Origin of the sequence: Nocardioides sp. S5, assembly GCF_017310035.1 — a bacterium.
Taxonomy (GTDB): domain Bacteria; phylum Actinomycetota; class Actinomycetes; order Propionibacteriales; family Nocardioidaceae; genus Nocardioides.
The window spans coordinates 1,692,990-1,749,720 of the sequence record NZ_CP022296.1 but is presented as its reverse complement, the minus strand read 5'-3'; the positions used below and the strand labels follow the sequence as shown (position 1 = coordinate 1,749,720).

Genomic DNA, 56,731 nt, shown 5'->3' with positions numbered 1-56,731 from the left:
CCGGGCGCAGTCTCGGACGTCTCCCTGTGGGCCATTCCCTTCGGCATCGTCGGTGGTCGCCTCTACCACGTCATCACCGACCCCCAGCTGTACTTCGCTGACGGACAGAACCCGTGGAACGCCTTTGCTGTCTGGCGCGGAGGCCTGGGCATCTGGGGGGCAATCGCTCTGGGTGCCGTGGGTGCGTGGATCGGAGCACGCCGCGCGGGCATCTCCTTCTCCGAGCTGGCGTGGGCGCTCGCACCCGCCATCCCGCTCGCCCAGGCCATTGGGCGCTGGGGAAACTGGTTCAACCAGGAGCTGTTCGGTAGACCCACGGACCTGCCGTGGGGTCTTCGCATAGACCCCGAGCATCGTCCGGTCGGCTACGAAGCACAGACGACGTTCCACCCGACCTTCCTGTACGAGTCAATGTGGAATCTCGGACTGGCCGGACTGCTGATCTGGGTCGGAGGACGGTTCCGGATGACCGGCGGACAGCTCTTCGCGGTGTACGTCATGGGCTACACCGCCGCACGCAGTTGGATCGAATACCTGCGCATCGACACCGTCAACCATGTCCTCGGGGTCCGCCTCAACGTGTGGACCAGCATCGCCGTGTTTGTCGCTGCGGCTGTGGCCTTCTCCATTGCCACTCGGCGGGCACATGCGGTCGAAGCTCGTGGATCGACCGGCGAGCTGGTGCCGTGACGCGACGAGCAACGCCCGGCCTTCTCGTGACCCTGGTGGGTGTGGTGGTGATCGCTGGTGCACTCGCCGGTTGCTCAGGCGGCGAGGCGACCGACCGGACCGGGTCTCCCGATCCCGCGATCGTCGAAATCGCAGAGCCCGACCGTGTCGTGGTCGACGACTTCGAGGCCGTCCTCCTTGACGGTTCGGAGGTCAGCTCCTCGCGCCTCGACGGTGTGGTCACAGTCGTCAACGTCTGGGGTTCCTGGTGCGGCCCCTGTCGCGTCGAGGCACCCGTCCTTCGCGAGGTCTCCCAGCAGTACGACGATCGCGGCGTCGAGTTCCTGGGTCTCAACGTGCGCGACAACGACGCCGCTGCCCTCGCCTTCGAGAGACGGTTCAAGATCTCGTACGACAGCGTGACCACGTCGGACTCCCCCCGGGTGTCGCTCGCGTTCGGCGGGCTGCTCACCACCGCCGCCGTCCCGATGACCGTCGTGGTTGACCCTGAGCGACGGGTTGCTGCTCGTGTCATCGGCGCAGTGTCGGCCGCAACCCTGAGGGCATTGCTCGAGTCGGTGCTCGAAGAGGCCGACGACCGGGACGGACGGTGAGCGGCGCGGAACCCGGCCGGACCGCCGTGCGGCCGCTCCTCGCCCTGGGGTCGGGCGCTCTCCTTGCGGGCGCCTACCAGCCTGTGGACCTGCCGGCGCTGTCGATCCCCGCAGTAGCCGTATTCAGCGCGGTGGCCTGGTCGGGCACGTGGCGGGCCGGAGCCCTGGCCGGAGCCGCTTTCGGCCTCGGCTTCCTTGGCCCGCTGCTCTGGTGGCTCTCGGGTTCGATCAGCCCTGGCGCATGGCTGGCGCTGGTTGCTGTGCAGGCTGGCTGGTTCGCCTTGCTGGGCAGCGCTATCGCGACCGTGCGTTCCTTGCCAGGGGTGGCGTGGTGGACGGCCGTTCTGTGGACGGCGGTGGAGGTGTTGCGTTCAGCGTGGCCATTGGGAGGGTTGCCGTGGGGGCGTCTCGGATTCTCCGCACTGGACACCGTGTGGCAGGGGTGGTTGCAGTGGGGCGGGGTGACCATCACCACCTTTGTCCTGGCCCTGGTAGGCGCCGCGACCGGGCGTCTGGTCGTGTCTCGCGGCCCACGCGCCGCGCCCCTCGGGGTGGCAGGGCTCGTGGCGGCCGCATCGATGGCGCCGGCCACCATGGCCGCGAAGCAGCCTCGGACCGACGACAACGCGCGCGTGGCAATCGTGCAGGGCGGAGTTCCCGGTGCCGGCAACCGGCTGGTGGACTACCACCGCGAGGTCACTGACAACCACGCCCGCGAGACGTTGGCTCTGTTCGCGCGACGTGACGCCTCTGGCCAACCTGCACCTGACTTCGTGCTCTGGCCGGAGAACGCGACGGCCGTGGACCCGGTGACGGACGAGCGAGCCAATCGCGCGATCCGGGAGACCGCGCGCGCGACGGGTGTACCGCTTCTGGCCGGGTCCGTCACGGACGGGCCGGGCGCGGATGGCGCCCGCAACCAAGGCATCGTCTGGTCATCCAGTGGCGCACCAGGTCAGCGCTACACCAAGCGACATCTGGTGCCGTTCGGTGAGTACGTCCCTTGGCGAAGCCTTGCCACCAGGGTCTCGAACCGTCTGATCGAGATTCCTCGCGACATGGTCGCGGGCACGGTAGGTGCGCCCCTCGACGTGGCTGGCATCCCCGTCGCCGACGCGCTGTGCTTCGATGTGGCCTACGACGACGTCATTGCTCCACAGGTACGTCGGGGCGCATCGCTGGTTACCGTCCAGACGAGCAATGCGATGTTCCTGGGCACCGCGCAGCTGGAGCAGCAGTGGGACATCAGTCGCGTTCGGGCCATTGAGTCCGGGCGTGCGGTGGTGGTCGCGTCCGTCAACGGCGTCTCAGGAGCTATCGGTCCCGATGGGCAGGTGATCGCCAGGCTGGCCACCAGAGGCACCGCCAGTGCGGTCGTGGAAGTCCCGCTCGCCCGGACCCTCACGCCCGCGATGCGGTGGGGGCCGTGGCCCGGACGCGGGGCCGTCTCCCTCGCCCTCCTCGGCTTGGTCGGGGTCCTTGTCCGCCGACTGCGATCGCGTGGGCCGCTAGCGTCATCGGCGACGCCAGGTGGATCTGGCGCTCGCTGACCACGCCTCGGACTGCCCCCGCTGCCGCTCTGCCTTTCTGCGCGGGCCAGCTGATTCTGTCGATCAGATTCGACAGCACATGTCGGTGTGAGGCAGAAGCACTACCTCGACCGGTGAAGTCGTTGTCGATGACTGTCGACAGCACCCCAGGGGCTGGCGCAGTATGGACGGATTCGTTCGTTCCCTCAGGGGTGGGTGGTGCCGCCAGATTCTCGGGTGGAGCTGTATGCAGCCATCCGGCGTGATGCACGCTCGGGGCTGTCTATCCGGGCGTTGCAACGCAAGCATCAGGTGGGCCATGCGACCGTCGTTGCGGCGCTCGCGTCGGTGTGGCCAGAACCCCGTAAGCCGCTGCCGGCGCGACCGTCTCGCCTGGACGCGCACAAGCCGATCATCGATGAGTGGCTCCGGATCGACCTTGACGCACCGCGCAAGCAGCGGCACACCACCAAGCGGATCTTCGATCGCCTCCTCGACGAACACTCGGCTGAGGGACTGACCTACGGAATCGTCCGGCGGTATGTCGCGGAGCGTCGGCGCGAGATCCGCATCGAAGCAGGCCGCGAGCCCGCCGCCGCGTTCATCCCTCAAACCCACCTCCCCGGCGCTGAGGCCGAGGTCGATTTCGGCGACGTCTCGATCAAACTCTCGGGCCAGCAGGTCGTGTGTGCGTTGTTCTCGTTGCGGCTGTCGTACTCGGGCAAAGCAGTGCACCGCATTTTCGCGTCCGCCGGGCAGGAGGCGTTCCTGGAGGGCCATGTGCACGCATTCAGCGTCCTCGGTGGCGTCCCGGTCGGCAAGATCCGCTACGACAATCTCAAGGCCGCGGTTGCCCAGGTCATCGGGTTCAGTCGCCAGCGAGTCGAGACCGAGAAGTGGATCGCGTTCCGTTCCCACTACGGCTTCGACGCCTTCTACTGTCAGTCTGGCTTGACCGGGGCGCACGAGAAGGGCGGTGTCGAAGGCGACATCGGCTGGTTCCGCCGCAACCACCTCGTCCCGGTTCCAGAGGTCGACTCCCTCGTCGAGCTCAACGAGATGGTCGACCGCTGGGACACCGAGGACGACGAACGTCGGATCAGCAACCGCGCCAAGACCGTGGGCGAACACTTCGCGATCGAGCAACCACTGCTGGTGCCGTTGCCGATCGACCGGTTCGAGACCGGCCGCTGGTTCACCCCGCGCGTCGACCGCTACGCCCAGGTCACGGTCCGCACGAACCGCTACTCGGTGCCCACCCGCTTCATCGGCCGCAACGTGCGGATCCTGCTGCGAGCTTCCGACCTCATCGTCTACGACGGCCAGACCGAGGTGGCTCGTCACGAACGCCTGATGACCAAGGCTGGCGCGCGCCTGGAGCTCGATCACTACCTCGAAGCCCTCCTGCGCAAGCCCGGAGCAATGCCCGGAGCCACCGCCCTGGAACAGGCCCGCGCAACCGGTCGCTTCACGCCGATCCACGATGCATGGTGGACCGCAGCCCGCCGGGCGCACGGTGACGCCGAAGGGACCCGGGCACTGATCGCGGTACTTCTCCTTCACCGACACACCGCGCACGAGCAAGTCGTTGCCGGCCTCGCCGCCGCACTCCGCGCGGGTGCACTGACCGCCGACGCTGTCGCACTGGAGGTCCGCAAGGTCAGCGACACCGACGAGCCAGCCGTGCCCGTCGATCCGCCGGTGGCGTCGCCAGTCGACACCGACCGGGTGCCCTCGCTCACCGAACGACGACTTCGGGCCGCACAGCTGCCCCCGGACACTCGTCCGTTGCCCACTGTCGACCAGTACGACCAACTGCTGCCGAGCCGACGGCGCGGCCAAACATGAGAGGAAGCCGTGCCCCATGACTCAACCAACGACTCGCAGGCGACGCGGGATGACAGAAGAAGCCGCCGACGCGGCCATCGACCAGGCGTGCCGGATGCTACGGCTGCCCACCATCCGGGCCCGGTTCGATGATCACGCCAACCTCGCGAGCCGCGAGCAGATGTCCTACCGCGGATTCCTCGCCGACCTGCTGCTGGCCGAATGCGACGACCGGGCGCGACGACGCTCCGAGCGCCGCATCAAGGCCGCCGGCTTCCCCCGAGAGAAGGCGCTGCGCGACTTCGACTTCGAGGCCAACCCGAACATCGACCCGGCCACCATCCACACCCTCGCCAAGAGCGACTGGGTCAAGAAGGGCCTCCCGCTGTGCCTGATCGGCGACTCCGGTACCGGCAAGTCCCATCTGCTCATCGCCCTCGCGACCGAGGCAGCGATGGCCGGACACCGAGTCAAGTACACCCTTGCGACGAAGCTCGCGAACGAGCTGGTCGAAGCCGCCGACGAGATGGTCCTGACCAAGACCATCGCCCGCTACGGCCGCGTCGACCTGCTTTGCATCGACGAGCTCGGCTACATGCAACTCGACCGCCGCGGCGCGGAACTCCTGTTCCAAGTCCTCACCGAACGCGAAGAGAAGGCCTCGGTCGCCATCGCCTCGAATGAGTCATTCTCCGGCTGGACCAAGACCTTCACCGACCCACGCCTGTGCGCCGCCATCGTCGATCGCCTCACGTTCGGCGGCAACATCATCGAGACTGGCACCGACTCCTACCGACTCGCCCACGCACAGCGGGGCAGCGCGTAGAGATCCGAGCGACCTTCGAGCCAACGGATCCCGTCCCCACTACGTCTTCTATCGACGTAGGCCCCACATCACATGGAGGAATGAGTTGGACGCTAATCAAGAAGAACTAGTCAAGCTCCTGAAGGCTGAGCTGAATGCTGAGATGGACGAGCCCCCTCCCGGCGAGCCGGACCTGGATTTCGTCAGGAGTCAGGGACTCCGTCGCCGGCGGCTACAGACGGCGCTCAAGGCTTCGCTACTTCTCGTAGTAGTCCTGGCGCTCACGACGTTGCTACTGCTGGCTCTTCGAGGCATGTGAGAAACACGCCAGTCCCGAGCTGGGCGCGAGAGAACTGAGATCTCGCGCCCAGCTCGCGGTCTGTCAGGAGAAACCGTTCACCCATCCACCGCACGAAACGATGGATCCCCCGTTGGTCCTGCAAGCTCGGATGGAGATCCCTGCATCTTCAGTGATGGAGTAGCTTGCCGAGTTCGAGCTGCCGGCACCGCCCAAGGCATAGACAGTCTCGACCGCACCGTTCGGACGAAGCAGCTGCGCGGCTGCGCCATATCCGTCCGTTGCCGTGTCGCTGGCGGTCAGCGTGTTTGAGCCGTCCGTCCAGCTCGCAGTGACTCCCGTGGTGGTCGCCGAGAAGCTGTTGGCCGAGGCGGGCGACGCCATGACCAAGGTCGCGGCGAACGTGACTGCCGCGCATGTGAAGATCTTCGAGCGCATAGTTGTTGTTTCCCCGTCACCGGCGACACGTGCAGGCCCAGGGCAGGCTGGGCAACGCGTGCGTCGAAGGGATCTTCGGCCTCGATGAAGTGCTGCCGGCACTCATCGACAATTTCGGGCCGCCTCGCCCCTACTGCTCCCAGTTCTCATCGACAACCGCTGCCAGAACTGGTCGACATAGCCAGCCAGCATTGCCGCCCGCTTGCAGCACCATCGAGGGGTGGCCTATGCGTGCAGGTAGGCGGCATCGACGACGCAGGTGGTGAAGGCCCCGAGTCTCCTAGGGTTTCCCGCCTCAGTAGCGTCCACGCATTCTCGGCCCAGATCGCGCCTGCCATGACGGCAAAAGTTCGCGCGGGGAACGCGCGAGGTGCAGAGTGTGGGACACCCGGTGACTGCGATGAACTTTGGACTGCCGTGACATCGCTGGCGACGCTGCGCTCCGGGATGACTAAGCCCAAGACGCCGTTGCCGTTCTGGGGTACTCGGCTTCTCTTGGTCACCTGTTCGGCGTCAACTTATGGATCCTCAAACTGCCCTCGTATGCCGGGATCTGATCCGGTGGGTCACCCGATCCGCACGTCGCCGCTGGCCTCGACGGAAGTCAGGCCGTCGGCACCCAAGTATCGGACCGACACCCGACGACGGCCGGGTTTCAGACCCTTGAACCGTGCAGATGCCCGTCCGTCGACGAGCCGCACAGAGCGCCGACGGCCTCCCAGACTCACCTCGACATCTCCGGCAGGGCTCACCGCCACTCCGGCCGGGGCTTGGACATTGACCTTGATCTGAGCGCTGCCAGGGCCGCCAACGGTGCGGACTTTGGCGCTCGGAACTGCAGTCACCGGGCCGACCATCGACGACAGCTGGCTTGCCTGGACGCGTCCTTCGTACGTCGCAGTCACGCGGGCAGAAAGCTGCGTTCCGAAGTCCTCGGGAGCGGCTACATAGGTGGTCTGGGTCGCTCCGACGATCTCCATCCCGTTGCGAAGCCACTCGATCGTCAGGGCGGCATCTGGCGGATCGTAGGCGCCCGGCTGCAGGAGCAGCTGGGAACCCACGCTGGCCGTGCCAGTGATCGTGGCGGGGGCCAGGATCTGCACGGGCTGCGAGGCGACCTCGGCTTCTCGGATGAGCTTCCCTGCGCGTCGGCGGATGATCGGGAGGGCGTCGTAGAGGTACCGCCCTGGACACGCCGTCTCGTTGGTGTCCCGGTGCCCAGCGATGACGCGCAACAGGACGAGGTCATTGGCATCGTAAAGATCGCTGCCTTCGGACCGGACACGAACCCTGCCCCTCGGCCAGCCACCATTCTCGTGCACCTTCCACGCTGCGATCTGCGCCACGGACCGGAGGACCGAGCGGGCCGGGCGCACTTCGTCGAAGTTTCCGATCACAGCGATGCCGGTCGAGGACGAGTTGAATCCTCGCGTGTGCGCGCCCCGTACCAAGCGCTCCGGTCCCCCGGCACGCCCCTCCCAGACCCCGCCGAAGCGATCGACGAGAAAGTTGTAAGCGATGTCGGACCAGCCCAGGTAGTGGGTGTGGTAGCGGTAGATGCCACGAATGAGTGTCGGCACCTGATCGCTCGAGTAGTCGTTGGCGTTGGCCGTGTGGTGGACGTGGACCTGCTGCATCATGTGGTTGTAGGCGGGTCGGCCATTCCGCCAGGTCTCGTCCGCACCCCAGTCCTGACGGGAGAACAGCATCGGCTCCAGCACCGCCGGCGCGCTCTTGCTCGACAAGGAACCGATCGAGCGTGTGCCAAGCAACGAGTCCGACCGGCTGGGCCTGGGATAGAGCAGGACGAGCCGCAGTTTGTCCGGGCGGGCGCCCGAGACCTCGAACTGGATCGCTGTCGAACGCCCGACCCACGCCAGCTCGGTCCCTGTGTGCTCCGAGCGACCTTCTGCTTTCGCGTCCTGCCCCCCGTGCATGGGGGGCACCGCGGTCCACCGTCCCCAGTCGCCGCCCCGACGCGAGCGGATACGGAACGAAGGCGAAGCCTCACTGTCGGCCGCCCAGATGAACGCCGCCATGGTGTACGTCGTGGTCTCAAGGCGATCTGAGCGCCAACGCTGCGACCCCGCAGCGCTTAACGAATCATCGGTGACGGGAAGCTCGAGCGAAGCCATGTCGGAGGTCTCGTGGGTCTTCAGCACGAGTCCACCGGGCTGTTGGCGAGATCTCGAGTCGTCATCCAGCAAACGCGCGGAGACCCCGGCTGCCGCGATCGCTGCCAAACCCCCCGCCGCCTTGAGCATGTGCCTCCGACGGGCTGTGATTGGGCGAGGCGGCTGCGTCACTTCAGCATCATCAGTCACACGATTGATCCTACGTCACATAGTAGTTAGACAGGATGGGTGTTGTTCAATGATTCCTGCGGCTGTTGACGACCACGATGAAGAGCGCGACACCCAACCCAGCAAGGAGCGGTCCGAACATCGCCCACGACCGAGACTCGCCGCCACCGCTCAGGCCGAGGCCGTAGTACGTCAACCAGGCGCCGATGGCCACGAGCGAGGTCGCCACTAGAATTTGTGCCACGGACGCCACCATGCCCCTCATCTGCACTCCCTCACTCCTCTGCATGATGCACGTCGCTAGCCAGACCCTCGCCCGCTCGCCGATCAATACCAGCCCTCCGGATCCACTGGACTGCCGTTGGCAAGCACCGTGAAATGTAGGTGGCATCCGGTGGACCAGCCCGAGTTGCCGACGGACCCGATGACCTGTCCACGGCGCAGGCGATCGCCGACGTCCACCGAGTAACCAGCAGCGTGGTTGTAAACGAGGGTCACGCCCTTGCCGCCGGCTCCACCGACGTCCACAAAGAGGCGATAGCCGTAGACATCCGAGTAGTACATCGACGTCACCACACCCGCGGCGCTGGCCCACAGCGGTTGACCGCAGGCGGCCGCGTAGTCAATTCCGTCGTGCAGGCCCCAGTACTTGAAGATCGGGTGCGCCCGGTAGCCGAAGGGGGACGTCACAGAACCGGCGACGGGGGCCATCAGGAAGCCATCGGCAACGACCGCTGAGACGCCGTTGCCTCGTGCCGCCTGCGCGGCCCGACGGCGCGCCGCAGCTCGGATGCGCTCGCGGATTCGGGCTTCCTCGGCTTCCGCCCGGCGCAGCACGGCGAGGTCGCGCGCGCGTGTGCGCTCTGCCCTCTGACGCGCTCGCCGACGTTGCCGCACCGATTCCCGGACCTCCTGGGCAGCCGACCGAGCTCGGTTGCGCGCCTTCTTCAAGTCGTCAAGACCTGCCGCAGCCGCTCGCTGCTTGGTCGCCACCTCCAGTGCGTCTTCCTCAACCCGTCTCTCGCCGACCTCGGCCAGCACCTGGGTGGCCCGAAGCGTTTCGTACACGCGGGTCTGCTTGTCCAACAGAGCCTCCGTCGCCGACTGGCGACGCACCAGATCCTCGGTCGAGGCTGAGTTGAGGAGCGAGCTCAGCGCTAAGAGCGCAGGGTCATCCCCCTGGTAGAGACCGACCACGGTGTCGACAACCGCCTGTTCCTGGACTGTCACCCCAGCAACCGCTGAGGAGAGGGTCGCTTGGGCATCGCCGAGACGATGCTCCGCGTCCCGGAGATCCAACCGCAGGGCCTGGTCACGCTCACGGGCGGCAACGACGGCATTACCCATCGCAGCGAGCTCCGCTTTGGCGTCCTGAAGCCTGATGCGGGCACCATGCAGGCGTTCGGTCGCGGCCGCGAGTCCCGCGCTCGACTCCCCCACCCGGCGCTCGGCGCGCTGGCTACGGCTTGCGGCGCCATCGCGTGCGTCGTGGAGGTCATCCGCACCGACTGCAGCCGTCCCCGATGCCGCGAGGGGAGACAGGGTCGTCAGAGCCACAGTCAGCCTCATCGCCAGAGCCAGCATCACGTCCCGTCTCGCTCGGGCCATTCTTGGTCGCTGGCCGCGTCGTGCGCGTGACCCGGTTGCGGGTCAGGCGCGGCGGATGGCATCTCCGCGCCTTGGGAAGCCATCGGGGGGGAGCCACCGCTGGGAACACCGGACGGCTTAGCGATACCTGGCGGCACGGCCGAGGGTTTGGTCGTGAACCACACCAACGCCCAGATGCAGGAGAAAAGCAACACCGGGGCACCGCCGAAGACAAGTAGCACCTGCCACCACTGCACCCGCGACCACTCCCTCGGCGTGTCGTGCCAGCTGGGCACGCTGTTTATCTTCTAAGTATCGTAGTAGATAGGGACTCAACACCCGGACCGCCGCGCCGCCGGCGGCCGAGCCGGCAGTAATCACCCCTGCCGCTGTGACAACGACGCCGACGTCGATGAGACCGCAGCCCCCCGATCGAGACGGATGACGGGCTGGTCGACCACGAGACCCGCGTAGGGCGCCGAGTACGGTCAGATGTTCCTCAATGTGGCGCTCGAGCACCACTCGCACTAGGTCGACGTCGAGATCGCCACCTTGGACTCGGCCGCGACAGCGGCGGTGGAGATGGCCTGGAACCGGCGCAGCCGCAGGCTGTTGGACACCACGAACACCGAGGAGAAGGCCATCGCGGCGCCCGCGATCAGCGGGTTGAGCAGACCGAGGGCGGCCAAGGGCAGTGCCGCGACGTTGTAGGCGAAGGCCCAGAACAGGTTCCCCTTGATGGTCCGCAGGGTGCGGCGAGACAGCCGGATCGCGTCGACAGCGGCGCGCAGGTCGCCGCGGACGAGGGTGAGGTCCGAGGCCTCGATGGCGACGTCGGTGCCGGTGCCCATGGCGATGCCGAGATCCGCGGTGGCGAGCGCAGCGGCGTCGTTCACGCCGTCGCCGACCATCGCAACCGTGCGGCCCTCACGTTGCAGGCGCTCGACCACGGCCACCTTGTCGGCCGGAAGCACCTCAGCGATGACTTCGTCGATGCCCACTTCTGCGGCCACCGCCCGGGCTGCCCGTTCGTTGTCACCGGTCAACAGCACCGGCCGCAGTCCGAGCTCCTTGAGCTCGGTCACGGCCAGCGCGCTGGTGGGCTTGATGGCGTCGGAGACGACCAGCACGCCGCGGGCTGCGCCGTCCCAGCCTGCGGCGATGACGGTTCGGCCTTCCTGCTCGGCAGAATCGACCACCCGTGCGAGGTGCGGGTCGAGGGGTTGGCTCCATTCCTGGGCAAGCCAGCCGGGCCGGCCCGCCACCACCGCGTGGCCGTCAACGACCCCAGCGACGCCGAGGCCCTGGGACGAGGTGAATCCCTCAACGTCGGGCAGCTGCGGGTCGAGTCGTTGGCTGGCGCCCGTGGCGATGGCTTGACCGATCGGGTGTTCTGATGCGTTCTCGAGGGCCCCGACCAGCCGGAGCAGGTCGACGCCGTCGACGTCGTCGGCGGGGACGGCCTCGACGAGTTCCATCCGTCCGGTGGTCACGGTGCCGGTCTTGTCCAGGACGATGGTGTCGACCACCCGCGTGGACTCGAGCACCTCGGGGCCCTTGATGAGCACGCCGAGCTGGGCCCCGCGGCCGGTGCCGACGAGCAACGCGGTGGGTGTGGCCAGCCCGAGGGCGCAGGGGCAGGCGATGATCAGCACCGCCACTGCGGCGGTGAACGCCGCGGTGACGCTGTGGCCGGTCAGCAGCCAACCGGCGAGCGTGGCCAGGGAGAGAGCGATCACGATGGGAACGAAGATCGCCGACACCCGGTCTGCGAGGCGTTGAACCTGCGCCTTGCCGTTCTGGGCGTCCTCGACCAGCCGTGCCATCTGGGCGAGCTGGGTGTCGGCTCCGACTCGGGTGGCCCGGACCACCAGGCGTCCGCCGGCGTTCACGGTGGCGCCCACGACGGCGTCACCGATGCCCACCTCGACGGGGACCGGTTCTCCGGTGAGCATGGAGGCGTCGACGGCCGATGTGCCGTCCTCGACGACTCCGTCGGTGGCGACCTTCTCACCGGGCCGCACGAGGAATCGGTCCCCGACCGCGAGCTGGCTCACCGGCACGCGCACCTCTGTGCCGTCGCGGAGGACGGCCACGTCCTTGGCGCCCATGTCGAGCAGGGCGCGGAGCGCCGCCCCGGACTGTCGCTTGGCGCGGGCCTCGAAGTAGCGGCCGGCGATGATGAAGGTGGTGACCGCCGCCGCCACTTCGAGGTAGATGTGGACATCCGCCTCGCCGTCGGGGAAGAGGTCGAACGGCATGCGCATCCCGGTCATCCCCGCGTGGGTGAAGAGCAGTGCCCACAGCGACCACAGCCAGGCGGCGGAGACTCCGACGGAGATGAGGGTGTCCATCGTGGCTGCGCCGTGGCGGGCGTTGGTCACGGCAGCGCGGTGAAACGGCCATGCTCCCCAGACCACGACGGGTGAGGCCAGGGTCAGGGAGATCCACTGCCAGTTGTCGAACTGCAGCGCAGGGATCATCGACATGGCCAGGACCGGCGCAGTGAGCACGGCGGACACGATCAGGCGCTGGCGCCAGCTCGCGGCCTCGCGGTCCCGGTCGTCGGACTCGGTGTCGGCCCGGGTGTCTTCATCGCCGGCGGCCGGGCTCGGCGCGATCGCGCTGTATCCGGTGGCCTCCACCACGGTGACGAGGTCGGCGGGGGTGAGGTGCGGCGGGTAGCTGACCTTGGCCTTCTCGGTGGCGTAGTTGACCGTGGCGGAAACGCCGTCGAGCTTGTTCAACTTCTTCTCGATCCGCGCGGCGCAGGAGGCACAGGTCATCCCGCCGATTGCGAGCTCAACGTCGTTGAGGCCACCGGGCGTGCTGGTCTGCAGTGTCATGACTGTTGCCTCCTGCGGGGGATCGTGGTTTGAGGTGAAGGTCGGGATCCTCAGGCGAGCTGGTAGTCGCCGGCCTCGTCGAGGGCGGCGGACACCTGCGATTCGTCGAGGGGTTCGGCGCTGGTGACCGTGACGGACGAGGTGCCGCCCGCAACGAGGTCCACGGTGACGTCGCTGACCCCATCTAGGCTCTTGAGCTCGCTGGTGACGGCGCTGGCGCAGTGGCCGCAGGTCATGCCGGTGACGGCGTAGGTGTTGGTGGTCATTTCGTTCTCCTTCGTTGCGGCGGTGGCGGCCGATTCAGTGTTGGTGCTAGTGGAACTTCCGGTCCGGGTGTTGGATCCGCAGCCGCATCCTCCGCAGCCGCACCCACCGCGGTTTGCGGCGGTGTCGAGCAACGGGAGATCGCGGCTGGTGTCGGTCGTGGGCATTGGTGCTCCTTCGTTGGGCGGGTCGATCATGAGCGGACGAGTCGTCGGATCGCTGCCGAGGCCTCGTTGAGCTTCTGCTGGGTCTCGGCGGGGTTGGTGGCGTCCGTCAGGCAGTGCTCGAGGTGCTGGTCGAGGAGAAGCAGCGCGACGCCTTCGAGGGCTTTTGTCGCGGCCGAGACCTGGGTGAGGATGTCGATGCAGTACTGCTCCTCGTCCACCAGGCGCTGCAAGCCGCGGATCTGGCCCTCGATGCGGCGCAGCCTCGTCAGGACTGCCTGCTTCTCGGTGATGTAACCCGGTTCGACAGCCATCGAGACATCCTCTGCTTGTACCTGGTTGGGGTCCTCTGCCTGAGGTTCGACTATACCCCCACGGGGTATCTATGCAAGGTTGTCGGAAAGACCTTCATCGAACCTTCATCGAGGTCGGTTCCCAGTCTTTAGGGTCGGGCGCGGAGCTTGCTGGGGCCTGCTCGAGTGCCGGCGTGGGTGATGACATGGCTTCCCCCAGGGCGCGCTGGGTTCGACACCGTCCAGCGTCGGTGGGGTCCTCGGCGAAAACGGGCGAGTTAGTGTGAAGGTTCGCTGAAGATGCCCGGCCGGTGGAGTCGGAGGACTACCGGAGGCCGGGTAGCCGCACGGTGAACGTGGCACCGAGTCCGGGCCCGGCGCTGGTCACCGAGATCCCACCGCCATGCGCCTCGACGATTGCCCGGGCGATGGCCAGCCCGATGCCCGAGCCGCCTTGACCACGGTCGCGGGCGGTGTCGGCACGATAGAACCGGTCGAACAGGTGCGGCAGGTGCTCCACCGCCACCCCCTGACCGGTGTCGGCGACGCGATACTCTACCCAATGGTCGATCCGGCGGCAGGCCAGGGTCACGGTCCCACCCGCCGGAGTGTGGCGCAGGGCGTTGTCGAGAAGGTTGCCGAGCACCTGTCCGAACCGGTCCACGTCGACGCGGACCGGGCCGGCATCGGCGAGCTCGGTGCGCAGGTGTACCCCCTTGGCGGCGTACCGGTCCCGGGCGACGTCGGCGGCCGCGGCAGCCACGTCGGCGGCGGCCAACGGTCGCAGGGTGACGTCGAGTCCCTCCTCCGCCCGGGAGACCGCTGTCATGTCCTCGGCGAGGCGGCGCAGGCGGCCTGTCGAGCCGCGGATTATGCTCAGGGTGTCGTCGTCCAGGGCTCGGACGCCGTCCTCGACGGCCTCGAGGTGGGCGTCGATCGTGGCCAGTGGCGTGCGCATCTCGTGGGCCAGGTCGGCCAGCATGCTGCGCCTGGTCGACTCAGTCGCTTCGAGCCTCGCCGCGAGGCGGTTGTAGGTCAGTGCGAGCGAGGCGAACTCGTCGCCCAGGCCCGGGTCGGGCACCCGGGCGTCGTACCGGCCGGCGGCGATCTCTGACGCTGCGACGGCCACGTTGCCGATCGAACGCTCCATCCGGCGGCTGAAGTACCACGAGACCGCCAACGCCGCGACGACAGAGGCGAGCAGCGCGAGTGAGGCCGAGACGAGCAGTGCCGATGCGAAGGCCTCCTCCACGTGACGAGTCTCCTCAGCGGTGTGGGTGTCGCCGGCCTGCTGGAGGTGGTCGCTGAAGATGCTGGGACCGACGACGGAGGCGACCAGCCAGGTCGTCAGTGCACCGGCCACCAGCACCAGGGCCTGGGCGACCAGGAGCCGCGCGGCGAACCGCGGCCGGGTACGGGCCATGTCCGGCGGCGGTGCGGGGCTGGTCACTGCCCTGTGCCCATTCGGTAGCCGACGCCGCGGACCGTCCGGATGAACCGGGCATGGGTCGCGTCGTCGGACAGCTTGCGGCGCAGGTGACCAACGTGGACGTCGACCAGGTGCTCGTCACCGACCCACGTCGGCCCCCAGACGGCGTCGATGAGCTGGCGGCGGCTGAATGCCATCCGCGGGCGCTCGGACAGGGCGGCGAGGAGGTCGAACTCGGTGCGTGTCAACGCCAGTGGTTCCCCGTCGAGCCAGACGTCGCGTCCCAGCGGGTCGATGATCAGCGCGCCGAAGGTATGGGCGCCTTCCAGAGCATCGGACGAGGTTCCCAGTGGACGGGGCCTGCGGAGCATGGCTTGGATCCGGGCCATCAGGATCCGGGGGCTGAACGGTTTGGTCAGGTAGTCATCAGCCCCCACCGATAGCCCGATGAGTGTGTCGACCTCCTCGCTGCGTGCTGTCAACATCACCACGTAGGCATCGGAGAAGGTGCGCAGCTGCCGACAGACCTCCACACCGTCCAGGCTGGGCAGGCCCAGGTCCAGCACCACCACGTCCGGGTCGACGGCGCGGGCGGCCTCCACCGCCTCGAGCCCGTCATGAACCACCGCCACCTCGAAGCCGTCGCGCTCGAGGTAGCTGCCGATGAGTCCGGCCAGCTGCGTCTCGTCCTCGACCACCATCGCCCGGAGACCGGTTCGAGGGCGGCCACCCGCGGCACCCGCTTCCGGTGAGCCGGCCTTCTCGTCCATGACGTCCTCTCCCATACCCGCCATGTTGGCAGTCCGCTGCCCCGCAGCCGTAGGTCAGCACCGGTGAGGGCAGGATCTTCAGCGAACCTTTACATGAACGCCATCGAGACGCAGTGGTGCCCGGGCGATCGTGGGAGTCACCAAGCCAAGCGAAGGAGCTGAGGACGATGATGGGCTGGTATCACGACGGCATGGGTTGGGGCGGTTGGATCGTCATGACCGTAGCCATGGTTGCGTTCTGGGGGCTGGTGGTCTTTGCCGTCCTTGCCCTCTTCCGCACCCAGCGCTCCGGTGATCCCACCCCGGACCGGCGCGACCCGATGCAGATCCTCGACGAGCGGTTTGCCCGAGGCGAGATCGACGAGGACGAATACCACGCCCGCAGCAGTGTGCTGCGTGGCTCGGTGCACTAGCACGTTCGTCCCCTTCCCGCCTCGCACACCTCGCCCTCGCAGAAGACGAGTCAGGAGCCCCACTTTGTCTGAGATCACCCGTCGCGCCGTCCTTCGCGGAGCCGCCGGACTCGCAGGGGTGACCGCCCTCGGGGGCCTCGCCTCCTGCAGCCGGACCACCGGCACGGCCGTCGGCCCCGTCGCCGACGCGGTAGCCGCGGCGGAGGCGGCACGCCGGAAGCCCGGAGGTCGGCTCGTCACCGCCCGACTCACCCCCCAGCCGTTGACCCTGGACCTGGGGGGCCGGACCGTGAGCACGTGGGCCTACGGCGACACCGCACCTGGGCCGCTGCTCCGCGCCACCGCCGGTGACGTGCTCCGCGTCGATGTCGACAACCAGCTCCCCGCCACCACGAGCGTGCACTGGCACGGCCTGGCGCTGCGCAACGACATGGACGGCGTACCGGGCATGACGCAGGACCCGATCGCTTCGGGAGGGACCTTCAGGTACGAGTTCACCGCCCCTCACCCGGGCACCTACTTCTACCACCCGCACTCCGGAGTCCAGCTGGACCGTGGCCTGTACGGCGTCCTGGTCGTCGACGACCCGGACGAGCCGGGACGGTACGACGCCGAGTGGATCGTCGTACTGGACGACTGGGTCGACGGGACCGGTCGCACTCCGGACCAGGTCCTCGCCGAGCTACAGCAAGCCGGCGGCGAGGACTCCATGGGCGATGACTCCATGGGAGACATGCATGACATGGGCGGCATGGGCGGCATGGACGGCATGGACGGGATGGGCCACGGCTCGATGGGCGGGTCGATGGGTGGGACGGAGGCCATGCAGTCACCGCTGCTGGGTGGTGCCGGGGACATCGCCTACCCGCACTATCTTCTCAACGGCAAGACTCCCGCGGATCCGGCCACGCTGTCGGCAAAGCCGGGTCAACGCGTTCGGATCCGCTTCGTCAACGCCGGCTCGGACACGGCGTTCCGGATCGCCGTCGGTGGGCACCGCATGACCGTCACGCACAGCGACGGCTTCCCCGTCGTGCCGGTGCCCACCGACGCGCTGCTGATCGGAATGGGCGAGCGCTTCGACGCCACCGTCACCCTCGGCGACGGCGTGTTCCCACTGGTCGCCTCGGCCGAGGGCAAACAGGGTCAGGCGCTGGCCGTGATCCGCACCGGCGCCGGTCGCCCACCCACTGCCGACATCAAGGTCCGCGAACTGTCGGGCAAGGTACTGCTCGGGACCGCCCTGTCGGCGGCCGAGTCGGTCCGTCTGGACCCACGACCGGCCGACCGAGGCCACGACCTGGTCCTGGGCGGCACCATGACGCCCTACCGATGGACCATCAACGGCAAGACGTTCCCCGACGCCGACCCGTTGCGGTTGAGCCAGGGTGAGCGGGTGCGGCTGCGGTTCGTCAACCAGTCGATGATGTTCCACCCCATGCATGTGCACGGCCACACCTTCGCCCTGACAAACGGCGGGGCCCGCAAGGACACCGTCATCGTGCGCCCGATGGCGACCCTCGACGTCGACCTCGAAGCCGACAACCCAGGCCAGTGGGCAACCCACTGCCACAACATCTACCACGCCGAGACCGGCATGATGACCACGCTTTCCTACCAGGCACAGGAGTGACGATGTCCGACCCTCACGCCACGGGCCGGGAGGTAGCGAACGACCGCCTCGACGAGCCCAGGGCCGACCACGCAGCCGATGAGGATCCGCAGCCTCGGGGCGCCCTGGCCACCGTCTGGAGTGCGGTGACCGCTGTGGTCGGTGGCATCATGGGCCTGCTCCCCCACCTGCTGCACCACGTCGGGATCCTCGGCGGAGCGGTCCTGGTGACCGGCGCGACCGGCAACGTGCTGTTCGCCGTCTTGGGCCTGGTCTTCTCCCTGCCGCTGCTCCGGCGCCTCTACCGGCGCTTCGGCTCCTGGAAGGCACCCACCATCGCGCTGGGCGTGTTCGCGCTGATGTTCTCGCTCTCGGCCTTCGTCATCGGCCCCGCCATCAGCAACGACGACCCGAAACCAGACCGGGACCGCACCCCCGTGCAGACCCCAGACCCTGACGAACACGAGGGCCACCACGACTGACAACCCATTCGATACCGAGCGAACGACGAAGGAGGCCCCATGGACACCGCAGTCTCCCTGGTGCAGGCCTACCTGCACGTCAACGGCTACTTCACCGTCGCCGAGCACCCGGTGCTCGAGAGCATGCGCGGCAACCATGTGCGCACCGTTACCGACCTGGACATCCTCGCCTATCGCCTACCCGGTGCCGGCGACGACCTCCTCCATCGGAACACCCGACGCGCACCCCAGCGCCAGAGCCCCGATGTCGACCCGGCCCTCGGCGCACCGGCCGGCCGAGCCGACATGATCGTGGGCGAGGTCAAGGAGGGCCCGGCGCGGTTGAATCAGGCGCTACGCGACGCGGCGACACTGGAGGTCGCATTGGCACGGTTCGGCTGCTGCCCTGTGGACGAGTCCCGTGACGTCTCCCGTCGGCTGCTCAGCCACGGCCGTGCGGACACCAGCGGCGGCCACGAGATCCGGGTGGTGGCCTTCGGCAACACGCCCGACCGACTAGGTCACGGTCCATGGCTGACCGTTCCGATGAGCCACGTCGTGGACTACCTCCAACGACATCTCCACGACCACTGGGACGTGTTACGCCACGTGCAGATCCACGACGAGGGACTCGCCGTCCTGGCGCTGATGGAGAAGTGGGGGCTCGGCCGCTTCGCCGCAGACCGATCTCCCGGCCCGTGAGGAGGCGCGGCACATGGCCGAGTGTGAGTGCAGCCAACTACATACACCCCGCCGCGTGGTCCTCACCGGCGGGCCGGGAGCAGGCAAAACGGCCGTCCTGGAGCTGGTACGCCGTTCGCTGTGCCGACACGTCAGGATCCTGCCGGAGTCCGCAGGCGTCGTGTTCGGTGGCGGGTTCCCGCGCGACGAAGACACGCAGTGCCGGCGCGCCGCCCAACGGGCGATCTTCCATGTCCAGAAGGAGCTGGAGGCCACCGGAGATGCGCACCGCCCGGCAATCGTCCTGTGCGACCGCGGCACGGTCGACGGGATCGCGTACTGGCCAGGGCCACCGGATGACTTCTGGACCTCCACTGCCACCACTATGGACGCCGAGCTGGGCCGGTACGACGCCGTGCTGCACCTGCGCACGCCCACGGCCGACCAGGGGTACAACCACCAGAACCCGCTGCGGACCGAGTCAGCGCTGCTTGCGGCCGATGTCGACGCCCGCATCCTTCAGGCCTGGAAACGGCACCCACGTCGCCACGTCATCCAACCCACCGGCGACTTCATCGAGAAGGCGACTCGAACCCTCGACCTGCTGCGAGAAGAGCTGCCTGCCTGCTGCGCCAGCCACCTGGGCATCACCACTCGCGGACGATGACTCCGGCGCTGTGAAGGTCCGCCCGACAAGGGCCCCCAGCCACGTCCGGCGCACCCCGGCGCGCTTCTTCAGCGAACCTTCACAAGACGGCTGGCGTCACCTTCACCCTCCGGGGAGATCCTCGAAGTGGACCAGGAAATCAACGGTCCCATCACGAGTCGGAGGACGTCATGACCACCCGCTGGAGCACCAACATCACGCCCGCCGAACGAGCGGCTCGCATTGTCATCGGCGGCCTCGGCGCCGTGACCGGAATCGTCCTGCTCACGGGAGCCACCTCAGCCTTGGCCGTGGTTCTCGAGCTCCTGCTCGTGGTGGCCGGCCTCGACCTCGTCGTCACCGGAGCGCTCGGGCACTGTCCCCTCTACGCCCGGCTCGGCCACGTGCCGACCTCACTGAGGGAGAAGACGTCATGACTGGCCCGGCGACCGGCCCCGACCGCCCGTTGTGGAACCCGCCCCCAGGTGGGACACCGGAGTCCGAGCACACCACCGCGAGCCCCCACAGCGGCCATGACGCACATGGCGGCCACCGGTTGATGATGATGATCTGCTGCATCCCGATGGTGGCGATCGTGGTCGTCTTGCTTGCCACCGGAGCAGCGGGCTCCGGCGTGCTGCTGTGGGCGCTGGGCTGCGTGGCCATGATGGCCGCGATGATGTTCATGATGCCCGGCGGCCACGACCAAAAGTAAGCACTCAACCGCGGGCCCGGTCTCGGCGGATGGCCCGTTCGAGGAAGTGATCCCAATGCAAGGTCCGTCCCACACCGAGGAAACGGCGCCGGTCACCAGAGGGGTCCTGGAGACCGGGCCGACCAATGACCCGCGACCCGGACCGTCCTCAGCAGCGCCCCGGATTTCCCCTGTGGTCGCGGCCGACCAGGACACGAGTCGCGACGCGGCAGTCCTCGCCGCAGGCGGGATCGAGAAGTCCTACCGACGCAACCTGTGGTCACCGCGAAGCCGGGTGCGGGTGCTTTCCGGGGCCGAGCTCACCCTCGAGCAAGGCGAGGTCGTCGGCCTGGTCGGCGAGAACGGGTCCGGGAAGTCGACGCTGATGAGGATCCTGGTCGGCGACCTGCGGGCCGATGCCGGCACAGTCACCAGGAGCGGCCAGGTCGGCTACTGCCCGCAGGAGCCACTGGTCTACCCACGGCTGACCTGCGACGAGCACTTCGAGCTGTTCGGCCGCGCCTACAGCATGCCCCCGGAGCAGGAGCGGACGAGTCGGGCGGCGATCTACGACTCGCTCGGCTTCGAGCGCTTCGCGGCAACCCGGGCGGACCAGCTCTCCGGCGGCACCCTGGCCAAACTGAACCTAGGCCTGGCGCTGCTCCCCGACCCGGCGCTGCTACTGCTCGACGAGCCGTACGCCGGGTTCGACTGGGACACCTACCTGAAGTTCTGGAACCTGGTCGACGAGCGTCGCGCCGCCGGCCGGACGGTACTGATCGTCAGCCACTTCGTCGTGGACGAGGCGCGGTTCGACCGCATCGTGGAGATCCGCGGGGGCAGGACGTGGGCACGATGACCACCACCGCGATGCTGGTTCGTCGCTTCCTGGCCGACTACACCAGGAACGGTCCGAACCTGGTCCTGCTCGCCGTCATACCCGTGGTCTTCGTCGTGGTCGCTGCCCCGGCATTGGCCGACGCCGCCCGGCTGCTGGGTGGCACCGGTGGCGGTCCCGCTCTCGAGACCGTCACCGCAGGATGGGCGGCCGCCTTCCTGACCGGGGTCGCGATGTACTTCCAGATCTCCTCCGCGCGCACCACCGACCGTCGACTCACATTGGTCGGGCTGTCGCGCGTCCGACTCGCGGGTGCCCGGCTGACGGCCGGCGCTGTGCTGGCCCTGATGGCCACCCTAGTGTCGGTGCTCGCCCTCACCTTCCGAGGCCAGCTCGATGCCCCGTGGCGGGTGGCCGCCGGCACAGCCATGTTCGCCGTGGTCTACCTCGGCCTCGGAGCCGTCGTGGGCGCCCTGGTCCCGAACCCCGTCAACGGCACCGTGATCTTGATGTTCATCTGGATCCTCGACGTCTTCTTCGGTCCCACGCTCAGCGGCTCCGAGTCCCCCGTGCTGCGGCTGTTCCCCACCCACTTCATCTCGCTATGGACCGTGGCCCTGCCCTCCGGGCACGGCGGACCCGGAGAGCTCGCCCTGTCGCTCGGCTGGGTGGTCACCTCGGTAGCGCTCGCCCTGTTCGTCATCACCCGCACCACGACCACCGGGCACGCCCGCCGCGCCCGCCGCACGGGCTCACTCGGCCAGCTGCTCACGGGCCTGCGCATGGGATGGCGCGACTGGAGGCGCACCCCGGTGCTGTGGCTCCTGCTCGCGCTCGTCCCGGCGGTCTTCATCCTGCTGTCCGACGCGATCACTCCACACGGGCACACGCCTGTCGTTCTCCGCGAGGCCGGTGCCGAGGTCACGACCATGGTGGACCCCGCAGAGATCCACGCCGGCACCATGGCACCGGTGGCCGTCGCCTCGCTCGCGGCCCTCGTCGGCATCTTCGTCGTCCTCGACGCCCGAGCCGCTGACCGTCGCCTCACCCTCGCGGGACAACGCCCAACAGTGCTGCTGACCACCCGGCTGACCATGGTGCTCGCCGCCGCCGCCGTGGCGACCGCGGTCTCGCTCGCGGTCACCGCCACCGTGTTCGACGCCAGCAACTGGGGCGTCTACATCGGCGGCAACGCGCTCCTCGCCGTCACCTACGCCCTGATCGGCGTCCTCATCGGCCCGATCTTCGGCCGGGTCAGCGGCACCTTCATGGCCTTCGGGGCCTGACCCCGGTTCTTGGACACGCTGAATCCAGCATCTGGTGCTGGGGAAGCGAGATGATCCGAGAATCATGGCCAGGAAGAACTACTCCGAGGAGTTCCGTCGTCAGGCCGTCGACTTGTACGAGTCCACCCCGGGCGCCACGGTCCGCGGCATCGCCGATGACCTCGGCATCGTGCGCGGCACGCTGCGGCACTGGCTCGAGGCCTACGGGACCGGCAAGAAGACCGCCGCTGACGGGACGCTGACCTCCAGCCCACTGCAGTCCAAGAGCTCGTCCAGGAGCCCGTCGGCGGCGCCCGAGGAGACACCGGAACAGAAGATCGCCCGGCTTCAGGCCCGGGTGAACGAGCTCGAGGTCGAGACAACCAAGCTCACCACCGAGCGCGAGATCCTCCAACGGGCGGCCAAATATTTCGCCGGGGAGACGCGCTGGTGAGTCGCTTCCAGTTCGTCGCCGACAACTCCACCACCTTCGAGGTGAAGCGACTGTGCGAGCTCGTCGAGATCGAGCGCTCGTCCTACTACGCCTGGCTCAAGGCGGCCCCAGCACGCGAGGAGCGCACCCGAGCCGATGCCGAGCTCGCGGAACGGATCAGAGCGGTGCATGCCGAGGACAGCACCCAGGGTGCGCCACGGATCACCGCTGAGCTCAACGACGGCGCACCTGCCGGCGACCGCGTGAACCACAAGCGCGTCGCCCGGGTGATGCGCCTTGAGGGCATCCGTGGCTATGTGAAGAAGCGTCGAGTGCGGACCACGATCCCCGAGCCATCGGGGCAGAAGTACCCCGACCTGCTCAACCGGGACTTCACCGCCGAAGCCCCGAACGAACGCTACGTCGGGGACATCACCTACCTGCCGTTGGCCGACGGGACGAACCTGTACCTGGCGACCGTCATCGACTGCTACTCACGTCGCCTCGCCGGCTGGGCCGTCGCCGACCACATGCGCACCGAGCTCGTCGAGGACGCCTTGAAGGCTGCTGCCGGAACCCGCGGCACCCTCAAGGGCGCGATCTTCCACAGCGACCACGGGTCGGTCTACTGCTCGAAGGACTACGCCAAGCTCTGCAAGAGGCTCGGCGTCACCCAGTCGATGGGTGCGGTCGGCTCCTCGGCCGACAACGCGTTGGCGGAGTCGTTCAACGCCACGATGAAGCGCGAGGTCCTCCAAGACGCCGCCTGCTGGAGCGACGAGGCGACGTGTCGCCGGCAGGTCTTCAAGTGGCTCGTGCGCTACAACACCCGCCGACGCCATTCCTGGTGCCGCTACCTGTCCCCGTCCACCTACGAGTCCAACTACGCCGCTACGCTGCAACCCGCTGCGTAATCACACCCTGTGTCCAAGATCCGGGGGCAGGGCCCTTCCTCATCCCGTTCCTCGACCTGGCCATCGGGCAGAGCCCCATGCTGCGCGGCGAACCCGCGCCATGGGCGACCTGGCTTCCCGGGTATGGCGGAACCAGGGTCATGATCGACGGCGCACTGACCCGCGGCTTCGATGAATCCGCTTCCCTGGCAATCGAACTAGGGTGGATCGCACTTCTCCTTCTGGCGTCAACCGTGCTCCTACGCGGCATCGCCGGCTCCGCTGTCCTCAAACGACCGAGCAAGGCGCACACTGCGCACGCATGAAAGATCGAGGAGATACGCAATGTTCAATCAGATGATCCGGCTTGCTGCCATCGGCACTGGCCTGGCGGCTGCAGTACTGACGCTGGGTGCGGCGACACCAGCCACGGCGGCGGGCGACTTCGGCGAGCACGTCAGCACCTGCGCCCAAACCATGGGTTTCAGTGCCGACCACAACCCCGGAATGCACCAGGGACGCCACGGTTGGGACCACACCCACACCTGCTGAGCCGACACGGACCACAACACCTCACAAGAATCAGTTCGGCTGAGCGGTGACCCTCGTCCGTGGTCTCGTTCCCCGCAACTGAACCCGGCTGCGCGTGCGTCCCGACTCCCGGAGACGCCTCACGCAGCATCGCCACACCGCGCGCTTCCGCCGCTGGCGCACCGACCGCGACCCGGCCTCGTGCACCTACGAACAGCTGGAGACGCCCGTCGACTTCAAGCTCACCGACATCCTCGGCCGCTAGCGACGCGCGTCTCCGAATCGGCAGCCAGTGCTTACGGCTTTCGACTTTGGCCCAGTGCCTCCTCGAAATCTTCAACTGAGTCGATACCTGGCCAGCCGCCAGTCTCAGCGCCCCACACGTTCACCAGCTTGTCGCCGACGGGAAGGTGCAGGCTTTGCGGCGCCAACTCGTACGCCGCCCCGTCTGGCGTGTCGCCAGCGAAGTCGATTCCTTCACGAAGGTACCCGAAGACGACGATCTGTGTGCCCTCAGGCAGTGCTTGCTGATAAGGCTCAATGGGGGCGTTTCGAGCGCGGTAGACCAGCACCCGAATGGGTTCGGAACTTGGCTGACCTGACTTCCATACCTTGGTCGGAACCAGCTCCACGATGGCGGTTCCCTCGACACCCACTTCGTTGTTCATCAAGGCAGGCTGCACCGACTGGACCCGGCCGACCAGGACCGCATCGGCATCACGCTTGGCGTCGGAGGGAGTGGCAAAGGGCACGTACTCGAACGAGATGCCGGCTCGGAGTTGCTGCACCAGGTCTCTTTGCGCCTCTGCTCGAGGGATCTTCGGCGCCGTCGCCTTGTCTGAGCCGCCGTCGGCGCAGGACGACAACGTGATGGTCGCGGCGGCTACTGCAGCGGCCACCGCTCGCACTTTGCTAGAACCAGACATTGATGTGATCCCCCTTGTGATGGGAGCCGTAGCGCCGGTACTTGGGATCGGTCGGCGGAGTTGGTCCCGTTGAGATGGTGCAGTCATCCCCGCCGTGGGTAAGCCCGACCGCATGACCAAGCTCATGACAGGCGGTCTGCGTTTCGTCGATCTCGTCGTTCTCACCGACTCGGATCTCTGGGCCGTCCAAGTTGATGTAGTACTGGTCGCATTGACCTTGAACGACGCCGTTCTCCCAGGACTGGCAAGGCGTCGACCCCGTGGTCTGCCCCGCCAGATCGACGTTTCGCCACACCCCGTCGGTCTCCTGATAGCCGTCCCAATTGCAGGAGCTCACGAAGGTAACGTCCGCGTCTGTGTCGTCCCTGAGTGCGTTGTACTCGGCCTCTCGGACGTTGTACTGCAGGTCCGCGCCGACGGTGGTGGAGAAGCAGAATGTGTGCGGGTTCTCGTCGGGGTGGGCGCCCGTGTCGCCGTCTTGGTATCCCCACTCGTCAGCGTAACTCGGCGCTGAGCCAAGATGAGCAGTTAGCATGACGAGTACAACTGTGACCGCTCTTAGGACTCGTCTTGCGATCTGAGCTCGGGTCGTCTCGCTGCCCGCTGTCACGCACTCTCCCATGGCGTCCCCCTCGCCTCACGAGGAGGAGCTCGGCACTCCATCTCAGTGGCGCAAGTTTGGAGGACGACGGGTACGCGGTCAAGAACTTCTTGTGCTGCACCACGATCATCTGGGAATGGCCGCCAAACGTTCAGTGAAGGTAGCCATCCCACTTGGGCTCGTAGACGGTGCCGCCGGGCAGAGCCGAGCCGGCCGGCAGCGTGGCTGCAGGCTTGGCCAGCATGGGCTCCCAGCGGGTTGGCACTCACTCAGCGTACGAACCCGCTCCGGCGGTGCTGGCCGAACACCTGTTCTACTCTAGAAGGCATGGCGGGGGGTTACGGACGCGGGGCGGGCATCGCCTTGTGCGATCTGTCCACCACAGCTCGCTCGAGGGATCCCACGCCGGGGGTTTCTGGCCTGTTTCTGGACAGTTTTGGCACCAGATTCAAATCTCAGAGGGCCCCCGCCTGGGCGTTTGCCCAGGTCAGAGGCCCTCTTCCTGCTCCCCCGGTTGGACTCGAACCAACAACCCTCCGGTTAACAGCCGAATGCTCTGCCAGTTGAGCTACAGGGGATCGCTTGTGCAGCGGGGCCAAACACTAGCAAGGCCCCTGCGCGGTGGGGAAATCAGGGCAGGCCGACGTCTCGCCGGGCGAGCTCGAGGGCCTCGCGGGCGGCCGCACGGACGGCAGGGTCGTCGGGGTCGACGCCCTCGTCGTACTCGTAGATCCACTGCACCCCGCCAGCCCCCGACGGCGCCCGGCGCGCGATCACGCGCAGGTTCTGCCGGCGCCCGAGGCTCACGTGGCGCTGCAGGACCACGCTGGCGGTGACCCGCTCGTGCACGAGCTCGAGGAGGCGGCCGGGCTGCTCGAGGACGGCGGCGTGGACCGGGCGCTCCTCGCCCCAGCTGCCGACCTCGGAGAGCCGGAAGGTCTCGGTGTCGCGGTCCCAGCCGGCGGCCTCGACCTGCTCCCACGGCACGCGTCGGGTGTCGCCGTCCACGACGACGTAGAACGCGTCGCGGGTGCCGGCCATGACGGTGCCGTCGGCCGTGGAGGCCGAGGCCAGCACCTTCTCCCCCGGTGCGACCGCGACCGACGGCGAGGGCGTACGCCCCCAGCGCGGCCTCACGAGGAGGCTCCGGCCTGGCCGACGGCACCCTCGCGCAGCTTGCGGCGGTGCTGCTCGAGCATCACGAGCTCGCCGAACATGCGGTTGTAGTCGAGGGCCTGGTCGACGGGGTTGGTGCGCTGGAGGCGCGCCTTGACGTCGGCGATGCGGCGGGACGTGGTGAGCTCCTGGAGTCGGTAGACGTAGGCCACGGCGAACGTCGGGTTGGGGTCGGAGGTGCCGCGCACGGGCTCGACGCCGAGCTCGGTGATCGCGGCGCTGACGGCGGGCTCGGTCGCGGCCCCGCGCACCTTGTTGGACCAGCCCGGGTCGTCGGCGCCGGCCGCCGGTCCCCCGGCGGCCGTGACGGCCTCCCACACGCCCTGGAAGGTCGGGTGGGTGAAGTCGGACGCGGTGACGTGGGTGGTCGTGCGACCGACCCCGGACGGGTGCTGGATCACGAGCTTGAGCAGCTCGCGCTCGATGAGGAACCGCGGGTCGGACAGGCTCGGCAGCGTGGGCCGGGGCGGCTGCGGGGCCTCCGCCGGCTCCGTGGCGCGCGAGGGTCGCCGCTCCTCGGTGCGCGCGGGCCGGCTCGCTGCACGGCGTACCTCCGTGCGGACCTCGTCGACGTCGACGCCGACCATGTGGGCGAGCTCGCGGGAGAAGGCCTCGACCTTCGTCTTGTCGCGGATGCTCGCCACCAGGCCGGCCGCGTCGCGCAGCGCGTCGACGCGACCGTCGGCGCGGTCGAGGTCATGGCGGTTGAGGATGTTGTCGAGGGCGAAGCGGTAGAGGGGCTGCCGCTTGGCCACCAGCTCACGGACGGCCTCGTCGCCCTCCCGGAGCCGCAGGTCGCACGGGTCCATGCCCTCGGGGGCGACGGCGACGTAGGTCTGGGAGGCGAAGACCTGGTCGCTCTCCAGCACCTTCATCGCCGCCTTCTGGCCGGCCGAGTCACCGTCGAAGGTGAAGATGACCTCTCCGCTGGTCTCGTTGTGGTCGCCGAGGAACCGGCGCAGCACCCGGGCGTGGTCGGTGCCGAACGCGGTGCCGCACGACGCCACCGCAGTGCGTACGCCGGCGAGGTGGCAGGCCATCACGTCGGTGTAGCCCTCGACGACGACGGCCTGCTGGGCGTCCTTCATGGCCGAGCGGGCGAGGTCGATGCCGTAGAGGACCTGGCTCTTCTTGTAGATCGCCGTCTCGGAGGTGTTGAGGTACTTCGCCTCGATGCGGTCGTCGTCGAAGATCCGGCGCGCGCCGAAGCCGATCGTGTCGCCGTTGGCCTCGCGGATCGGCCAGACCAGCCGTCCGCGGAAGCGGTCGTAGTGGGAGCGACCGTGCGCGACGAGGCCCGCCGCGACGGACTCCTCGTCGGTGAAGCGGCGCCCCCGCAGGTGGCGGGTGAGTGCCTCGCCGTCGCGGGGCGCGAAGCCGACGCCGAACATCTCCGCGGCGGCCTGGTCGAAGCCGCGCTGGTGGAGGAACTGCCGGGCGACGACCGCGTCGGCGGACGCGAGCTGCTCGGCGTAGAACTCCTGGGCGACCTTGTGCGCCTCGATGAGCCGCCCGCGGGCGGGGCCGCGCGGGCGCGCCGGCTCGTCGTCGCCGTCCTCGCGTCGCAGCTGGACCCCGACCTTCTCGGCAAGGCGCTCGACGGTCTCGGTGAAGGTGAGGCCGTCGACCTTCATGAGGAAGGCGATGACGTCGCCGCCCTCGCCGCAGCCGAAGCAGTGGAAGAACTGGCGGGCCGGGTTGACGTTGAACGACGGCGTCTTCTCGTCGTGGAAGGGGCACAGGCCCTTGAGCGATCCCCCGCCGGCGCGCTTGAGCGTGACGTACTGGGACACCACGTCGTCGATCCGCGCCTTCTCGCGCACCTCGGCGATGTCGTCGTCGCGAATCCGGCCTGCCACGCCGGGGAGTCTACGGGCGGGCGCCCACCACCGACGCCGAGTCTCCACATGGGCCCGGACGCAGCCTTCCTCGCGGACCGCCACCCCTTCGGGCGTACGCGGGGTTGGTCACCGAGACGAGGACTGCCATGGTCGGGTCATGACTCAACAGCACGGAGCGCCGGAGAGTCAGACCCTCGGTGCCCTCGTCCACCAGCTGTCCCAGCAGATCCCCGACCTGGTCCGCTCGGAGATCCGTCTCGCGCAGGCCGAGGTCGCGCAGAAGGGGAAACGGGCCGGCGTCGGGATCGGCATGTTCAGCGTGGCCGGGCTGCTGGCCTTCCTCGGCCTCGGCACGCTGGTCGCGACGGCCGTCCTGGGCCTGGCCAACGTCGTCGACGCGTGGCTCGCAGCCCTGATCGTCGCACTGGTGCTGCTCGCCGGAGCGGCCGTGGCCGGACTCGCGGGGAAGAACAAGGTCTCCGAGGCCACGCCCGCAGCGCCTGAGAAGGCGATCCGGGGCATCAAGGACGACATCGCGACCGTCAAGGGAGACCACCATGGCTGACACCCGCACACCCGAGCAGATCGAGGCCGAGATCGAGCTCCAGCGCGCGCAGCTCGCCGGCACCGTCGACGAGCTCGCCGCCAAGCTGGACGTGAAGTCCCGGGCCCGGCAGAAGGTCGCGGACCTCCGGGACTCCACCACCACCGCCTCCGGCAGCCCGCGCCCCGAGGTGCTCGGCGCCGCGGGCTCGCTCGTGGCGATGGCCGTCGTGCTGCTGCTCTGGCGCCGTCGCCGCACTCACTGACCACTCGTTCCAGGGAAGGAAGAACCACCATGAAGAAGCTCATGCTGCTCATCGCCGGAGGTGTCGGCTACGTGCTCGGCGCCCGCGCCGGACGGGAGAGGTACGACCAGATCAAGCGGACCGCGACCCGGGTCAAGGACGACCCGCGGGTCCAGGAGAAGGCCACGCAGGCGGCCGACCTCGCCAAGGAGAAGGCGCCCGGCGTCAAGGACGCGGTCGTCTCCGCAGCCGGTACGGCGGCCGGTGCCGCGTCCGGTGCTGCCAGCGCGGCCGCCGACAAGGTGACGCCGTCGGGCAACGGCGGACACCGCTCGGACCTCGAGGACCAGCTGCACCCCGAGAGCACCGCGCGCCAGGACAACCCCTACCCGCAGGGCGACCTGCCGTAAGGGCCGTGGGTGGCGTCAGCCGCCCAGCCCGGCGTGACGCGCGATCGCGCTCGCGTCGGTGAGCGAGGCAACCTGGTCGATGACGACGCGGCGACGTGCCGCGTCGTCATCGGCCTGCTGCCAGTCGTCGACGAAGACCGGGTCGAGCGCGTCGACCCCGCGCTCCCACATCCCCTCGACGAGCTCGGCCACCAGCTCACGCTGGCGCTGCATCAGGCTCACCCGGTCGTCGGCCTGCATCACGTAGTGGGCGGCGATGCCCTTGAGCACCCCGATCTCGGCCTCCGTGCGGGACGGGACGACCAGGTCGGCGCGGTGGCGCACCGGCGGCGCTCCGTCCGAGGCGGCCAGCGTGGCCTCCTGCACGCTGCCGCAGAAGCGGCCGACGAGGTCGCTGGTGAGGTTCTTGATCGCGGCCAGGCTGCGCCGGCTGCCGTCGTACGGCGCCTCCGGCCAGCTCGCCACGGACCGCAGGTCGGCGAGGGCCGCGTCGAGCGCGTCGTCGTCGAGGCCGGGGAGGTACCACGACCGCACGGTCTCCCAGAGGGCGTCACGGTCGAGCCTGGTGAGGTCGAGACGGCCCGCGACGATCCCGTCCTCCACGTCGTGCACGGAGTAGGCGACGTCGTCGGCGAGGTCCATGACCTGGGCCTCGAGGCAGCGCCGGCGACCCTCGACCCCGGTGCGCAGCCAGTCGAAGACGGGGCGGTCGTCGTGGTAGACGCCGAACTTCACCACCACCCGCGGCGTGCCGTCGGCATGCACCCCGTGCGGGCCCGTGGCGGCGTCGCGGGACCAGGGATACTTCGTGCAGGCGTCGAGCGTGGCCCGGGTGAGGTTGAGGCCCACTGAGCGCCCCTCGGCGTCGAAGGTCTTCGACTCCAGCCGGGTCAGCAGGCGCAGCGTCTGGGCATTGCCCTCGAAGCCGCCGCACTCCGCGCTCAGCTCGGCCAGCACCCGCTCACCGTTGTGGCCGAACGGCGGATGGCCCATGTCGTGGGCCAGCGCGGCGGTCTCCGTGAGGTCCGGGTGGGTGCCGAGGGCGCGGGCGAGGTCGCGGGCGACCTGGGCGACCTCGAGGCTGTGGGTGAGCCGGTTGCGGACGAAGTCGTCGGTCTGCGGGCCGACCACCTGCGTCTTGGCCGCCAGCCGGCGCGACGCCGCCGCGTGGACCACGCGCGCCCGGTCGCGCTCGAACGCGAGCCGCACGGGCGCGTCCACCCTCTTGGGGGGCTCGGCGACGATGCGCTCGCGCGCCGCGTCGTCGTACAGGTCCTCGATGCTCATCGGCCGCCCAGCCTAGCGAGCGCCACCGACGCACCCGCGGCCGGTCGCGGGCGTAGGCTGGCACCGACCCACCTGCCGAGCCGGGCTCGTCGAGTCCGCGAGGGCAGGACGGAAGGGTGGGCGTCATGACGACGTCACCGACAACCGCGGTGCCTGCGGCCGCTCCCGGCGAGAACGGACCGCTCCGACTCGTCCTCGCGAGCAGGTTGCCGTCGCGAGGTCCGGTCGACGGAGCCTGGTGGCCGCGCTCGCGCGACCTCCAGGCCGAGGCGTGCGACCTGGTGGACCACTTTCCCCAGCTGGTCGGGCAGATCGAGAGGCTGCACTTCTCGCGCCCGGACTGGGACGCGGTCGACGGCGCGCCGAGCCAGCACCGGGTCCGGGCAGCGCGCGGACCGGTCAAGACGTCTTCGTCGGCGTACGACGACACCCATCTGGTGGTGGTGAAGATGTCGTCGGGCAACCGGCTGCGGCTGCTGGTGCTGCCGAGCCACACCGACGCCGACCTGGCCGCTCGCGCCATGGCGCAGGCAGTGGATCCCACGAACGCGCAGGCACCGCGGACGCTGCTCGGCCTCGGCTGAGGCCGTGCGCCGTCCGCGGTGCGGTGCGGGTGCGGTGCGGTGCGGTCAGTAGACCGTGACGTGCACGTGGTCGTAGTGGTTGGCGGTGGTCGACCCGCGGTCGGACATGCCGCGCCAGCCCTCACCGCTGCGCTCGACCGACCACATCTGCTGGGAGTAGATGATGTACTCGATGCCGAGGGCTGCGTAGTTGGCCCGCAGGAACTCGGCGATGTCCCAGCCGGTCTGGCCGCTGACCATGATGTCGATGGCCCGACCCTGGCCGTGCTCGCCGTCGCTGCGCCACGTGCCGTAGCTGGTGATCGCCGGCCAGTTGGCGCAGACCGCGTCATGGATCTCGTAGAGGGAGGCGCGACCGGCGTCGATCGACGAGCCGTTCGCGCAGGCGCCGCCGAGGCTCGGACCGGCGGGCTCCTTCGGCTCCGGCTCCGGCTTCGGCTTCTCCTGGGCGAGGTAGGCCGCGGTGACCCAGCGCGACTGGCCGTCGACGACGACCTGGGCGCGGCCCATCTGGCGCCGGCCGGTGACCGAGACCTTCGTGAGCGCGTCGACGACGCCGAACTTCTTCGCCTTCTCGCCCGGGCCGTCCCAGAGGTTGAGGGTCTCGATGGTCCAGAGCGTGTTGTCGACCTTCTTGGCCAGGCGGCGGGCCTGGCGGTCGACGCTGATGTCCTTGCGGGCGGCCGCCTCGGCCTTGGCCGCAGTGCGGATCTGCGACCGGGAGACGATCTCGTCTCGGCCACGGGGAGCCGCACCGCCGGAGCTGGCGCCGACGCCGATGTCGGACGCCGAGGCGGAGCCGGCGCTCGAGATCGACTGCGACGTGCTGGACGAGGCCAGCAGGTTGGTGTCGGACCTCTCCGGCTCGGCTGCGAGCACGCCCATGGTCACGGCGGACATGGTCGCCACGACGGCGAGCGGTGCCGACACCAGGACGGAGCGTGGGAGGCGGGACGGACGGGTGTTGCTAGCAGGGGTTTCCCGCTTGTGGCGATGCTGAGCCACAGCGCTGATCCTTTGCGATTGCTGACGGGGGACTGCGCCGAACCACGAGGTGAAACCGGGGAAGACCTCGTGCCCACGTCGACGCGATCACCGAGTGAAGCACAGGATTTGGTGGCTGTCCCAATCTCCCACAGCAAAATTCGGGGTGTTCCGGCTCACGAGACACCGATCACGTGGCACGACGAGCACCACGCCGCGGCGCGGGTCACCCCCCGGTGGTCTCGTTCGCGTCCTCGCGCAGGTGCGCACCGCGGCCGTCGGTGTCGTCGAGCCAGCCCTCGGGGAGCACCACCTTCTTGCGCGGCGCTCCCTGCCGTCCGCGCGGCGTGCCGAGCTCCCGCTCCGGGAAGGGCGCGTCGCCGTCGAGGCCGTCCAGCAGCTCGTCGAGGGCGGCCAGCGAGTCGATCAGGGCGAGCTGGTGACGCATCTCGCCCCCGGCCGGGAACCCCTTGAGGTACCACGTGACGTGCTTGCGGAACTCCTTGCAGCCACGCTCCTCCCCCATGTGCTCGGAGAGCAGCTCGGCGTGCCGGCGCATCATCGTGCGCACCTCGCCGAGGGTGGGCAGCGTCGCGACGTCCTCGCCGTGGAAGGCAGCGGCCAGGTCGCGGAACAGCCACGGCCGGCCCAGGCAGCCGCGGCCGACGACCACACCTGCGGCACCGGTCTGCTCGACCATGCGGAGGGCGTCGGTGGCCTCCCAGATGTCGCCGTTGCCGAGGACGGGGATGTCCACGTGGTCGACCAGGCGCGCGATGGCGTCCCAGTCGGCCTCGCCGGAGTAGGCCTGCTGGACGGTGCGGCCGTGCAGGGCGATGGCGGCGACGCCGGTCTCCTGCGCGATGCGGCCCGCGTCGAGGTAGGTCAGGTGGTCGTCGTCGAGGCCCTTGCGGGTCTTCATCGTCACCGGGACGTCGTACGGCGCTGCGGCGGCGACCGCGGCGGTGAGGATCTCCCCGAGCAGGCCGCGCTTCCACGGCAGCGCTCCCCCGCCGCCCTTGCGGGTCACCTTGGGAACCGGGCAGCCGAAGTTGAGGTCGACGTGGGCCACACCGTGGTCGGCGCAGAGGATCTCGACGGCCTTGCCGATGTAGACCGGGTCGGTGCCGTAGAGCTGGACCGAGCGCACCGTCTCGAGCTCGTCGAAGACGAGCATCTTCTGCGTGGTCTCGTCGCCCTCGACCAGCCCGCGGCTGGTGATCATCTCGCTGACGTAGAGACCGGCCCCCTGCTCGGCGCAGAGGCGGCGGTAGGCGGCGTTGGTGATGCCGGCCATCGGGGCCAGCACGACCGGGGTCTCGACGCGCAGCGGACCCAGCGTCAAGGAGGTGGGCACGGCGCTCATGCCTCCATTGTCGAACCGCGCACGGCGCGACCCCAAATCAGCCGCCGCGCCCTTGCTCGTCCCTCACCTTCTTCCCGGCGTCCTTCTTCCGTGCGCCGGGCCGTGCCTGCTCCTCGACGTCACCGGTCCACACGATCGGGTCGTAGCCCTCTGTGGGCTCGAAGACGACGTCGCGGATGCGGCCACGGTCAGGAACCAGGTAGACCAGGCACATCTCCTCCTCGGCCCCGGCGGCGAAGGGCGTGGGGAGCGGGCCGCTCTGACAGGCGGTGAAGTCGCCGCCGAGGGTCCACGGGGCGCCGAGGGTGCCACCATCGTCACGGAGGTAGAGCGGGACCGCCTGGCCCCCGAGGTCGGACTCTCCCGTGTTGGCCAGCCGGACGCGTAGGAAGTAGGCGCGCGAGGCGGCCATGGTGTCGTCGCGCAGCCAGCCGTCGAAGACCGACGCCCGCGGCCCGACCACGGACTCCACGCTCAGCTCGAGCTCGCCGGTCAGGTCGGCAGTCGGCTGCCACACGAGCGTCGCGGGCTCACCGAAGTCCAGCTGCGTGCCGGGGTCGGTGCCCGCCTCCGCCGCGGTGGAGACAGGTGCGGCTGAGGGATCGGGGGTCGCCGGGCTCGTCGGTGAGCATGCCGACGCCGACAGCACGGCAGCCGTCGCCAGGAGGATCATGCGTCGCATGGCGCCATCGTCACACGGCTAGGAGACGATTCCCTCCCACGTCGGCACGCCGAGCTCGTCCAGCATCGACACCCCGCGCACCCGTTGGCGGCGGGGGCCGGGGAAGACCACGCAGATGTCGATCGGCTCTCCTGCCCGGAGGGTGACGCCGTCGCCCGTCCCGGGGCACGGGGGGAACGGTCGCTGCGTCTCCAGCCGGTAGTGGTGCACGTTCCGCTCGCGCGAGCCCTCGGCGAGCGTGAGGAACGGCGTCGCCTCGATGACACCGAGCCCCTCGAACGTCAGCGTGGCATCGACGTAGTAGGCGTGCGGAGGCACGCCCGACCCCCGAGCGCGGACCCGCGCGAGCGCAGCGACGTCCGCGCGCCGGATCGCGTTGACGGTGATCGCGACGGGCGCCGACGCGTCCTCCCCGATGTACATCTCGACGACGTGGGTGGCGCCGAAGGACAGCGTCCTGGGCGGCGCAGCTGCGGCGGCCCCGGGCACGAACCCGGCGTCGAGGTCGTCGACGCCGAGCAGGGGCGTGCTGCCGTTGCCGTCGGGTCGGTCGCTGCGCTCGGCGTCCGTGCACGCCCCGAGCAGGCCAGCCACGAGCACCAGCGCACCGAGACGCTGGACGAGGAGAGGGCGCACACCGCGGATCATGCCCTCCCGGGCATGTCCCGCGCGGGCGTTCGGCGTACGGCGTGGCCTGCGGTCAGCAGCCGACGAACTTCTCGGCGAACCAACGCGTGATGCCCTCGAGGCTGACCCGCTCCTGCGCCATGGTGTCGCGCTCGCGGATCGTGACAGCGTTGTCGTCCAGGGTCTCGAAGTCGACCGTGACGCAGTAGGGCGTGCCGATCTCGTCCTGGCGGCGGTAGCGACGACCGATGGCACCGGAGTCGTCGAAGTCGACGTTCCAGTTCTCGCGCAGCTCGGCGGCGAGCGCCTTGGCCTTGGGCGAGAGATCGGCGTTGCGGCTCAGCGGCAGGACGGCGACCTTGACCGGCGCCAGGCGCGGGTCGAGCTTGAGCACGACGCGCTTGTCGACGCCGCCCTTGGTGTTGGGCGCCTCGTCCTCGGTGTAGGCGTCGATGAGGAACGCCATCAGCGAGCGGGTGAGGCCGGCGGCGGGCTCGATGACGTAGGGCAGGTAGCGGTCGTCGGCGGCCTGGTCGTAGTAGGACAGGTCCTTGCCGGAGAACTCGCTGTGCTGCTTGAGGTCGAAGTCGGTGCGGTTCGCGATGCCCTCGAGCTCCTCGAAGTCACGGCCGGAGAACCCGAAGCGGTACTCGATGTCGGTCGTGCCCTTGGAGTAGTGCGACAGCTTCTCGGTCGGGTGCTCGTAGTGGCGCAGGTTGTCGGGGTTGATGCCGAGCTCGACGTACCAGCGGGTGCGCTCCTCGATCCAGTAGCGGAACCACTCGTCGTCCTCGCCGGGCTTGACGAAGAACTCCATCTCCATCTGCTCGAACTCGCGGGTGCGGAAGATGAAGTTGCCGGGGGTGATCTCGTTGCGGAAGCTCTTGCCCATCTGGGCGATGCCGAAGGGCGGCTTCTGACGGCTGCTCGTGACGACGTTGGCGAAGTTGAGGAAGATGCCCTGCGCGGTCTCCGGGCGCAGGTAGTGCAGGCCCGACTCGTCCTCGATGACGCCGAGGTAGGTCTTGAGCATCATGTTGAAGTTGCGCGGCTCGGTCCACGCGTTGCGGGTGCCGCAGTTGGGGCACGCGACCGACTCGTTGACGTCGACGTCGTCGGGGTTGTCGATGCCCTTCTTGGCCGCGTGGTCCTCCTGGAGGTGGTCCTCGCGGAAGCGCTTGTGGCACGACTGGCACTCGACGAGCGGGTCGCTGAAGGTGCTCAGGTGGCCGGAGGCCTCCCAGGTGCGCGTCGGGAGGATGACGCTGGAGTCGAGGCCCACGACGTCGTCGCGACGGGTGACCATGAACTTCCACCACTGACGCTTGATGTTCTCCTTGAGCTCCACGCCCAGCGGGCCGTAGTCCCACGCGGACCTCGTGCCGCCGTAGATCTCACCGCACGGGTAGACGAAACCCCTTCGCTTGGCGAGGGAGACGACGTTGTCCAGGGCGGTGGGGGCGGGCTTGGCCACGGTGGTGTTCCTTCGGGTCGCGCCGGCTGGCTGCCGGCTCGTGCGGGCGAGGACTCACCCTATCGACCGCGGCTGCGCGTCATTGAGGTCGGTCCCCTCCTCGACGACCTCGTAGGCACTGGGCTCGTCGAGGGCGTGGACCATCAGCGGCTGGACGTGCATCTTCCCCTCGAAGGAGCCGAGGGCACGGCGGTAGGAGCCGACGTTCTCCCACCGCGTGGTGAGCACCCACAGGCTCGGGTCGTCGACGTTGCGACCGACCTCTCCCCCGACGTAGCCGGGCTTGGCCGCGAGGATCCCGAGGGCGTGCAACAGGCCGCGGCGCAGCTCGTCCTCGGCGGATGGGTCGGGGCGGGGCGTACGGAGGCGGGTGACGACGAGCACCGGGTCAGCGTACGACCCCACTCAGTTTGACAATGGTTCTCAACATCACTGAGAATCGTTCTCATGTCGACCCGCTCCCGCTCCCTCGCCCTCACCAGCGCGCTGACCGCCACCGTCCTCCTTGCCGGGTGCGGTCAGTCAGGCGCCGCCGACTCCGACAGTGGTCGTCGGGCCGTCGCGGCGTTCTACCCGCTGGCCTGGGTGACGGAGCGGGTGGCGGGCGACGACTGGGAGGTCACCAACCTGACCCAGCCCGGCGGCGAGCCCCACGACCTCGAGCTCGGCATCTCCCAGACGGCAGACCTCGACGAGGCCGACGTGGTCGTCTTCCAGCACGACTTCCAGCCCGCGGTCGACGAGGCGGTCGAGAACGTCTCGGACGCCGTGCTCGTCGACGCCGAGGAGGCTGTGGAGCTCCGCTCGATCGAGGAGCAGCACGAAGGCCACGAGGACGAGCACGCCGACGAGGAGCAGTCCGACGACGAGCACGCCGAGGACGACGGCCACGACCACGGCGACACCGACCCGCACTTCTGGCAGGACCCGCTCCTGATGGCCGACATGGCCGACGCCGTCGCGGAGGGCCTCGCCGAGGTCGACGCCGACGGCGCGGCGACCTACCGGGCGAACGCCGAGGAGCTGCGCGCCGAGCTCGAGGACCTGGACGCCGAGCTCACCGAGGGTCTCGCAGGCTGCGAGCGTGACACGGTCGTGGTCAGCCACGAGGCGTTCGGCTACCTCGAGCGCTACGGCGTGCACTTCGAGGGGATCGCCGGCCTCACCCCCGACGCCGAGCCCACCCCCGCCGTGCTGGCCGAGCTGGAGGAGCTCATCGCCAGCGAGGGCATCACCACCGTGTTCTCCGAGCGGCTCGCCTCCCTCGCCATGGCCGAGAGCCTGGCCTCCGACACGGGCGTCGAGACCGCCGTCCTCGACCCGATCGAGGGACCGGGCGATGGTGACGGCGCCACCGACTACGTTGCTCTCATGCAGCAGAACCTCGCGGCGCTCCAGCAGGCCAACGGATGCTGAACCCCGCCGGCACCGCGGTCGTCGAGGCCCGTGACGTCACGGTCGCCCTCGGCGGCCGTCCGGTGCTGCGCGGCAACGACCTGGTGGTCCGGCACGGGGAGTTCGTGGCCCTGATGGGCGCCAACGGGTCGGGCAAGAGCACCCTGGTGCGCGCCCTCACCGGGCTCCGGCCGCTCACCCAGGGCTCTGTCCTTCTCTTCGGCACGCCGTTGCACGACTTCAAGGAGCGTCACCGCATCGGCTTCGTCCCGCAGCGCGGCACTGCCGCGGGCGGCGTGCCGTCCAGCGTGCGCGAGGTGGTGGCCTCCGGCCGGCTCACCCGTCGCCCGCTGCTGCGCCCGGCAGGGAAGGCCGACCGGGCGGCCATCGACGACGCCCTGGAGGTCGTGGGCCTCACCGGCATGGCCGGTGAGGGCGTCTCGACGCTCTCCGGCGGCCAGCAGCAGCGTGTCCTCATCGCGCGGGCGCTGGCGGGCGAGCCCGAGCTGTTCTTCCTCGACGAGCCGACGGCCGGTGTGGACCTGCCCAACCAGCTCGCGCTCGCCGGTGCCCTGAGGACGCTGTCCGAGCGGGGCGCCACCATCATCCTCGTCGCCCACGAGCTCGGTCCGCTGGAACCGCTCGTGGACCGCGCGGTGGTGATGCGCGACGGCCGGATCGCCTACGACGGCCAGCCGCTCGCCCACGAGGACGTCCACGGCCACCACCACCCGATCGCCCGCTCGCACGACCACGTGCCGCACGTCGGCTCCCCGTTCGACACGATGTCGCTCGACCCGAGGGAGGATCGCCGGTGAGCCCCGCCGAGCTCCTCGACCTGCTGGGTCGCGACTTCATGCAGCGCGCGCTCCTCGCCGCCCTGCTCACCGGCCTGGCGGCACCCGCGATCGGCACCTTCATCGTGCAGCGCCGCCTCGCCCTGCTGGGCGACGGCATCGGCCACGTCGCGGTGACCGGCGTCGCGCTGGGGCTCCTCACCGGAGCGTCCCCCACGTGGACCGCGGTCGTCGTCGCCGTCCTCGGCGCCGTGCTCATCGAGGTCATCAGGGAGAAGGGCCACACCAACGGCGACGTCGCGCTGGCCCTGCTGTTCTACGGCGGGCTGGCGGGCGGCGTCCTCATCAGCGGACTCGCCGGTGACGGAGCCGCCGGACTGCAGGTCTACCTCTTCGGGTCCGTGACGAGCATCAGTCCGACCGAGGTCTGGTACACCGCCGTCCTGGCGCTGGTGGTCCTGACCTTCACGCTCGGCCTCCTCCCCCAGCTCTTCGCGGTCGCCTCGGACCCCGAGTTCGCGAAGGTCGCCGGCCTCCGGGTCCGCGCCTACAACCTGCTCGTCGCCGTCCTCGCCGCCGTCAGCGTCACTGTCGCCATGCGCACCGTGGGCCTGCTGCTGGTCTCGGCCCTGATGGTCGTGCCGGTCGCCACCTCACAGCAGCTCGCGCGCTCCTTCCGCTCCACGCTGCTGTGGGCCATGGTCCTCGGTGGCGTCGCCGCGGTCGGCGGGTTGGTCGTCGCGGCCTGGCTCTCCGCCCGGGCCACCGTGGCCCCGGGCCCGTCGATCGTCCTCCTCGCGCTGGCGATGTTCGCCGCGACCTGGCCGGTCGGCGTCTGGGTACGTCGTCGCCGCCGCCTCACCGAGCCGTTCCCGGCGCTGGGCACTGGGACGCCCGGCCCGCACGAGGTGGACGAGCACCCGCACCAGCACGGGGACGACTGCGGCCACCCGGCGGTGCGGCACGAGGACCACGTCGACTACGTCCATGACGGCCACCGGCACGCCCCGCACGGAGAGCACTATGACGAGCACTGACCGCCACGGCAGCACCCGGACACAGCAGCGACGTCCCACCCGTCAGCGTCGCGCGGTCGCGGCGGCCCTGGCCGGCTTCGACGACTTCCGCAGTGCGCAGGAGATCCACGACCTGATCTCGCGCCAGGGCGACTCCGTCGGCCTGGCCACCGTCTACCGCACCCTGTCGTCGCTCGCCGAGGCCGGCGAGGTCGACATGCTGCGCAACGAGGACGGCGAGGCCATCTGGCGCAGCTGCTCCGACACGCACCACCACCACCTCGTGTGCCGGACGTGCGGCGCCACGGTCGAGGTGGAGGGCCCGGCCGTCGAGCGCTGGACCAACGCCATCGCCGCCGAGCACGGCTACGCCGACCTCAGCCACACGCTGGAGATCTTCGGGACCTGCCCGACCTGCCGCTGAGGCCGGCGGTGCCAGGTCAGGCGTTGGGGAGCGCGCCGCCGTAGCGACGATCGCGCCGGGCGTACGTCTCCACCGCGGCCCAGAGGTGGCGGCGGTCGACGTCGGGCCAGAGCACGTCGGTGAAGACCATCTCGCTGTAGGCCGCCTGCCACAGCATGAAGTTGGAGAGCCGCTGCTCCCCCGACGTGCGCCAGACGAGGTCGGCGTCGGGGAGCTCGGGGACGTAGAGGTGTCGGGCGAAGGTGCGCTCGTCGACCTTGTCGGGGTTGATCCGGCCGGCCGCGACCTCGCGCCCGATGGCGCGCGCGGCGTCGGCGAGCTCGGCACGACCGCCGTAGTTGACGCACATGGTCAGGGTCAGGACGTCGTTGTCCTTCGTCATCTCCTCGGCGACCTGGAGCTCCTTGATCACCGACCTCCACAGCCGGGGGGCCCGCCCGGCCCAGCGCACGCGTACGCCCAGCTCGTGCATCTCGTCGCGGCGACGCCGTATCACGTCACGGTTGAAGCCCATCAGGAAGCGGACCTCGTCGGGCGAGCGCGACCAGTTCTCGGTGGAGAAGGCGTAGGCCGAGATCGCCTTGACGCCGATCTCGATCGCGCCCTCGACGACGTCGAACAGCGACGACTCGCCCTCCTCGTGCCCCCTCGTGCGGGGCAGCCCCCGGTCCTTCGCCCAGCGTCCGTTGCCGTCCATGACGATGGCGACGTGCTCCGGGACGAGGTCACGCGGGATCGACGGCGGCGTCGCGCCGCTGGGGTGCGGGGTGGGCTGGCGGACGGGGCGCTTCACGGGGCAGAGCCTAGTCAGCGCTCGACGTACGCCATCGACCGCAGGCCGCGCTCGAGGTGCCAGGCGAGGTAGGCCGAGACGAGGTTGCTGGCCTCGCGGAGGTGGCGGGGGTCGGCGGCGTGGACCACCGGCCAGTCACCCACGAGCAGTGCGCCCAGGACCAGCACCGTCTCCGCGGCGGGCGTGGCGGAGCCGGGCAGCTTGTCGGAGGTGCAGAGCACGCCGCCGGCCGAGGGGTTGAAGAAGCGGTGCGGGCCCTCGACGCCGCACTGGACGCAGTGGTCGAAGGACGGCGCGTAGCCGGCGACCGACAACGAGCGCAGGAGGTAGGAGTCGAGGACCTGCTTGGCCCCGTGCTGACCGGTCGCCATCACCCGCAGCCCGCCGACGAGGAGGAGGAACTGCTGGACTGCCGGCTCTCCCTCCTCGGTGACGAGACGGTCGGCGGTCTCGAGCATCACCGTGCCCGCGGTGTAGCGGTCGTAGTCCATGCCGAGCCGGGCGTTGAACGGGTCGAGCGTCTCGGCCTGGGTGATCACGTCGAGGCTGCGCCCCTCGGCCAGCTGCAGGTCGACGTGGGCGAACGGCTCGAGGCGCGAGCCCCAGCGCGACGTCGTACGCCGCACTCCCTTGGCGACCGCGCGCACCTTGCCGCGCTGTCGCGTCAGCAGGGTGATGATGCGGTCGGCCTCGCCCAGCTTGTGGGTGCGGAGCACGACCGCCTCGTCGCGGTAGAGGGGCACGGCTACATCCTCCCCCACGCACCCCGCCGGAGACGGTTGGCGCTCAGCGTTTCCGCGCCCGGGCGGTGGTGGCGGGCGCCGCGGCCCGCCAGCACTCGAGGGCGAAGTCGGCGGCATCCGCGGTGAGTCGGTCCGGGCGGAAGCGCCACTCCAGGATCGAGGAGGCCCGCTCGAGCCGGACGTTGGGCAGCTCGGCGGCGAGCATGTCGGCGTCGACGAACGGGTGGATCGGATCGATCGGGTGGCCCACCAGGAAGACCGGGGCGTGGATGCGCCGGCGCTGGCTCGACGACGGCGCGAGGCGGCCGAAGATGACGCCGTGCAGCACCGACGCGATCGAGTCGGCGCGGTGGTCGACGGTGTCGAGGCCGATGCCGGCCCAGAAGGGGACGATGCCGCGCGGCACCGAGCGGGAGACCCGCTGGAGGGTGTTGGCGGTGAAGGGCAGGTAGCGCGCGGCGAGCATGATCGGCACGAAGGCGAGGATCCCGGCGACGAGCGCGTGGTTGAGCACGGGCATCTCGACGATGAGGCCCTTGACCCGCTCCGGTGCGATCACGGCGACCTCGAGGGAGACGTTGGCGCCCAGCGACGTGCCGCCGATGACGGCCTGGTCGGCACCGAGGTGGTCGAGCAGCGCGACGACCTGCTCACCGAAGGACGTCATCGAGTAGACGAGCGGGTCGGCCGGCTGGTCGGAGCGGCCGTGGCCGAGGAGGTCGAGCGTGACCACGTGCAGGCCCTGGGCGGCCATCGCCCGCGCCAGCGGCTGCTGCATGCGCCGCGGCATGAGCAGGCCGTGGAGCAGCACCACCCACTCGTCGCCCGAGCCGTACTCGGTGTACTCCAGCCGGTCGCGCCCGCCGTCGGACTCGACGAAGAACTGTCCGATCCGCTCGCTCACCAACATGGAGGGAATCTAGCCGGTCACGCGCGGTTGACGGCGCTGATCACGGCCTTGAGCGAGGCGGTGACGATGTTGGCGTCGAGGCCGACGCCCCACAGCAGCTTCTCGCCCACGGCGCACTCGACGTAGGCCGCTGCGATGGCGTCGCCGCCGGCCGACAGCGCGTGCTCGGCGTAGTCGAGGACGCGGACGTCGTGGCCGAGCCCGGAGATGGCGTCGACGAAGGCCGCGATCGGGCCGTTGCCCTCGCCGGAGAGCTCCTGGCGCTCCCCGTCGACGAACACCCCGACGGTGAGCTGGTCCTTCTCCCCCGCGGCGCTGGAGGTGTGCACCGAGTCGAGCTCGAGCGGGGCGGTGCGGTCGAGGTACTCGGCACGGAAGACCGACCAGATCTCCTCGGGGGTGATCTCGCCGCCCTCGGCGTCGGTGCGCTGCTGCACGACGCGGCTGAACTCGATCTGCGCGCGTCGCGGCAGGTCGAGCTTGTGCTCGGACTTCAGCACGTAGGCCACACCGCCCTTGCCGGACTGGCTGTTGACCCGGATGACCGCCTCGTAGGTGCGGCCGACGTCCTTGGGGTCGATGGGCAGGTAGGGCGCCTCCCACGGGAGCTCGCCGACGGGTACGCCGAGCGCAGCGGCCTTCTTGTCCAGGTCCTCCAGACCCTTCTTGATCGCGTCCTGGTGCGAGCCGGAGAAGGCGGTGTAGACGAGGTCGCCGGCGTAGGGGTGGCGCGGGTGGACCGGCAGGTTGGTGCAGTACTCGACGGTGCGGCGGACCTCGTCGATGTCGCCGAAGTCGACCTGCGGGTCGATGCCCTGGCTGAAGAGGTTCATGCCGAGGGTGACCAGGTCGACGTTGCCGGTGCGCTCGCCGTGGCCGAACAGGCAGCCCTCGACGCGGTCGGCGCCGGCCATCAGGCCCAGCTCGGTGGCCGCGACCGCCGTGCCGCGGTCGTTGTGCGGGTGGAGGCTGATCGCGGAGTGCTCGCGGCGGGTCAGGCCTCGGCCGAAGTACTCGATCTGGTCGGCGTAGGTGTTGGGCGTCGACATCTCGACCGTGGCGGGCAGGTTGAGGATGATCTCGCGTCCGGCCTCGGGCTGCCACACGTCGGAGACCGCCTCGCAGACGCTCAGCGCGAAGTCGGTGTCGGACTGGGTGAAGATCTCCGGGCTGTACTGGTAGCCGAAGTCCTGGCTGCCGACGATCGAGCCGAGCCGCTCCTCGGCATACTTCATGACCATCTCGGTGCCGCGCACGGCGATGTTCCGGCACTCGTCCGGGGTGACGTTGAAGACGACGCGCTGGAAGAGCGGCGCGGTGGCGTTGTAGAGGTGGACCGTGGCGCGGGGGGCGCCGACGAGGGAGTCGACGGTGCGCTCGATGAGGTCCTCGCGGGCCTGGGTCAGCACCGAGATCTGCACGTCGTCGGGGATCCGGTCCTCGGTGATGAGCTTGCGCACGAAGTCGAAGTCGGTCTGGCTGGCGCTCGGGAAGCCGACCTCGATCTCCTTGTAGCCCATCCTCACCAGCAGCTCGAACATGGTGAGCTTGCGGGCCGGGGTCATCGGGTCGATCAGCGCCTGGTTGCCGTCACGCAGGTCGGTGGAGAGCCAGCGCGGCGCCTTCTCGACCTTCTTCGTCGGCCAGGTGCGGTCGGGAACGTCGACGGGCACGAACGGCGTGTAGCGCGCGAACGGCATCGGGCTCGTGCCCTGCTGGTTGGCGGTGTTGCTCAGGTTGGTCATGGTGTCCTCGTTGGTCGGTCGGTGTGTCGGGCGACCGGCGCGCGCCGCACTCCGCAACGAGGGGGCCGGTTCAGGCCTCGCTGCGGCAACCAAGGAGGAGGGTGCACATCATGACTGCCTCAGCGTACGCCGCCGCGCGGGCGAGCACAGCCGCCCGTCCGATCCGCGGACCGGGAGCTGCTCAGGCGCGGCCGCGGGCGGCGTACGCCACCGCCGTGAGGTCGAAGGGTCCGGGACCCAACCGGTCGCGGCACACGTCCTCGACGCGCCGACGATCAGGGGGACTCAGGGCCGCGAGCTCCTCGCCGATCGGTCCCACGCCCTCGAGGTAGGGCGTCCACCACTCCTCGAAGGTGCCGTGCGTGACGGTGACCGGCATCTCCACCGATTCCACGTCGCGGACCCCGGCGGCCCCGAGCATCCGCTGCAGCTCACCGCCCGTGCCGGCCGGGAGCCGCTCCTCGGCGAGCCCACCCGGACGGATCACCCCGAACGCGTCCCACACCGGCCACATCGGCGCCCGCGACCCGGCGAGGTCCCAGACCGTCGCGGCGACCCACCCGCCAGCGCTGGTCACGCGGACCATCTCGGTGAGACCGGCCACCGGGTCGGGCATGAAGTGGACGACCAAGCAGGCCGCCGCCACGTCGAAGGTGTCGTCGTCGAAGGGCAGGGAGTCGGCCGTGCCCTGCCGTACGTCGACGCCGGGAAACCGGGCGCGGCACGCCTCGACGAACGGGCCCGACGGATCGACCGCCGCCACCGCGTCGGCGCCGAGACGGTCGACCAGAACCCCCGTCAGGGCTCCGGGACCACAGCCGACGTCGATCGCGCGCTGCCCGGTCGACGGCGCGAGCCAGGAGGCGAGGTCGGCGGCGAGCGGACCGGAGTAGCGACCCATGAACCGGTCGTACGCCTCGCCTGCCACCTCGAAGGTCACACCACGTGACGCTACTCGCCCTCGTAGGCTCTGGCCATGCCCCGACTGCTGGTGGTCCACCACTCGCCGACCCCGTCGGTCGCCGCGCTGACCGAGGCGGTCGTGGCAGGGGCGTCGGACGACGCCATCGAGGGCGTCGAGGTGGTCGTGCGGACCGCGCTCGAGGCCGACGCGGACGACGTGCTCGCCGCCGACGGCTACGTGCTCGGCACCCCGGCGAACTTCGGCTACATGAGCGGGGCGCTCAAGCACTTCTGTGCAAAGTCAAGGTGTATTTCACCTCGTTCGAGTGAGGCTCCTAGGAGGACAAATGACTGACGACACTCCCAGCGACGACAACTTGATCGAACGCTTCGTCTTGCTTCACCACGAACTCGTGCTGGCCAAGCTCGACGCGTGGACACTCGCCGCTGGCTACGTTCTGACTGCAGACGCGCGCGAGGATCTGGAGTCGCAGGCATCGCAGCTGAGCCTGGCGGAGCTCGCGGCTCGCGTCCAGGAACTGCAGGACAGGCTCGACGCTGTGCGCCTTGACGTGCAGGAGGACGTCACTGAGGAGCCAGCCGGGGCCGAAAGGTCATCTGACGAGACGGGCTGACCTGGGTAAGGCGTGCTTGCTGTCCGGGGACGAATTCGCTGTCACGGAGCGGCGTCTGCTGGCCCCTGACGGTTACTCGCTGATCGGCCACGCTCATCTGAAGGCCAATGTGCTTGATTGATTCGGTGGGGTGGCCCCCTTGGCTAACAGCCACCTCAGTTGAGACGCCCATCTATCCGCGCACGTCGACGTCGGGCAAGTTCGCCGCAACACGAAACAGCCGCTCGACCTGGGTGGCCATTGACCGGATCTGCCTCGTCGCGGAACCTGAGTCCGCTGTCACTTCAAGCGCCACCCATAGATGACCGGCTTGCTCTAGGTGTACTCGGCAGGGACGTTGGTGACGGCCTGGGTCTTGTGAACGAGGAGAACCTCCCGGCTTAGTGGAGATGTCTAAGTCATCCGCTCGCCCAGGAGGTCCTCGTGGCCCACGCTAACGCTCGTTTGAATCTGCATGGTCGTCGTCTGCTCATCGAGCGGGTCATCGACCACGGTCGTCCCGTCGCGCATGTCGCCAAAGAACTCGGCATCTCACGTCAGTGCGCCCACCGCTGGGTTGCCCGGTTCCGCGCTGAGGGCGAGGCCGGCCTGGTCGACCGGTCCTCACGCCCACACCACTGCCCCCACCGTGTTCCACGCGAGGTCGAGCAAGCAGTCCTGTTGCTGCGCCGCACCGAGCGCCGCGGACAGGACTGGATCGGACCCGAGCTCGGGATCCCCGCCCGCACTGTCGGGGCGATCCTGCAGCGCCACCACGTCCCACTCCTGCGCACCTGTGACCCGTTGACCGGCGAGGTGATCCGCGCGTCGAAGACCACAGCGGTGCGCTACGAACGCGACACCCCCGGCGACCTGGTCCACGTGGACGTGAAGAAGGTCGGCCGGATCCCTGATGGCGGCGGGTGGAAAGCCCACGGCCGCGGCGAGCGGCCCAGCTACAAGCGCAGGGTCGGCTACGACTACGTCCACGCCGCGGTCGACGACCACACCCGACTCGCCTACGCCGAGATCCTCACCAACGAAACCGGGGCGACCTGCGCTGGGTTCTTGGCACGCGCCGCCGGCTTCTTCGCCGAACACGGCATCACCATCCGTCAGGTCATTAGCGACAACGCCCTGAACTACACCCGATCACGCGACTTCGCAGACGTCATCGAGTCCCTCAACGCTCAACACATCACCATCAAGCCGCACTGCCCTTGGCAGAACGGCAAGGTCGAGAGGTTCAACCGGACCGTCCAGACCGAGTGGGCCTACCACCAGGTCTTCACCAGCAACGACGAACGCGCAGCAGCACTGGCGCCCTGGCTCGACTTCTACAACACTCGACGACGCCACTCAGCCATCGGAGGACTACCCCCGATCAGCCGACTGTCATGAACCTGCCTGCCGAGTACATCTAGGGCGTCTTTGCCCAGGCGATCGGCCACCATGTTGAACGCCTTGGTGTTGCGATGCCATCTCACCCAGAGTGGGGGACTTTCCACGTCGGGTCGGACTCCAACAGCGAGGTTCGGAAGCCCCTCGAGGCCGATATAGCGGAAGCCACCCTCGAGCCCGTCCGATGACTTGCCTTGCCAAGGAGCCAGCTTGAATCCCAATGCGCGCGTCGCCTGGGTTGTCACCCGGTCCACCATGTCGGAGATGTCCGCCCGTCGGGTGCGCCAACCGCCCGACAGCTCCCCATCGGTGAGCGCGGCGATATCACTGCCCCGCATTGCGCGGGCTGCGCCGAGCAACTGGTTCAGGTCGTCGGCACTATCCGATGCGGCCCGCTTCATCACGTCGATGGCCTCGTCCCAAGCAAGGAGTATCACCTTCACCTTGGTTGCCCCAGGCACCTCCCACACGGAGTCTGTCCGACGGGCGCCCACGGGCGCGAGATCGCGAGTCAGTTCGCCGGACATGACACTCATCCGCGACTCGGGCACCAAGACCACGACGACGCCGCCAAACGCTGTTCCGGCTAATTGGCGCTGTTGTGTCATCACGTAGCGACGGACCTGTGCGTCTCCAAGGTCCGCGTGGATCTTGGCCTCGATGAAAACGACGGGAAGTGCCACCTCTTTATCAATGTGGGAGCCGACGACATCAACCCGCCCCCGGTCATCCTGAACCCCTTCCGGCAGCCATAGGAGGCCGTCGGGAACGGCTACGCCCGAGCGCGCAACGAGCAGATTCAACAAAGCAGCAGCAGCTGAGCGGTCCTTCTGAAGAACGTGCGCCAGTCCAGTTGTCAGTGCTACCTCCCCGTGCTTGGCAAACCATCCGGTGGCCGCTAATGCGCCTAGAACTGTATTGGTGTCACTCACTACTAGACGCTCCTCGCGTGCGGGGGTTGGAACATCGGAAGTTTAGTTCCGCAGGGACTGCAATTGGCCCGGGCAGCCATACGGACGTGCGGTGATGCATCGAACTTACCGAACCGTGACGGAGCGACGGGCCGCATCTACCCGGACGGCCTTGGTGCCACCGGGAGTAGGAACAACGGTCTATGGGTGCGGGCTTCCCGCCGAGCATTGGCCTTGGGCCGCCAGGTACAGCGTGAGCTATCGCAACGTGTCTCTTGACGGGTCGGTCTGCGGGTAAGCATTGCGTCCGTGGCACCGAGACCCGATCTGCTCGTCTCGCTGTCATGCGTCAATGGACCCTGCGACGCCCAGTTATCCCCTTTCGCTGACGCAACTGGCACCCGAGGCTAAAGTCGACATCGCTGCGCGGGGCGCCCTGCAGGCGCAACTCGTCGATCGGTAGGACTGTCGCTTGCCACGGTGATGGGACCACCTCGTTGCCATGAGCATGGGACCACCCGAAGGTGTGGGTGAGCATCACAGGGCCTCGCTTCCTGGGTCAATGTCGGCGCGCTGGTTGAGTCGGTCTCGTTGCCGGTAGGAGGGGCCTTCGATGACCAGGGTGTGCGCGCCTGAGGTGAGTCGGTCGATCGCGGACTGGGCGAGCAGCGCGTCGCTCATCATGGCCAGCCACTCGGCGGGGTCCCGGTTCGAGGTCACGATGGTGCTCGCGCGGCGGTGGCGTTCGACGATGATCTCGTAGAAGTCGTTGGTCTCGGTGGCCTCGAGCCGTCGTAGCGCGAAGTCGTCGATGATCAGCACGTCGACGCGGGCGAGCTTGCGGATCTCGGCCTCGAGGGTGTTGTCGAGTCGGGCGGCGCGGAGCCGGGTGAACAGCTTGTCGGCGCGGGCGAAGTGGACGCTGAGCCGGCGTCGGATAGCGGTGTGGCCGAGCGCTGATGCGAGGTGGGTCTTCCCGACGCCGACCGGGCCGAGGATCAGGGCGCCGTGGCCGGCCTCGGTGAACCGCAGGCTGGTCAGGTCCGACAGCAGGGTCCGGTCGTAGGAGAGGTCGTCGAGCTCGTCCCAGGCTTCCAGCCGCATCGTGGGGTCCAGCCCGGCGGTGCGGGCGCGCAGCATCGCCGAGCGGGACTCCCGGCGAGTGATCTCGTCGGCCAGCACCAGCTCGAGGAACGCGGCATGGCCCATCTTGCGTTGCTTGGCCAGCGCGAGCCGCTCGGGCAGGGTGTCCTTCAGACCGCCGAGCTTGAGCGCCTTCAGTGTCCGCATCAGGTCGGTCCCGACCGGATCGACCGGCCCGACCTTGGTCGTTGTGCTCATCGGGTGGGCTCCAGGTCTGTGCCATCCCCGGCGACCCGGCCGCCGGGGATGAGGGTGAGCCGGACGCTGCCGCGACCGGAGTACTCCTTGGGGTCGCGAGCGAACCGGCCGCCCTGGGCGTTGTGGCCGGAGCCGGCTGCGGCAGGCAGCACCGGCTGTTCGCGCTCGGTGGCCTTCTCGAGCATCGAGGCGATCTTCGACACGCTGACCACGTCGAGGTCCAGCGCTCGTGCGCAGGCGTTCTCGACCGGCTCTGGGCCGTAGCGGCGGACCAGACCTTGTAGCCGGTACACGCTGCGCATCCTCGTCCAGGGCAGCGGATCGTCGAGCAGCCGCTCGGCATAGATCCCGATGTTCTCCCCGTGCCCGGCGCACACGCCGATCAGCTTGGTGAGGTCTCGCAGCGCGTAGCCGGTCTTCTCCTCGGGCAGGTCCTCACGGTCCGTGGACCGTCCGCCGGGCGGCTGCCGTGGGTGGGTCTTGACCAGCCGGCCCGGTCCCACCTGGCCGGTCCGGCCGGTGGTGTAGAGCTTGACCAGCTCGCTGTCGGCGCGAGCGTCCAGCTGGCGGCCCAGGTATGGCTCGGGCACCGAGTAGAGCGCCTTGGCGACCTCGACGTGGAAGTCGCGGTGCACCTTGACCCGCTTGAACACCGGCACGTCATAGGGCTCCGGGGCCGGCAACAGGCAGCTCGCTTCGAGCTCGGCGAACGCCTCGGCCGGTCGGGCCTGGGTGGTGCCGTGGATCCGCATCCCGGCCCGCTGCGCACACCATGCCTCGACGCGAGCCTGCGCATCGGCGAGGTCGGTGAAGGACTCCCCGGCCCAGAAGTTGCCGCGCACGTACTGCACCACCCGCTCCACCCGCGGCTTGTCCTGCGGCGAGCGGATCCGGGCCGGGTCGGTCCCGAACCCGACGTGCTGGGCGTAGTCCAACCAGCCCACGTTCAGCGTCGGGTTCACCGCGTCGGCGTCGGTCACGACCGGCTTGAGGTTGTCCGGGATCAGCACCTTGAAGGCGCCGCCGAAGAACCGCCAGGCTGCCTCGCAGCCGGCGATCACCGCGACGAGCGTCTGGGAGTAGGTCAACCACACGAACATGTGCCTGCTGACCACGGCAGTGAAGATCAGCGCGTGCACCTTCCGCCGGCGACCGGTCTCCGGGTCGGTCAGGTAGCCCATCTGGGCGAAGTCGACCTGGCACTCCACGCCCGGCTCGCCGTCGGCGACCCGCACCGTGGTCCTCTTCGGTCGGAATCCGCACCGCTCGACCGCGAACCGGTGCAGCGTCCGGTACGACACCACGCACCCCTGCCGGGCGAGCAACTCCTCGATCTTCACGATGCTCAACGGCTCGGCGCCGTCGCCGCCCTTGACCCAGGCGCTGATCTGCTCCTCGTGAGCCAGCAGTAGCTCCCACGAAGCGCCGTGCCCGTTCGGCCGTGCCGGCCGCACCGCCTCGACCACGACACCGACCAGCTCATCGGTGAGCGCCTCGACACCCGCGTCGCGCGACAGGCCGGCGGCCTCGGCCGCGGCCACGTACCGGCGAGCGGTCTTCCGGTCCACACCGGCCCGCTCGGCGACCTTCCGCAGCCCCAACCCCGCGAGCCACGCCCGCAGCACCTCGAACACCTCAACCACGCTGACCTCCCTGAATCCCACCGCTGACGACCTCCGCGCCGACTGACCTGACGCGGCGATCCAACGGCCGAACCGAGGACCCACCGGCCAGGCGCGCCGGGTGGTCCCATGACTGGCAATCCAGGTGGTCCCATGAACCTGGCAGAAAACCGCTCAGAGCGGTCCCATGCTCATGGCAGGCGACAAGGACAACCATGTTTATTGCGCAGATGCTTGCAAGCGAGAACTTCCGGGCGGCGAAGACGGCCAGATCATCAAGGATCTGGGGGAAAGCCCTTCTCGTCGCGGCCGTTGTAGGGGCGGGGCTCACGCCATCACCCACTCATGCAGCGACCACCGACCCCGTGATCACCGCGCCGGCGCCGGGAACAGTGCTGCCCAACCGATGGGACGGGTCTGTGACGGTGGACCTCAGCGCAGCTCCCAGCGACGATTACTGGTACTCCCTCGAGTGCGAGGGCGGTCCATACTTCAGCGGTGTCGCCGCGTTGCACGAGCATGTGGCCGGGGATCCGTCCTGGTCGATCTCAGCGGACGAATATATCGTCGGACCTGCGACGTGTGAGGCCACGGTGCGAGGTGGCGAGACAGGGGCCTACACGTCTGCCCGGTGGACGGTCCTGGGCCCCAGCGTCACCTTCGATGCGGTCAATGTTTCCCAGTCGGAGATCTTTCCGATAATCCGCGATGGGTACGCGGACACTGTCGCATTGGCGTGGTGGATGACCGCGGATGCCACGGTGACTACCGAGGTGCGCGACGACCTCGGGCGAGCCGTGAAGACGGCGTCGCTTGGGATGCTCCCTGGCACAGGCGGACAAGACCACAGTTGGACCTGGGACGGATTGCGACAAGATGGCACCGTTGTGACTCCCGGTGACTACACACTCACTGTGACTGCAACAGGCCATGACGGCATATCCCGCAGCGCCACGAAGACGGTGACAGCCGCGACCGGTATCCGGGAGTCCGGATGGAAGACTTCAAGGCGCGCGGGCGCGCAAGCATCGAAAGTGACGCCAAAGCGCGGGTGTCTATCGATCTACCAGGAGCGCGGCCGCTCCGTGACCTTGGACTGCGCTCGCGGCCGAGGGTCTGTCGCCATCTGGCGGTTCACCTTGCCCGTAAATGCCGCGTCCGTCACGTACTCGGTTCGAGGGCGGACCGTGTGCTGTACTCAGAATCCTCGCATCACCAGCCGGCTGCGGTCCGCTACCCGCTACGAGGTGAAAGTGAAGGTCCTTCGGGGGCAAGTCGCCCGGATCGACGCCGTGACCATCCATTACAAAGTGCGCACGCCGATCTGACGCTCGTCACAGAAGGCGCGTGTTGAGTGCCGTTGCGTTCCGACCTAAAGCACTCCGTTCGCAACCTCCCGCTGGGTTCCGACAAGTTTTCGTCGCCGGGTTCGACACTGCTTCGGCGAGAAGCGGCGACTGCTGCTACCCGCGCCCCCGCCAACTCACCATTGAAAAGTCAGTTTCTTCCGATCCGCTCACGTCAGAATTGCGAATGAGTCGGCATGGGCACCGTTGACCGCAGCCATCAAGGGGGACGCGCGTGGCGAGAAACTCCACGTGGAATCGCGCGGTCGCCGATCTAGCGCGCGACCTGGGGATCTACGAGCTAGTCGTCAAGCAGCACTGGCACGACTTAGACCGGACATTGGCGCCGACGACAGCCGTGCAGGCGCTGCTGGGGCAATTGGACAGCGGATCTCCCACCAAAGCTCCCAACACGACGAAGGCAGCCCGCAAGACTGTCGCAGCCGCCCCGCGCCCATTTGCCCGGACCGGCTCCAACCTCTATCAGTGGCAGCAAGAGGCACTGACGGCCTGGGAGGCTGCCGACAGACAGGGCGTGGTGCAGGCGGTGACCGGGACTGGCAAGACCCGCCTCGGCATTGAGGCTGCCTTCGGCGAACTCCGTGCAGGCGGACAAGTGCTGGTGGTGGTGCCGACCAGAACGCTGCTAAATCAATGGCACAGCAACCTGGAGGACACACACGCACTCCGGGCCGCCAACACGAGGGTGGGACTGCTTGGTGACGGACGATTTGCCAACTTCACAGGAAGCGATCTGATCGTTTCCACCATTCAGAGCGCCGATGGTCTGCGACCTCCGACACGCGGGCTGATCGTTGCCGATGAGTGCCACCGCTATGGCTCCGACGCCTGGTTCAACGCACTGCATCCGCAGTTCTCGGCCCGCCTCGGTCTGACCGCTACCTACGAGCGTGGAGATGATGGCGACAGTCGGCTGGCGCAGTATTTCGGAGAGCAGCCTGTCTACGACATTGCATACGAGAGGGCCATCCGTGACGGCGTAGTGGCCCACTTCAAGCTCGCTTTCGTCGGCGCTCGGCTGTCCCCCCAAGATAAGACCGAGTACGAAAACACAGAAGCGAAGTTGAAGAAGTCCCGATCGACCCTAGTAGCAGGCTTCCGGTTGCGCGCCGATCCACACGCAGACTTCATGAAGGACGTCGCGAAAGCCGCGGCAGGTAAGTGGCCGACTGACCCTGGCGGGGCCAGGCAACTTGCCATCCGTTACATGTCCGCGTTCCAACGACGAGCGAGGATTCTTGCCGAGTCGGAAGCGAAGACTCGTCGCCTTGCGGACCTGCGGCCGGTCGCGGACTCGGCCCGGGGCACGCTGATCTTCACCCAGACAATCAGCGCGGCCACCACGGCCGCGGAGCTCTACTCGAATGTCGGGCAGGGAGCTGCGGTCATCTCTAGCGAACTTTCCAGCGACGAGAGGGAACGGCTTCTCACCAGTTTCCGCGAAGGTGGAAAGTCGGTCATCACTGCCCCTCGCGTGCTTGATGAGGGCGTTGACGTGCCTGATGCGGATCTGGCAATCGTAGTTACTGCCAGTAGCAGTCGCCGCCAGATGATTCAGCGCATGGGCCGCGTCCTACGCAAGAAGCAGGACGGAAGGTTGGCCAGGATGGTCATCCTCTACGCGGAAGGAACTATCGAGGATCCCAATAAGGGAGCGCACGAGAGCTTCAACGACATCGCCTGGGACGTAGCAGACTCGGCAATGATCTTTGGGTCCCACAAGAGGGCTGACGACATCCACCGCTTTCTCCTTGAACCGTCTGTCTAAGCCGCGAGCAACGTCATGGACGGGTGCAGGTAGCAGCCCCGGTCCAACCACGCGTTGCACTGCCCGGCCGCCAGCCGGGCACCTGGCGCTGAATGACTGCCGCCAGTACGGCCCTGCAGTCTCAGCGCGCGGCACCTGGGTTCTCTTCGGCGACCTGGACGAGCCAGGACACGAATGTGTTCAGGGACAGGTCGCCGTCGTCACCCCATGACATCGCGGACAGCTCATCACCGGTGCCGATCAGTCCATCACTGTCGAACGTGGTGGCGAAGAGATGGACGTACTCATCGTCCAGACCGACGATGAGCTGCCGCTGCCACAAGAAGCAGCGAGCCGGCATGCTGAACGTACCCATGGCGTTGGACCCCACGGGTGTCAGGCTTCTTCCGAGCTTCGTGATCACCTCGTCTTCCGTGACGTTGAACAACGTGGCGAGTGCTTCTGCAATGAGCGCTTCTTGGCCCTCATCGCTTTGGTCCCACTCGTCAGCTCGCGGAAGTTCCGCGATGGCTTGCATGCGTTTGGACCGTGTGTCGAGCTCGGTGAGGTAGTCGAAGAAGGCGGCCTGGGGCAGCGGGAACGTCAGGATGTGCATGGTGACACCAAGGTCCGTCCACAGGTGGAGCTCTTCGTATGAGTCTTCGTCGGCGTCGCCGGTCCATTCGACGAAGAGGCCATTTCCCAGATCGGTGTCGAGCCGGTCGACGATCCAGCCTTCGACGTCGGTGACTACGTACTGGCTCGAGGAGTCGAGCCCCAGTGCGTGTGCGAGGGCCCGGAACGTGCCAAGCTCTTGAGTGGGATCTTGGGCCGATGCCACGGTGATTGCCTCCTGAGGGTCCCTTGGTCGACGTGGCAGCGCGAAACTATTTTGCGCTGGTTGAAGTCGCCATTGGAGGAACCCGCAGAGTGCCGCGCTGTGCGTCGAGTCCGTCGCCTGTCCACTGCGTAACCTCTTGGATGTGCCAGCGCAGATCAGGCGCTAGCGCGTCGAGCTGGGCGGCGGTGTGAGGGCTCCACGTGGGCGTTGCGCCTTTCTTGCCCCCGACGCAGTATGAGATTTCGAGCGGTACGTCAGTGCGGCAATCGAGCCGTTTTGTGAGGCGGGTGCGGTTGGCCTCGGCCCAGATTCTGTAGTCCAGGCCTTGCAGGACGAGCATGTGGTCTGCGCCGAGTTTTGTCTCGACGAGCAATAGCGAGCCGTTGGCGTCGAGGCCGACGAGATCTACGAAACCTCTGCCGCGCGCTGTCTTTTGCTTGGTGCCTGCCCTGCCGCTGGGGCGCCACGCGGGCAGCTCGCGCAGTACCGGTTGTTCCAAACCGAGGCGCCGGGGGTGGCGGCGCAGAACTGCCTGCAACCAGTGTTCGTCAGCCTTGTAAGCCACTCCGTTCAACCGTTGCTGCATGCCCTCGAGCACTGCGTTGCGCACCGCGGTTTCGTCGTCGGCACTCATCGGGGCGTCCAGCGGCACCGAGACGGCTGGCTGATGCGGGGCAGCCGCGCCCCAGTCGATGCCAGCCACGACGCTCAGTCCTGTCCCGGTCCGGGAGATACGTAGCACCCGCTGACCGCGGCACTGCCAAGCTCGCACATCGCGGCGATGTGAAGCGTCCAGGTCTGACTGTTCTCCTGCCCACAGCATCAGGTCTTCCACCCACGGCGTGCGATTGCCGAGGTGGAGGAGGGGGTCTTCTTCGCTGGCGACGAGAGTTTGCGTGGTTAGCCGAGTTGGTCGTTGTTCGGGGGCTGCCGACTTCTCGCCGTCGTGACTCCACACCTCGAGGGGGAGATCGTCGCGAAGCCAGGCCCACCGGTGCAGCGTCGGCTCGTGCCACCCTCGCGGGAGGACGAGGCGCAGTGTCCGCTGGTTCCGCTCGCCGAGACCAACGGCAAGCGCGGTGTCGACGCTGCCCGCTTCTTGTTCGCCAACG

Annotated in this window: 60 protein-coding genes and 1 tRNA gene (2 of these 61 only partly in view); 30 read left to right on the top strand and 31 right to left on the bottom strand. The window is 68.6% G+C overall.

The features are described from left to right. The 5 genes from lgt to istB (CFI00_RS08745) all read left to right on the top strand — a co-directional run. Positions 1-690, top strand: the 3' portion of a protein-coding gene (gene lgt, locus CFI00_RS08765; RefSeq protein ID WP_191281051.1) for a prolipoprotein diacylglyceryl transferase. Its footprint begins 147 nt before the window's first position; 690 of the gene's 837 nt are visible here — the last part of the coding sequence; the start codon falls outside the window, past its left edge; its stop codon occupies positions 688-690. After that, positions 687-1,283: a TlpA disulfide reductase family protein gene (locus CFI00_RS08760; protein ID WP_207084801.1), complete on the top strand. Its 597-nt coding sequence runs from the start codon at positions 687-689 to the stop codon at positions 1,281-1,283. The genes lgt and CFI00_RS08760 overlap by 4 nt, the downstream gene beginning before the upstream one ends. After that, positions 1,280-2,833, top strand: a complete 1,554-nt coding sequence (lnt, locus tag CFI00_RS08755) for an apolipoprotein N-acyltransferase (protein WP_207084800.1) — start codon at positions 1,280-1,282, stop codon at positions 2,831-2,833. The genes CFI00_RS08760 and lnt overlap by 4 nt, the downstream gene beginning before the upstream one ends. Before the next feature lie 198 nt (positions 2,834-3,031). Further along, the gene (gene istA / locus CFI00_RS08750) at positions 3,032-4,660 is read left to right on the top strand and encodes an IS21 family transposase (RefSeq protein WP_207084799.1); all 1,629 of its coding nucleotides are present in this window, start codon (positions 3,032-3,034) and stop codon (positions 4,658-4,660) included. A 49-nt stretch (positions 4,661-4,709) separates the two neighbouring features. Then, on the top strand, positions 4,710-5,465 hold the full coding sequence (gene istB, locus CFI00_RS08745; protein ID WP_277988362.1) for an IS21-like element helper ATPase IstB: 756 nt from the start codon (positions 4,710-4,712) through the stop codon (positions 5,463-5,465). A 361-nt stretch (positions 5,466-5,826) separates the two neighbouring features. Here the strand turns inward: istB (CFI00_RS08745) and CFI00_RS08740 are convergent, their stop codons facing one another. From CFI00_RS08740 to CFI00_RS08700, 9 genes are all read right to left on the bottom strand, one after another. Continuing rightward, on the bottom strand, positions 5,827-6,180 hold the full coding sequence (locus CFI00_RS08740) for a hypothetical protein (RefSeq protein ID WP_207084797.1): 354 nt from the start codon (positions 6,178-6,180) through the stop codon (positions 5,827-5,829). 566 nt (positions 6,181-6,746) lie between these two features. Then, on the bottom strand, positions 6,747-8,342 hold the full coding sequence (locus CFI00_RS08735) for an N-acetylmuramoyl-L-alanine amidase (protein ID WP_207084796.1): 1,596 nt from the start codon (positions 8,340-8,342) through the stop codon (positions 6,747-6,749). Positions 8,343-8,550: 208 nt separating this feature from the next. Next, complete coding sequence (locus tag CFI00_RS08730; RefSeq protein WP_207084795.1) at positions 8,551-8,727, bottom strand: hypothetical protein; 177 nt, start codon at positions 8,725-8,727, stop codon at positions 8,551-8,553. 83 nt (positions 8,728-8,810) lie between these two features. Beyond that, entirely contained in the window at positions 8,811-10,040 is a 1,230-nt protein-coding gene (locus CFI00_RS08725; protein ID WP_207084794.1) for a M23 family metallopeptidase, read from the bottom strand. Between the two features lie 557 nt (positions 10,041-10,597). Next, positions 10,598-12,916 carry a heavy metal translocating P-type ATPase gene (locus tag CFI00_RS08720; protein ID WP_207084793.1) on the bottom strand — a complete coding sequence of 773 codons (2,319 nt, stop codon included), beginning with the start codon at positions 12,914-12,916 and terminating at the stop codon, positions 10,598-10,600. A gap of 50 nt (positions 12,917-12,966) precedes the next feature. Beyond that, positions 12,967-13,182, bottom strand: a complete 216-nt coding sequence (locus CFI00_RS08715) for a heavy-metal-associated domain-containing protein (RefSeq protein WP_207084792.1) — start codon at positions 13,180-13,182, stop codon at positions 12,967-12,969. 191 nt (positions 13,183-13,373) lie between these two features. After that, the gene (locus tag CFI00_RS08710) at positions 13,374-13,658 is read right to left on the bottom strand and encodes a metal-sensitive transcriptional regulator (protein ID WP_129479102.1); all 285 of its coding nucleotides are present in this window, start codon (positions 13,656-13,658) and stop codon (positions 13,374-13,376) included. A 304-nt stretch (positions 13,659-13,962) separates the two neighbouring features. After that, positions 13,963-15,060 carry a HAMP domain-containing sensor histidine kinase gene (locus CFI00_RS08705; RefSeq protein WP_207084791.1) on the bottom strand — a complete coding sequence of 366 codons (1,098 nt, stop codon included), beginning with the start codon at positions 15,058-15,060 and terminating at the stop codon, positions 13,963-13,965. 23 nt (positions 15,061-15,083) lie between these two features. Continuing rightward, complete coding sequence (locus CFI00_RS08700) at positions 15,084-15,767, bottom strand: response regulator transcription factor (protein WP_207085430.1); 684 nt, start codon at positions 15,765-15,767, stop codon at positions 15,084-15,086. Between the two features lie 236 nt (positions 15,768-16,003). On the opposite strand from CFI00_RS08700, the gene CFI00_RS08695 reads away from it, so the two are divergent. The 12 genes from CFI00_RS08695 (at position 16,004) to CFI00_RS08640 (ending at position 24,568) form a co-directional block, all read left to right on the top strand. Further along, positions 16,004-16,249 carry an SHOCT domain-containing protein gene (locus CFI00_RS08695; RefSeq protein WP_207084790.1) on the top strand — a complete coding sequence of 82 codons (246 nt, stop codon included), beginning with the start codon at positions 16,004-16,006 and terminating at the stop codon, positions 16,247-16,249. 64 nt (positions 16,250-16,313) lie between these two features. Beyond that, positions 16,314-17,882, top strand: a complete 1,569-nt coding sequence (locus CFI00_RS08690; protein ID WP_207084789.1) for a multicopper oxidase family protein — start codon at positions 16,314-16,316, stop codon at positions 17,880-17,882. Positions 17,883-17,884: 2 nt separating this feature from the next. Beyond that, positions 17,885-18,343, top strand: a complete 459-nt coding sequence (locus CFI00_RS08685; RefSeq protein ID WP_207084788.1) for a hypothetical protein — start codon at positions 17,885-17,887, stop codon at positions 18,341-18,343. Between the two features lie 39 nt (positions 18,344-18,382). After that, positions 18,383-19,024, top strand: coding sequence for a hypothetical protein (locus CFI00_RS08680; protein ID WP_207084787.1), 642 nt, complete (start codon positions 18,383-18,385; stop codon positions 19,022-19,024). 55 nt (positions 19,025-19,079) lie between these two features. Beyond that, entirely contained in the window at positions 19,080-19,670 is a 591-nt protein-coding gene (locus CFI00_RS08675) for an ATP-binding protein (RefSeq protein WP_207084786.1), read from the top strand. A gap of 170 nt (positions 19,671-19,840) precedes the next feature. Next, entirely contained in the window at positions 19,841-20,086 is a 246-nt protein-coding gene (locus tag CFI00_RS08670) for a DUF2892 domain-containing protein (protein WP_207084785.1), read from the top strand. Next, on the top strand, positions 20,083-20,364 hold the full coding sequence (locus CFI00_RS08665; protein ID WP_207084784.1) for a hypothetical protein: 282 nt from the start codon (positions 20,083-20,085) through the stop codon (positions 20,362-20,364). Before CFI00_RS08670 ends, CFI00_RS08665 begins: the two co-directional genes overlap by 4 nt. 172 nt (positions 20,365-20,536) lie before the next feature. After that, on the top strand, positions 20,537-21,202 hold the full coding sequence (locus tag CFI00_RS08660; RefSeq protein WP_242532744.1) for an ABC transporter ATP-binding protein: 666 nt from the start codon (positions 20,537-20,539) through the stop codon (positions 21,200-21,202). Next, a complete protein-coding gene (locus CFI00_RS08655) occupies positions 21,199-22,467 on the top strand; it encodes an ABC transporter permease (protein WP_207084782.1) in 1,269 nt (422 codons plus the stop codon). The genes CFI00_RS08660 and CFI00_RS08655 overlap by 4 nt, the downstream gene beginning before the upstream one ends. A 64-nt stretch (positions 22,468-22,531) precedes the next feature. Beyond that, positions 22,532-23,793 (top strand): IS3 family transposase gene (locus tag CFI00_RS08650; protein WP_207084781.1). Its coding sequence is split into 2 segments (ribosomal slippage): positions 22,532-22,880 and positions 22,880-23,793, totalling 1,263 coding nucleotides; the frame shifts between segments, so codons are not numbered across the junction. Between the two features lie 324 nt (positions 23,794-24,117). Next, the gene (locus CFI00_RS08645; RefSeq protein ID WP_207084780.1) at positions 24,118-24,324 is read left to right on the top strand and encodes a hypothetical protein; all 207 of its coding nucleotides are present in this window, start codon (positions 24,118-24,120) and stop codon (positions 24,322-24,324) included. Between the two features lie 94 nt (positions 24,325-24,418). Continuing rightward, on the top strand, positions 24,419-24,568 hold the full coding sequence (locus CFI00_RS08640; protein ID WP_207084779.1) for a hypothetical protein: 150 nt from the start codon (positions 24,419-24,421) through the stop codon (positions 24,566-24,568). Between the two features lie 31 nt (positions 24,569-24,599). Here the strand turns inward: CFI00_RS08640 and CFI00_RS08635 are convergent, their stop codons facing one another. From CFI00_RS08635 to dnaG, 5 genes are all read right to left on the bottom strand, one after another. After that, positions 24,600-25,202: a hypothetical protein gene (locus tag CFI00_RS08635; RefSeq protein WP_207084778.1), complete on the bottom strand. Its 603-nt coding sequence runs from the start codon at positions 25,200-25,202 to the stop codon at positions 24,600-24,602. Positions 25,203-25,215: 13 nt separating this feature from the next. Further along, complete coding sequence (locus tag CFI00_RS08630) at positions 25,216-25,851, bottom strand: hypothetical protein (protein ID WP_207084777.1); 636 nt, start codon at positions 25,849-25,851, stop codon at positions 25,216-25,218. Positions 25,852-26,335: 484 nt separating this feature from the next. Next, positions 26,336-26,408: transfer RNA gene (locus CFI00_RS08625), tRNA-Asn, on the bottom strand. 52 nt (positions 26,409-26,460) lie between these two features. After that, on the bottom strand, positions 26,461-26,967 hold the full coding sequence (locus CFI00_RS08620) for a hypothetical protein (RefSeq protein ID WP_207084776.1): 507 nt from the start codon (positions 26,965-26,967) through the stop codon (positions 26,461-26,463). Next, the gene (gene dnaG / locus CFI00_RS08615; RefSeq protein ID WP_207084775.1) at positions 26,964-28,865 is read right to left on the bottom strand and encodes a DNA primase; all 1,902 of its coding nucleotides are present in this window, start codon (positions 28,863-28,865) and stop codon (positions 26,964-26,966) included. Before dnaG ends, CFI00_RS08620 begins: the two co-directional genes overlap by 4 nt. Before the next feature lie 139 nt (positions 28,866-29,004). On the opposite strand from dnaG, the gene CFI00_RS08610 reads away from it, so the two are divergent. From CFI00_RS08610 to CFI00_RS08600, 3 genes are read left to right on the top strand one after another with little or no spacing between them, the layout of a single operon-like run. Beyond that, positions 29,005-29,412 carry a phage holin family protein gene (locus CFI00_RS08610; RefSeq protein WP_207084774.1) on the top strand — a complete coding sequence of 136 codons (408 nt, stop codon included), beginning with the start codon at positions 29,005-29,007 and terminating at the stop codon, positions 29,410-29,412. Then, entirely contained in the window at positions 29,405-29,656 is a 252-nt protein-coding gene (locus CFI00_RS08605; protein ID WP_207084773.1) for a DUF3618 domain-containing protein, read from the top strand. Before CFI00_RS08610 ends, CFI00_RS08605 begins: the two co-directional genes overlap by 8 nt. Before the next feature lie 29 nt (positions 29,657-29,685). After that, positions 29,686-30,045, top strand: coding sequence for a hypothetical protein (locus CFI00_RS08600; RefSeq protein ID WP_207084772.1), 360 nt, complete (start codon positions 29,686-29,688; stop codon positions 30,043-30,045). Between the two features lie 15 nt (positions 30,046-30,060). Here CFI00_RS08600 and CFI00_RS08595 read toward each other — a convergent pair whose 3' ends face one another. Continuing rightward, on the bottom strand, positions 30,061-31,332 hold the full coding sequence (locus CFI00_RS08595; RefSeq protein WP_207084771.1) for a deoxyguanosinetriphosphate triphosphohydrolase: 1,272 nt from the start codon (positions 31,330-31,332) through the stop codon (positions 30,061-30,063). 125 nt (positions 31,333-31,457) lie between these two features. Here CFI00_RS08595 and CFI00_RS08590 point away from each other — a divergent pair, with 125 nt between their 5' ends. Further along, positions 31,458-31,916 carry a DUF5994 family protein gene (locus CFI00_RS08590; protein ID WP_207084770.1) on the top strand — a complete coding sequence of 153 codons (459 nt, stop codon included), beginning with the start codon at positions 31,458-31,460 and terminating at the stop codon, positions 31,914-31,916. A gap of 45 nt (positions 31,917-31,961) precedes the next feature. On the opposite strand, the gene CFI00_RS08585 is transcribed toward CFI00_RS08590, so the two are convergent. The 6 genes from CFI00_RS08585 to CFI00_RS08560 form a co-directional block, all read right to left on the bottom strand. After that, a complete protein-coding gene (locus tag CFI00_RS08585) occupies positions 31,962-32,846 on the bottom strand; it encodes a hypothetical protein (protein ID WP_207084769.1) in 885 nt (294 codons plus the stop codon). 280 nt (positions 32,847-33,126) lie between these two features. After that, positions 33,127-34,266, bottom strand: coding sequence for a tRNA dihydrouridine synthase DusB (gene dusB, locus CFI00_RS08580; RefSeq protein WP_207084768.1), 1,140 nt, complete (start codon positions 34,264-34,266; stop codon positions 33,127-33,129). A 37-nt stretch (positions 34,267-34,303) separates the two neighbouring features. Further along, the gene (locus CFI00_RS08575; RefSeq protein WP_207084767.1) at positions 34,304-34,948 is read right to left on the bottom strand and encodes a hypothetical protein; all 645 of its coding nucleotides are present in this window, start codon (positions 34,946-34,948) and stop codon (positions 34,304-34,306) included. Positions 34,949-34,966: 18 nt separating this feature from the next. Beyond that, positions 34,967-35,584 carry a hypothetical protein gene (locus tag CFI00_RS08570; protein ID WP_207084766.1) on the bottom strand — a complete coding sequence of 206 codons (618 nt, stop codon included), beginning with the start codon at positions 35,582-35,584 and terminating at the stop codon, positions 34,967-34,969. Positions 35,585-35,648: 64 nt separating this feature from the next. After that, complete coding sequence (locus tag CFI00_RS08565; RefSeq protein ID WP_207084765.1) at positions 35,649-37,049, bottom strand: glycine--tRNA ligase; 1,401 nt, start codon at positions 37,047-37,049, stop codon at positions 35,649-35,651. A 54-nt stretch (positions 37,050-37,103) separates the two neighbouring features. Beyond that, positions 37,104-37,433: an antibiotic biosynthesis monooxygenase family protein gene (locus CFI00_RS08560; protein WP_207084764.1), complete on the bottom strand. Its 330-nt coding sequence runs from the start codon at positions 37,431-37,433 to the stop codon at positions 37,104-37,106. Between the two features lie 63 nt (positions 37,434-37,496). Between CFI00_RS08560 and CFI00_RS08555 the strand changes: the two genes are divergently transcribed. The 4 genes from CFI00_RS08555 to CFI00_RS08540 are packed head-to-tail and all read left to right on the top strand — an operon-like array spanning position 37,497 to position 40,681. Then, a complete protein-coding gene (locus CFI00_RS08555) occupies positions 37,497-38,465 on the top strand; it encodes a metal ABC transporter substrate-binding protein (RefSeq protein WP_207084763.1) in 969 nt (322 codons plus the stop codon). Next, positions 38,459-39,262: an ABC transporter ATP-binding protein gene (locus tag CFI00_RS08550; RefSeq protein ID WP_207084762.1), complete on the top strand. Its 804-nt coding sequence runs from the start codon at positions 38,459-38,461 to the stop codon at positions 39,260-39,262. Before CFI00_RS08555 ends, CFI00_RS08550 begins: the two co-directional genes overlap by 7 nt. Continuing rightward, positions 39,259-40,278, top strand: coding sequence for a metal ABC transporter permease (locus CFI00_RS08545; protein WP_347401894.1), 1,020 nt, complete (start codon positions 39,259-39,261; stop codon positions 40,276-40,278). Before CFI00_RS08550 ends, CFI00_RS08545 begins: the two co-directional genes overlap by 4 nt. Beyond that, a complete protein-coding gene (locus CFI00_RS08540) occupies positions 40,265-40,681 on the top strand; it encodes a transcriptional repressor (protein ID WP_207084761.1) in 417 nt (138 codons plus the stop codon). The genes CFI00_RS08545 and CFI00_RS08540 overlap by 14 nt, the downstream gene beginning before the upstream one ends. A gap of 16 nt (positions 40,682-40,697) precedes the next feature. Here the strand turns inward: CFI00_RS08540 and CFI00_RS08535 are convergent, their stop codons facing one another. From CFI00_RS08535 to CFI00_RS08515, 5 genes are all read right to left on the bottom strand, one after another. Next, a complete protein-coding gene (locus CFI00_RS08535) occupies positions 40,698-41,492 on the bottom strand; it encodes an isoprenyl transferase (protein WP_207085428.1) in 795 nt (264 codons plus the stop codon). Then, positions 41,489-42,217, bottom strand: coding sequence for a DNA repair protein RecO (recO, locus tag CFI00_RS08530; protein WP_207084760.1), 729 nt, complete (start codon positions 42,215-42,217; stop codon positions 41,489-41,491). The genes CFI00_RS08535 and recO overlap by 4 nt, the downstream gene beginning before the upstream one ends. 43 nt (positions 42,218-42,260) lie before the next feature. After that, positions 42,261-43,127, bottom strand: a complete 867-nt coding sequence (locus tag CFI00_RS08525; protein ID WP_207084759.1) for an alpha/beta fold hydrolase — start codon at positions 43,125-43,127, stop codon at positions 42,261-42,263. A 17-nt stretch (positions 43,128-43,144) separates the two neighbouring features. After that, positions 43,145-44,872 (bottom strand): 2-isopropylmalate synthase, encoded by a 1,728-nt coding sequence (gene leuA, locus CFI00_RS08520; RefSeq protein ID WP_207084758.1) that lies wholly within the window; start codon positions 44,870-44,872, stop codon positions 43,145-43,147. Positions 44,873-45,053: 181 nt separating this feature from the next. Further along, complete coding sequence (locus CFI00_RS08515) at positions 45,054-45,812, bottom strand: methyltransferase domain-containing protein (protein WP_207084757.1); 759 nt, start codon at positions 45,810-45,812, stop codon at positions 45,054-45,056. 36 nt (positions 45,813-45,848) lie between these two features. Here CFI00_RS08515 and CFI00_RS08510 point away from each other — a divergent pair, with 36 nt between their 5' ends. The 3 genes from CFI00_RS08510 to CFI00_RS08500 all read left to right on the top strand — a co-directional run bounded on the left by CFI00_RS08510 (position 45,849) and on the right by CFI00_RS08500 (position 47,790). Then, positions 45,849-46,130 carry a hypothetical protein gene (locus tag CFI00_RS08510; RefSeq protein WP_242532743.1) on the top strand — a complete coding sequence of 94 codons (282 nt, stop codon included), beginning with the start codon at positions 45,849-45,851 and terminating at the stop codon, positions 46,128-46,130. Further along, on the top strand, positions 46,123-46,410 hold the full coding sequence (locus CFI00_RS08505) for a hypothetical protein (RefSeq protein ID WP_207084756.1): 288 nt from the start codon (positions 46,123-46,125) through the stop codon (positions 46,408-46,410). Before CFI00_RS08510 ends, CFI00_RS08505 begins: the two co-directional genes overlap by 8 nt. Before the next feature lie 423 nt (positions 46,411-46,833). Beyond that, positions 46,834-47,790: an IS481 family transposase gene (locus CFI00_RS08500; protein ID WP_207084657.1), complete on the top strand. Its 957-nt coding sequence runs from the start codon at positions 46,834-46,836 to the stop codon at positions 47,788-47,790. On the opposite strand, the gene CFI00_RS08495 is transcribed toward CFI00_RS08500, so the two are convergent. The 3 genes from CFI00_RS08495 to istA (CFI00_RS08485) all read right to left on the bottom strand — a co-directional run bounded on the left by CFI00_RS08495 (position 47,727) and on the right by istA (CFI00_RS08485) (position 51,685). Next, the gene (locus CFI00_RS08495; RefSeq protein ID WP_207084755.1) at positions 47,727-48,722 is read right to left on the bottom strand and encodes a hypothetical protein; all 996 of its coding nucleotides are present in this window, start codon (positions 48,720-48,722) and stop codon (positions 47,727-47,729) included. The genes CFI00_RS08500 and CFI00_RS08495 overlap by 64 nt on opposite strands. A 516-nt stretch (positions 48,723-49,238) precedes the next feature. Then, a complete protein-coding gene (gene istB / locus CFI00_RS08490) occupies positions 49,239-50,042 on the bottom strand; it encodes an IS21-like element helper ATPase IstB (protein WP_207082265.1) in 804 nt (267 codons plus the stop codon). After that, a complete protein-coding gene (istA, locus tag CFI00_RS08485; RefSeq protein ID WP_207082371.1) occupies positions 50,039-51,685 on the bottom strand; it encodes an IS21 family transposase in 1,647 nt (548 codons plus the stop codon). The genes istB (CFI00_RS08490) and istA (CFI00_RS08485) overlap by 4 nt, the downstream gene beginning before the upstream one ends. Positions 51,686-51,879: 194 nt before the next feature. Between istA (CFI00_RS08485) and CFI00_RS08480 the strand changes: the two genes are divergently transcribed. Then, positions 51,880-52,992: a FlgD immunoglobulin-like domain containing protein gene (locus tag CFI00_RS08480; RefSeq protein ID WP_207084754.1), complete on the top strand. Its 1,113-nt coding sequence runs from the start codon at positions 51,880-51,882 to the stop codon at positions 52,990-52,992. Between the two features lie 253 nt (positions 52,993-53,245). After that, entirely contained in the window at positions 53,246-54,799 is a 1,554-nt protein-coding gene (locus CFI00_RS08475) for a DEAD/DEAH box helicase (RefSeq protein ID WP_207084753.1), read from the top strand. A 121-nt stretch (positions 54,800-54,920) separates the two neighbouring features. Here CFI00_RS08475 and CFI00_RS08470 read toward each other — a convergent pair whose 3' ends face one another. Both CFI00_RS08470 and CFI00_RS08465 read right to left on the bottom strand, forming a co-directional pair. Next, entirely contained in the window at positions 54,921-55,619 is a 699-nt protein-coding gene (locus tag CFI00_RS08470) for a hypothetical protein (protein ID WP_207084752.1), read from the bottom strand. Between the two features lie 46 nt (positions 55,620-55,665). Then, positions 55,666-56,731: the 3' portion of a hypothetical protein gene (locus CFI00_RS08465; RefSeq protein ID WP_207084751.1), read on the bottom strand. The gene runs 197 nt beyond the window's last position; only the last 1,066 of its 1,263 coding nucleotides appear in the window; its start codon lies beyond the right edge, outside the window — the gene reads right to left on this strand; its stop codon occupies positions 55,666-55,668.

Coding starts and splice junctions, on each gene's coding strand:
- CFI00_RS08720 (WP_207084793.1), bottom strand. CDS start 12,916: ATGACACTGCAGACCAGCACGCCCGGTGGCCTCAACGACGTTGAGCTC.
- CFI00_RS08655 (WP_207084782.1), top strand. CDS start 21,199: ATGACCACCACCGCGATGCTGGTTCGTCGCTTCCTGGCCGACTACACC.
- CFI00_RS08705 (WP_207084791.1), bottom strand. CDS start 15,060: ATGGCCCGTACCCGGCCGCGGTTCGCCGCGCGGCTCCTGGTCGCCCAG.
- CFI00_RS08700 (WP_207085430.1), bottom strand. CDS start 15,767: ATGGTGGTCGAGGACGAGACGCAGCTGGCCGGACTCATCGGCAGCTAC.
- CFI00_RS08575 (WP_207084767.1), bottom strand. CDS start 34,948: ATGCGACGCATGATCCTCCTGGCGACGGCTGCCGTGCTGTCGGCGTCG.
- CFI00_RS08600 (WP_207084772.1), top strand. CDS start 29,686: ATGAAGAAGCTCATGCTGCTCATCGCCGGAGGTGTCGGCTACGTGCTC.
- CFI00_RS08555 (WP_207084763.1), top strand. CDS start 37,497: ATGTCGACCCGCTCCCGCTCCCTCGCCCTCACCAGCGCGCTGACCGCC.
- CFI00_RS08540 (WP_207084761.1), top strand. CDS start 40,265: ATGACGAGCACTGACCGCCACGGCAGCACCCGGACACAGCAGCGACGT.
- CFI00_RS08480 (WP_207084754.1), top strand. CDS start 51,880: ATGTTTATTGCGCAGATGCTTGCAAGCGAGAACTTCCGGGCGGCGAAG.
- CFI00_RS08590 (WP_207084770.1), top strand. CDS start 31,458: ATGACGACGTCACCGACAACCGCGGTGCCTGCGGCCGCTCCCGGCGAG.
- CFI00_RS08525 (WP_207084759.1), bottom strand. CDS start 43,127: ATGTTGGTGAGCGAGCGGATCGGACAGTTCTTCGTCGAGTCCGACGGC.
- CFI00_RS08670 (WP_207084785.1), top strand. CDS start 19,841: ATGACCACCCGCTGGAGCACCAACATCACGCCCGCCGAACGAGCGGCT.
- CFI00_RS08645 (WP_207084780.1), top strand. CDS start 24,118: ATGTTCAATCAGATGATCCGGCTTGCTGCCATCGGCACTGGCCTGGCG.
- CFI00_RS08550 (WP_207084762.1), top strand. CDS start 38,459: ATGCTGAACCCCGCCGGCACCGCGGTCGTCGAGGCCCGTGACGTCACG.
- CFI00_RS08695 (WP_207084790.1), top strand. CDS start 16,004: ATGATGGGCTGGTATCACGACGGCATGGGTTGGGGCGGTTGGATCGTC.
- CFI00_RS08680 (WP_207084787.1), top strand. CDS start 18,383: ATGGACACCGCAGTCTCCCTGGTGCAGGCCTACCTGCACGTCAACGGC.
- leuA (WP_207084758.1), bottom strand. CDS start 44,872: ATGACCAACCTGAGCAACACCGCCAACCAGCAGGGCACGAGCCCGATG.
- CFI00_RS08605 (WP_207084773.1), top strand. CDS start 29,405: ATGGCTGACACCCGCACACCCGAGCAGATCGAGGCCGAGATCGAGCTC.
- CFI00_RS08685 (WP_207084788.1), top strand. CDS start 17,885: ATGTCCGACCCTCACGCCACGGGCCGGGAGGTAGCGAACGACCGCCTC.
- CFI00_RS08505 (WP_207084756.1), top strand. CDS start 46,123: ATGACTGACGACACTCCCAGCGACGACAACTTGATCGAACGCTTCGTC.
- CFI00_RS08710 (WP_129479102.1), bottom strand. CDS start 13,658: ATGGCTGTCGAACCGGGTTACATCACCGAGAAGCAGGCAGTCCTGACG.
- istB (WP_277988362.1), top strand. CDS start 4,710: ATGACAGAAGAAGCCGCCGACGCGGCCATCGACCAGGCGTGCCGGATG.
- CFI00_RS08665 (WP_207084784.1), top strand. CDS start 20,083: ATGACTGGCCCGGCGACCGGCCCCGACCGCCCGTTGTGGAACCCGCCC.
- dusB (WP_207084768.1), bottom strand. CDS start 34,266: ATGAGCGCCGTGCCCACCTCCTTGACGCTGGGTCCGCTGCGCGTCGAG.
- CFI00_RS08595 (WP_207084771.1), bottom strand. CDS start 31,332: ATGAGCATCGAGGACCTGTACGACGACGCGGCGCGCGAGCGCATCGTC.
- istB (WP_207082265.1), bottom strand. CDS start 50,042: ATGAGCACAACGACCAAGGTCGGGCCGGTCGATCCGGTCGGGACCGAC.
- CFI00_RS08715 (WP_207084792.1), bottom strand. CDS start 13,182: ATGACCACCAACACCTACGCCGTCACCGGCATGACCTGCGGCCACTGC.
- CFI00_RS08630 (WP_207084777.1), bottom strand. CDS start 25,851: ATGGGAGAGTGCGTGACAGCGGGCAGCGAGACGACCCGAGCTCAGATC.
- CFI00_RS08510 (WP_242532743.1), top strand. CDS start 45,849: ATGCCCCGACTGCTGGTGGTCCACCACTCGCCGACCCCGTCGGTCGCC.
- CFI00_RS08740 (WP_207084797.1), bottom strand. CDS start 6,180: ATGCGCTCGAAGATCTTCACATGCGCGGCAGTCACGTTCGCCGCGACC.
- CFI00_RS08610 (WP_207084774.1), top strand. CDS start 29,005: ATGACTCAACAGCACGGAGCGCCGGAGAGTCAGACCCTCGGTGCCCTC.